The organism is Brachybacterium sp. GCM10030252 (assembly GCF_042666535.1).
Classification (GTDB): domain Bacteria; phylum Actinomycetota; class Actinomycetes; order Actinomycetales; family Dermabacteraceae; genus Brachybacterium.
Genome location: NZ_JBHTDM010000006.1, coordinates 1 through 56,654 on the forward strand (window position 1 = coordinate 1; position 56,654 = coordinate 56,654).

Here is a 56,654-nt window from a genome sequence, read left to right on the forward strand (position 1 = left end):
TCTTACCCGTGCCCACGCCGCAGCACTCATGAACACCCCGATCTCACTGAACCCCACCTCAACGACTTGCATCCCGCAAGCCGCTTGACATAGGAGATACCCATGAGCACTGATCCCGGCCCGGACTCCGAGGCTCGCCCCTGGCTGCTCGTCGTCGACGCGCAGCAGATCTTCGCCGATCCCGCCTCGGAGTGGGCCTCGCCGTTCTGGGGCGGGGCCTGGGAGCGGATCCGCGAGCTCGCTGTGGCCGTCGGGCCCGAGCGGACCGTGCTGACCCGGTGGCTGCCGACCGCCGATCGGCGCACCGCCTGGGGCGACTACTTCGCCGCCTGGCCGTTCGCCGACGTACCGGCGGAGGATCCGCTGTACGACCTGGTCGAGCAAGCACGCGGCCTCTCCGCCCACCCCACCGTCGACGAGCCGACCTTCGGGAAGTGGGGGCCGCAGCTCGCAGCGCGGATCGGCGCCGCACCCGGAACCGGCCCGCACCTGCTGGTCACCGGTGTCTCCACCGATTGCTGCGTGATCGCGACCGTGCTGGCGGCGGCCGATGCCGGCATGCGCGTCACCGTGGTCACCGATGCCGTCGCCCACTCCACCCGCGAGAACGGCGCGGCCGCCCTGCACACCATGGGCCTGTTCGAGCCGCAAGTCGATCTGCGCACCACCGGCGACGTGATCGCCGGCGCGAGGTCCTGAGCCCATGTCGTCGGTCCCGCCACCACTGCTCACCCTCGGGCACGGCCGCCTCGACCGTGCTGACCTCGCCGATCTGCTGCGCGGCGCCGGCATCGAGCGCCTGGTCGACGTACGCCGCTTCCCCGGCAGCCGCGCGAACGAGGCCGCCTCCCACGGCGCGATCGAGGAGATCTGCGAGAATATCGGCGTCGTCTACCGCTGGGACGAGCGTCTGGGCGGGCGACGTCGCCTCACCAAGGACGACGATGCCGCGTCCGCCGATCCCTGGTGGCGGGTCGCGCAGTTCCGCGCCTATGCGGCCTGGACCCGCAGCGACGAGTTCCGGGCCGGGATCGCCGAGCTCCTCGCCGACTGCGCCCGGCAGCGCACGGCGGTGATGTGCTCGGAGTCCGTGTGGTGGCGCTGCCATCGCCGCCTCATCGCCGACGTGATGCTCCTCGAGCACCAGGTGCCTGTCGAGCACCTGATGCCGTCCGGCCAGCTACGCACCCATGAGTCGAGCGCCGGCGCCCGACTAGATGCCGACGGGCACGTGGTCTGGGACCGGACCGAGCCCGAGGACCGGGCCGAGGACAAGGACAGAACCGACCCGGAGGACCGCGGCGACTAGGCAGAAATCCGTTGCCGCCCTTCGCGCCCCCGGATAGCGTCCGGCACATGCACACACTCCCCCGCACCGCCCTGATCACCGGCGTCGGCCGCCGTCGCGGCATCGGTGCCGCCATCGCGCGGGGTCTCGCCGCCGACGGCTTCGACCTGGCCCTGAACTACTTCGAGGACTACGACCGCCGCATCTACGGCGAACCTGCCGACGTCGAACTCCTGGCCGACGAACTGCGCGCCGGCGGCCGACGGGTCGACCTCGTACCCGGCGATCTGTCGGATCCGGAGATCCCCGAGACCCTGATCGCATCGGCCCAGGAGTCGCTCGGCCCGATCGGCGCCCTGGTCACCTGCCACTGCGAGTCGGTCGATTCCTCGATCCTGGACACGACCGTGGAGAGCTTCGACCGCCACTATGCCGTGAACGTCCGCGCCAACTGGCTGCTGCTGAAAGCCTTCGCCGAACATGTCGAGGCCGGCGCGGACACCCCGGGCGGCGCGATGATCGCGCTGACCAGCGACCACACCGTGCACAACCTCCCCTACGGCTCCACGAAGGCCGCATTGGACCGCCTGGTGCTGGCCGGGACCCATGAACTGGCCGACCGCGGCATCCGCACCAACCTCATCAACCCCGGCCCGATCGATACCGGCTGGATGAGCGATGAGGTGCGCGATTCGGCCGCTTCCGCGACGCCCGGCGGGCACCTCGGCGAGCCAGAGACCGTCGCGAACCTGGTGCGATTCCTGGTCTCCGAGCAGGGCGAGTGGATCCGGGGACAGCTGCTCTACTCCAATGGGGGCTTCGCCTCCCCGGCGCTCTGAACCGCGGCCCCATTCCCCCGAAACGTGGCGATTCCGGCACGTCTCGGGGGAACGGTTGCGCGCGTCGCGGCGCGCGGGTCGCGCAGGCGCGCGGGCGGACCGCTCAGATCCCGCGACGCAGCACGAACACGCCGCCGCGGTCGAGCACGGCCCAGGCCTTCTTGGTGCGCGGATCCACGCCGTAGGTGCCCACCGCATGGCCCTCGTGGTAGGGCCCCTTGACGAACTTCTTGGTCCCGGCGTGGTTCGCGTCCACGGCGTTGATCCAGGAGCCGTCCTCGCCGCGAGTGGCGAGCCCGTAGCTGCCATCGGCCCGGAACGCGCGGGCGCCGCCGCTGAGCTCGAGGACGAAGCGGTCGGCCTCATCGGTCTCGTCGGCCTCGGGCAGCTGACCGGTCACGGACTCGTCGTTCAGCGTCAGGTTCTCGTGGATGCCCGTGAGGTGGAAGCGGGGCGAGGCGTCGCCGTCCCCGGCGTCCTGCCAGCCGGTGGCGATGTGCTTGGACAGGGCCCGCCCGGCGTAGTCGGACGTCTCGGCGGTGTTGACACCGTCGAGGATCCTCGCGGTGGTGCCCTCGAACTCGTCGCTGACCACGGTGTAGGACTCCCCCGGGCCGACGAGGAACTCCTGGCCGTTCAGGGAGCGGCCCCAGCGCTCGCGCCAGTACCAGCCGCTCTCCGGCGGGGTGACGTTCATGTACGTCGGCCCGTAGTCGGCGCCGGTGCTCATGGAGTAGAAGTCGACGTAGAGCATCGGGCCGTCGACGGTGATGAGGTAGTGGCTCAGCGTCCACAGCTCCTCGGCGAGCACAGTCTCGGACGGGCCGCCGTAGGTCTCGTCGATGGAGGGGACATCCGGCGTGTAGAACTTGGCGCTGTCCGAGCCGGCGATGAGCTGCTCGATGGAGTGCCGGCCGTCGGCGCTGGTGATCACCGAGCGCTTGTGGTGGTGATCGTGGCCGCCCCACAGGAACGCGACCCCGCCCTCGTCGCAGATCTGCAGGAACCGGTCCACCCCGTCGGGATTCTCGGAGGGATCGCTGCCGAAGAGGTTGTCGACGTGGTTGCCGCCGATGAGGTTCTTGTGCGCGGCGATGATGCAGTGCATGTCCGCGCCGCGGCTCATCACGCGCTCCTCGATCCAGTCGAGCTGGTCGAGGATGTTGTCGCCGGTGGAGCCGGAGCCGTCCGGACGGGTGAACTGGTCGAGCATGATGAGGCGGACGTTCTCGACGTCGAAGGAGTAGGACAGCCCCTTCAGCACCTCCGAGGGGGATGAGAAGTTCGTCGCCCCGCCGAGCGGGTTCTCGCCCTCGCCCATGTGCTGGGGGAAGACCTGCGGCAGCTCCTGGCCGGCCGTCGCGGAGGACTCGTGGTTGCCCCGCAGGGTGTAGAAGCCGATGCCGGCGTCGTACAGCGGCTGGACCAGTTCGCCCTTGATCGGCAGCGTGCGCACGTCGGGACGGCCGTTGTAGCTGTCCTCCTCCCGATCGACGTTGTCGCCGACCTGCACCAGGAAGGCGGCGCCCTCGTCGATCATGCGCTCATTGATCATGCGCTGGAGGCCGCCGGCGATGGAGCCGGGGTTCTCCCCGTCAGCGTCCGCGCCCCACTGGGTGTCGCTCATCAGGCCGAAGGTCCACGCGTTCTCGGACAGGGCAGGACGGGGAGCGGCCGAGGCGGCGGCGGTTCCGACGGCGCCGACGGCACCGAGGGCGCCGACGCCGATCGGGAGCTGCAGGAGGGTGCGACGGTCGATACGGCTGGGAGCGGGCATGGGCGGGTCTCCTCGGGTCAGGCGGCGGGGGCTGCTCGTGTCAGGCGGCGGGGCCTGATCGGGATCGAGCACCCGCGAGACTAGGGACCTCCTGCGACCAGGATCTGACCTGCACACCAACGACGGATGACCGCGGGAGGTCCGGTCGGCGAAGTCGCCGCCGGCCCGGCGGCCCTCACCGCAGCGGCCCGGTGACCCCCTCGGCCGCGGCCAGCACCGACCCGTCCCGCAGCCGCGCCTCGGCCTCGGCGATGTCCGGGGCGAGGAACCGGTCCGGGCCCGGACCCTCGACGGTGCGGCGCAGCACGTCGATCACGGCGCGCGAGGCGGCCGAGGGCTCCAGCGGGGCGCGCAGGTCGATCGCGCGGGCCGCGGCGAGCAGTTCGATGGCCAGCACCCGGCGCAGGTTGTCCACGCTGGTGCGCAGCTTCCGGGCGGCGTGCCAGCCCATCGAGACGTGGTCCTCCTGCATCGCCGAGGACGGGATCGAGTCCGCACTCGCCGGTGCCGCCAGCCGCTTCATCTCCGAGACCAGACCCGCCTGGGTGTACTGGGCGATCATGAAGCCGGAGTCGACGCCCGGGTCGTCGGCCAGGAACGGCGGCAGCCCGTGGGAGCGCGACTTATCCAGCATCCGGTCGGTGCGGCGCTCCGCGATCGAGGCCAGGTCCGCGCTGACCACGGCGAGGAAGTCGAGCACGTAGGCGACCGGGGCGCCGTGGAAGTTGCCGTTGGAGGTGACGGTGCCGTCCTCGAGCACGACCGGGTTGTCGATGGCGGCCGCCAGCTCCCGGTCGGCAACGGTGCGGGCATGCTCGATGGTGTCGCGCACGCCGCCGGCGACCTGCGGGGCGCAGCGCAGGGAGTAGGCGTCCTGGACCCTGGAGCCCTCGGCGGCGACATCGGCGATGATCGGCGAGTCCTGCAGCACGGCCAGGATGTTCGCGGCCGAGGCGGCCTGCCCGGGGTGCGGGCGCAGCGGCGTGTGCAGCTCGGGGTGGAAGACGGTGTCGCGGCCGCGCAGACCCTGCACGGTCAGGGCCGTGGTGAGGTCCGCGGCGCGCACCAGCTCGTCGAGGTCGGCGAGGGCCAGCAGCAGCATGCCGAGCATGCCGTCGGTGCCGTTGATCAGCGCCAGGCCCTCCTTCTCCTCGAGCAGCACGGGCTCGATGCCGGCCTCGGCCAGCAGCTCGGGCACGGGGCGCTCGACGCCGTCACGGTCCCGGGCGCGCCCCTCCCCCATCAGCACGATCGCGCAGTGCGCGAGCGGGGCGAGGTCGCCGGAGCAGCCGAGGGAGCCGTACTCGTGGACGATCGGGGTGATGCGGGCGTTCAGCAGCGCCAGCATCGTCTCGACCACGACGGGGCGCACGCCGGTGCGGCCGGAGGCGAGGGTGCGGGCGCGCAGCAGCATCAGGGCGCGCACCACCTCGGGCTCGACCTCGCCGCCGGCGCCTGCGGCGTGGGAGCGGATCAGGGAGCGCTGCAGGGCGTGGCGCTGGCTGGGCGGGATGGAGGTGTCCGCGAGCGCTCCGAATCCGGTCGAGACGCCGTAGACGGGGGTCTCGCCGAGGGCGAGGTCCTCGATGTGGGTGCGCACCCGGGCGACTTCTTCGCGGGCGGCGGGGTCCAGACGCACCTCGGCGCCGCGGCGGGCGACGGCGAGCACGTCGGCCGCGGTCAGGCCCGAGGTCGACAGGGTGATGGTGCGGTTCCCGGCGGCGGGATGCGGGGCGGTGGTCATCGGTGGTCGTCTCCTGAGGTGAGGGGGCGTCGTACTCTGCGGCGATGGGGGACGTGTGGCAGCAGGTGTGGCCGGAGCTGCTCGACGCCGGAGTGCTGGTCGTGGCGATGGCGGGCGTCGTGCTGCTGACGATCCACACGGTGCGGCGTCCGCACCGTCATCGCCGGCATCCCACGCGCCGTCGGGCCCCGCGGCTGATGGCGGTCATCGCCGTGGTGGTCTACCTGGTGGCCGCTCTGATCGCGGTGGTCGGCACGACCGAGGACGAGGACCCGGCCAACGCCCGGCAGATGCTGATCGCCGGGGCGCTGCTGTCGCTGCTGGCCCTGTTCCTGCTGTGGGTCTACGTGATCGTCTACGTCGAAGCGGGCCCGGAGGCGCTCATCCAGCGGGACATCGCCGGCCGCACGCACACCATCCGCTACGAGGACATCACCCGGATCTACGAGCGCACGGCCCGGCTGGGCTATTTCGTGGTGGTGGAGGGGCGCGACGGGACGAGGATCCAGGCGGGCCCGGGCCTGTTCGACTGGGGCCCGTACCAGCATTGGCGCCGGACACAGATGCCTCGCCGGCGCTAGCGCGCGCGGGACCGCGGTGGCACGGCGAGTCTCGGCGACGTTCAGCGCCGCGGTCGCGGGAGGAGCCGTGAGGGGCCGGCGGACCGCGGTCACAGCAGCAGGTGCGCCAGCGGCGCGGTGATCAGCATCGTCAGCATCACGCGCTGGATCCAGATGATCACCAGCCGGCCCACGCTGATCGGGATCGAGGTGGCCAGGATCGAGGGCACCAGGGCGGAGAAGAAGATGATCTGCGAGACGGCGGTGACGCCGATGGTCAGGCGCAGAACGTCGGAGGGATGGCCGGCGACGGCTGTGGCCGGCAGGAACATCTCGGCGATGCCCATCGCGGCGGCCTTGCCCGCCAGTCCCGGATCCGGCAGGCCGACGAGGTAGGCGACGGGCACGAACAGCCAGCCCACGACGTCGAAGACGGGGGTGTAGGTCGCCAGCAGCAGGCCGGCTAGGCCGATCGAGAGGATCGAGGGGACGATCGCGGAGGACATCCGCACGCCGTCGCGGAACGTCGACCAGGTCCCCCGTCCCAGGCCAGGTGCGCTGGACAGGGCGCGCATCGCCTCGGCCCAGGCGGCGGCGAACCGATTGCCGCGCGCGACCGGCTCCGGGAGGTGCGTGACGCCCTCGAAGGTGTCGGGCGCGACGGTGCGCAGCGGCGGGATCCGCACGGTGATCGCTGTGACCGCGAAGGTCACGGCGAGGGTGAGCACGAAGTACAGCGTCCAGTGGTCCATGAGATCCAGGGTGCTGGCGACGATGACCATGAACGTCGCCGAGACGGTCGAGAAGCCGGTGGCGATGATCGCGGCCTCCCGGCCGGTGTACCGGCCCTCGCGGTAGACCTTGTCGGTGATCAGCAGGGCGAGCGAGTAGGAGCCGACGAAGGAGGCGACCGCGTCGACGGCGGCGCGTCCCGGCACCTTCCACACCGGGCGCATGATCGGCTGGACCAGTACGCCGATGAACTCCATCAGTCCGTAGCCGACCAGCAGCGCGAGGAACACGGCGCCGACGGGCACGATGAGGCCGACGGGGATGGCGAGCTTGTCCCACAGGAACGGGCCGATGTCGGGGTTGGCGAGCGGCCCCGGGTAGTAGCCGGCGGCCGCGCACACGGCGACGGCGAGGCCGACGACGTTCGCGAGCGCGAAGAAGGTCCGCAGCGCCCCATTGCGCCAGGTGCCGGTGGCGAACGGGCGGACCGTGCCCAGCGCCACCAGAGCCACCACGACCCAGGGCACCACGGGGCCGAGCACCCATTGCACGAGGCTCAGCACGTGGTCGACGAGGATCGTGGAGCTGCCGGCGATCTCGACGGTCACGAAGAACATCGCCAGGCCGATGGCGCTGTAGACCACGAAGCGCCACCGGTGCGGCGGGGTGGAGCGCGCTCCATCGGGCGAGCCGGCGGCGGAACCGGGCTCGGGACGGGGCGCAGGGGTCGCGGGCGTCGTCATCGACGTCCTCCTCAGGGCAGGGGGATCCCGGCCCGCCAGACCCGGTGGGTCAGCGGCATGCCGGGGCGGTAGGCGAGATGGATGGCGGCGGGGGCGTCGAGCACGTGGAGGTCGGCGCGGGCGCCGACGGAGAGGTGGCCGACGTCCTCGCGGTGCAGGGCCTGGGCCCCGCCGCGGGTGGCGGCGCGGATCGCTTCGGCCAGCGTCAGGTGCATCTGCAGCACGGCGGTGGCCACGCAGAAGCTCATGGAGCTGGTGTAGCTGGTGCCGGGGTTGCAGTTCGAGGCGATCGCGACGCTCGCCCCCGCGTCCAGCAGCTCCCGGGCCGGAGCGAGGGGTGCTCGGGTGGAGAGGTCGCAGGCCGGCAGCACGGTGGCCACGGTGCTCTCGCGGGCCGCAGCGAGCGCGTCGATGTCGGCGGCGCTGACGTGGTTGACGTGGTCGACGCTGGCCGCTCCCAGCTCCACGGCGAGCGCGACCCCGCCGGAGGCACCGAGCTGGTTGCCGTGCACCCGCAGGCCCAGCCCCGCGTCGGCACCGGCGCGCAGGACGCGCTCGGACTGCGCGGGGGTGAAGGCGCCGCTCTCGCAGAACACGTCGATCCAGCCGACGTACGGGGCGACGGCCTCGAGCATCTCACCCGTGACCAGGTCGACGTACCCCTCGGCGTCTCCGCCGAACTCGGAGGGTACGAGGTGGGCGCCGAGGAAGGTGACCTCGTCGAGCTCCCCGTCGGCCTTGAGCTGCGAGGCGAGGCGGGCGGCGCGCAGCTCCTCGGCGACGGTGAGTCCGTACCCGGTCTTGGTCTCCAGGCACGTGGTGCCGCCCCGGGCGGCCTCGGCGATGCGGGCGCGCACCAGGTCCCGCAGGCGCTCGTCGGCCGCGGCGCGGGTCGCCGAGGTGGTCACGCCGATCCCGCCGGCGGCGTAGGCCTGCCCGGCCATGCGGGCCTCGAACTCTCCCGCGCGGTCGCCGTCGAAGACGAGGTGGGTGTGGGAGTCGACCCAGCCGGGCAGGACCGCCCTGCCACCGAGGTCCTCGCGTGCGTCGGCCGACGGGGCCTGGGCCGACGGGCCGGTCCAGGCGACGAGCCCGTCCTCGATCACCACGGCCGCGTCGCGCACGACCTGCTCGTCGGTGACCGTGCCCGGGCGCGCGGGGTCATCGCACGCGGGGTCCAGGGTCCACAGCTCGCTGATACCGGTGAGCACGGTGCTGGTCACAGGAATACCTCCGGATGCGGATGAGCGGGGGCGGATGGGCAGGGGCGGATGCGCGAGGGCGGATACGCAGCTGCGGCTCGGGCCGGCTCGGCGCGGCACCGCGGCGGCCCGGGGCCTCAGTCGCGGCGGGTAGGAGTCATCGGGACCCGCACGCCGCGCTCGTGGGCGACCTCGTCGGCCCGGGAGTAGCCGGCGTCGACGTGGCGGAACACGCCGGTGGCGGGGTCGTTGGTCAGCAGGCGCTCGAGCTTGCGGGCTGCCAGCTCCGTGCCGTCGGCCACCCCGACCTGGCCGGCGTGGATCGACCGGCCGATGCCGACGCCCCCGCCGTGGTGGATCGAGACCCAGGTCGCGCCGGAGGAGGTGGCGGTCAGAGCGTTCAGCAGCGGCCAGTCGGCGATCGCGTCGGACCCGTCGAGCATGGATTCGGTCTCGCGGTACGGGGAGGCGACGGAGCCGGAGTCGAGGTGGTCGCGGCCGATGACGATGGGGGCCTTGACCTTCCCGTCGCGCACCAGGTCGTTCAGGAGCATGCCGGCGAGGTGGCGTTCGCCGTAGCCGAGCCAGCAGATGCGGGCGGGCAGGCCCTCGAACTCGACGTACTCCCCGGCGGCGTCCAGCCAGCGGTGGAGGTGCTCGTTGTCGGGGAAGAGCTCCTTCATCGCGGCGTCGGTGACGGCGATGTCCTCCGGGTCACCGGACAGCGCCACCCACCGGAACGGGCCCATGCCCTCGCAGAACAGCGGGCGCACGTAGGCGGGGACGAAGCCGGGGAAGGCGAAGGCGCGGTCGTAGCCGGCGTGGCGGGCCTCGTCGCGGATGGAGTTGCCGTAGTCGAAGACCTCGGCGCCGGCGTCCTGGAACTCGACCATGGCCTGGACCTGGCAGGCCATCGCCTCGCGGGACTTCTTGGTGAAGCCCTCCGGGTCCGCCTCCGCCTCGCGCTGCCAGTCCTCGACGGTGACCTCGGCGGGCAGGTAGGACAGCGGGTCGTGGGCGCTGGTCTGGTCGGTGACCACGTCGATGTGCACCTCGCCGGCGCGGTGGCGCTCCAAGAGCGCGGGGAAGACGTCGGCGGCGTTGCCGACGATCCCGATCGAAACGGCGCGGCGCTCGGCGCGGGCGGCGCTGGCGCGGGCGACGGCGTCCTCGAGGTCCTCGGCGATCTCGTGGAGGTAGCGCTTGGCGACGCGGCGCTCCAGGCGGCTGCGGTCGACGTCGGCGATCAGGCACACCCCGTCGTTCAGGGTGACCGCGAGGGGCTGGGCCCCGCCCATGCCGCCGCAGCCGCCGGTCAGGGTGATGGTGCCGGCCAAGGTGCCGCCGAACCGCTTGGCGGCCACGGCCGCGAAGGTCTCGAACGTGCCCTGGAGGATGCCCTGGGTGGCGATGTAGATCCAGGAGCCCGCGGTCATCTGCCCGTACATGGTCAGGCCCTCGGCCTCGAGGCGGCGGAACTCGGGCCAGGTGGCCCAGTCGCCGACGAGGTGGGAGTTGGCCAGCAGCACGCGCGGTGCCCATTCGTGGGTGCGCAGCACGCCGACGGGCTTGCCGGACTGGACCAGCAGGGTCTCGTCGTCCTCGAGGTCGCGGAGGGTCTCGGTGATCGCGTCGAAGGCCTCCCAGGAGCGGGCCGCACGGCCGGTGCCGCCGTAGACGACCAGGTCGTCGGGGCGTTCGGCGACCTCGGGGTCGAGGTTGTTCATGAGCATCCGCAGCGGTGCCTCGGTCTGCCAGGACTTCGCGCTGAGGGCGGTGCCGCGCGGGGCGCGGACGGGGCGGGCTCCGGGGAGGGTCATCGTCGGTTCCTTCCGTGGCGGGGATTCGGTCCAGCTCACCACGCCCGGGCGTCCCGGGCGAGACCTGCCGGCCCGGTTATGTCCGGAATACCGGACAACTGGTCGCAGGCCAGTAGCCCGGTCAGGAGACGACGGAGGTCTGGGAGCTGCCGGAGTCCTCGGCGGCACGCTCCTTCTGGACCAGCTCCCAGGTGCGGATGAGGCGCGGGAAGGCGAGCATGAGCAGCCCGCCCAGCACATTCAGCGGGACCACCCAGGCGAACCAGATCAGCCAGTCCACGTACGAGATCGCCGCTCCGGCGTGCATCGCCCCGAAGATCACCACAGCGTTCAGGGCGCCGTGGAGCATGCCGAGCCCGACCACGAGGAAGCCGGCGATCAGCGAGTTCGCCAGCGTCACCATGCCCTCGCTGGAGCCCTGATTCATGCGGGTGATCAGGGTGATCGTGAACCCGGCCAGCAGCGCCAGGGAGACCGTCTCGCTGGTCAGGCCTTTCTCCATGTAGCCGGTCGCGGTCTCCGTCAGCACGGACTCGAAGCGGGGGAAGGCGGCGACCACGAACCACATGAACAGCCACCCGCCGATCAGGTTCATCGCCAGGGTGACCACCCACAGCCGCACCAGCTGCCACCAGGTGCCGCGACGGGCCATCACGGCATTGATGGGCAGCAGGAAGTCCTCGGTGAACAGCTCGGAGTGCGCGAGGCGGCAGGCGAACAGGCCGATGCCGAACGCGAGCCCGCCCAGCAGTTTGGAGTCGGTGGCCTCGAGCACGGCGAGCATCGCCATCAGGCCCAGGCCTACGTCGATGCCGCCGAACAGACCGGTGATGATCTGGGCGCGCCAGGTGCGATTGAGCTTGTTCGCGCCTTCGGCGACGGTGTTCTGGAACTCCTCGACGAGCTTGTCCTCGACGGGCTCGTCGGACTCACCGAGCCGGGCACGCTCGTCGGCTTCGGAGGGCTGCTGCTCAGGAGCCATGGGTCCGTCCTCACGCTCGCACGTCGGGTCGACGAAGGATACCAACAGCCCCGTGTCCACGGACGGGACGCCAGTCGCAGCTGCCCGGTCATATGCGCAGCACCGTCGACCGACGTCCCGTCGGCGGTCAGGTCCGGCTGGGCGAGCCCGAGCCGACCGGACCGTGCAGGCGGCGGGTCAGCTCACCGGCCGCCTCGCGCACCGCCACCGCCAGCCGGGCCCGGTCCTCGTCGCTCGTGTGGTCCTCGACGAAGGTCAGCGCGACCGCGGCGGCCGGCCACCCGGTGTGATCGCGCACCACGGCGGCAAGGGAGGAGAGCGTGTCGGTGACCTCCCCGGTCTCTTCGGCGACGCCCTCGCGGCGCACGTCGGCCAGCAGCGCCCGCAGCTGCTGCGGCGTCGTGGGCCCGGGGGCGGAGGTGCGGGCGGTGAAGTCGGCCTCGCGGCCGTAGAGGCTGCGCAGCTGCGCCGGCGGGAGCTCGGCCAGCAGCGCCCTCCCGCTCGCGGTCAGGTGGGAGGGGATCCGTACGCCCACATCCGTGACCAGGCTGGGCCGGTTCCGGGCACGCTCCTCGACGATGTACAGCACGTCACGACCGTGCAGCACGGCGAGATGACCCGACTCCCCCACCTCGTCGACCAGGTTTTCGACGACCCGTCGGCCGATGCGTGCGAGGGGCTCCTGCCGGGCGTACCCGCCGGCCAGCTCGAACGCCGCGGGACCGATGCCGTAGAGCCGCTCGGAGGCGAGGTGGAGGGCGAAGCCGCGTTCGACGAGCACGCTGAGCAGGTCGTACGTGGTCGAGCGGGGCAGGTCGAGGTCGCGGGCGATCTGGATCGCGGGCACGGGGGTGCGCTGCGCGGCGAGGTACGTCGTCAGCTGCAGTGCCGCATCGGCGGCGGGAACCTTCGGTGCCATGATGGGGCCAGCATGCCACCGCATCACAGGGAGGTCGCCATGGATGCCGCTGCTGCATCCGCACGCGCATGGACGGGCCGGCTGGACGGCCACGGCACCGAGCACGCCCGCTGGCACATGATCGTGGACACCGAGGAGCCGAGCATCGCCGATGTCGCGCTGCTGGGATTCCGGTCCGACGAAGGCGTGCGCCGCAACCGGGGCCGCCCCGGCGCGGCCGACGGGCCCGGGGCCCTGCGCCGCGCACTGGGGCCGATGGCACTGCACGGGGAGATCGGAGCCGGGCGCCGCCGCATCGTCGACCTCGGTGATGTGGCTGTGGACGGGCAGGACCTCGAGAGCGGGCAGGAGCAGCTGGCGGCCCGGCTCGGGCAGGCGCTGCGGACGACGGGAGATCGCGGCGGCCTCTCCCTCGTGCTCGGCGGCGGGCACGAGACGGCGTGGGCCTCCTATCGCGGTCTCGCGGCCTCCGGCCGACTTGACGATGGCGCCCGCTGGGGTGTGCTGAACCTCGATGCCCACTTCGATCTGCGCCGGGAGGAGCGGCCGACGTCGGGCACGCCGTTCGCGCAGATGGCCGATGCCGAGGCGGCCGCCGGGCGGGAGCTGAACTACGCCGTGCTCGGCATCGCCGAGCCCTCGAACACGGGCGTGCTGTTCGAGGAGGCCCGACGGCTCGGCGTGCGCTGGCTGACCGACGAGCAGTGTGCCGACGGCGGAGCCGAGCAGGTCACCGCGTTCGTCGAGGATTTCACCGCTGACCTGGACCTGCTGTATCTGACGATCGATCTGGACGTGCTGCCGGCGGCCGTCGCGCCCGGCGTCTCCGCTCCGGCTGCCTACGGCGTGCCCGTGCCGGTGATCGCGGCGGCCGTCCGAGCTGCGGCCGGCAGCGGGAAGCTGGCCCTGCTGGACGTGGTGGAGCTGAATCCCGCCCTGGACGTGGATTCCCGCACCGCGCGCACCGCGGCTCGACTCATCGATGACGCCGTGCGGCACGCCGTCGGCGCCCGGTAGTGAGTCGTCGGCGCCCGGTAGTGAGTCGGGTCGGACCTGGCCAACGCTCCCTCGCCCGACGCCGCTGACGGCCGACGGCTGACGACTGACGGCGAGCGACAGGCGGCAGGCGACAGGCGGCGGGCGGCTGACGGCGGGCAGCGGACGGCTGACTCTTGCCGAGCCGGCTTCTCAGAGCGGCTGGTCGCTCTCGCGCAGCCAGTCCTCGAGCGTCATGTCGTCGACCTCGGCGTCGGCAGGGATCAGTCCGCCGGTGGCGAGGCCGCGCCCGAGGTAGGGCAGCTCCGTGACCAGGCGCGGTGACCTGCCGGCGAGGCTGCCGCGGGTGGCGAGGATGCGCCGGACGAGCTCGGCGCTGGTGAGCTCCTCGGGGCCGCGGATGGCGGCGGTCCTGGTGGCGGCATCGTTGCCCGACGCGTCGCCGTCGCCACGCTCGACCGGGACACCGCTGGTGACGAGCGGGTCGTTCTCGATCTCGCGCTCGATGAAGCTCGCGACACGGGCCGCGGCGACCGGGGCCATCCGCATGGTCGGCAGCACCGCGACCGGGCCCAGGCTCGCCTGGGACAGGATCGATCCGGCCAGCTCGTACCACTGGGTGGAGTGGATGATGGTCGCCGGGATGCGAGCCTCCCGGTAGAGGCGCTCCTGGGCGGCCTTCCCGCGGTAGTAGCCCATCAGGCGGTTCACGGCGGGATCGGCGGCTCCGGCGATCGAGACGCAGACGACGCGGCGGACCCCGCCGCGCTCGGCGGCCCGGGCGACCTTCTGCGCCGTGCGGGTGAAGTACGAGACCGCGCGGTCACCGCGGATGGTGGCGATGTTCAGGGCATCGACGGCGACGTCGGCCCCGGTCAGCGCTTCCTCCAGACCGGTGCCGCGGAATGCGTCGACGCCGCTCGCCCGGCTGAGGGGGCGCACGCTGTGGCCGGCGGCTTCGAGGCGGGTGACGAGGTGGCGGCCGATGGTGCCGGTCGCTCCGAGCACGGCGATATCCATGGCCTCACAGTAGGCGCGGAGGAAAGCGCCGGGAAGCCCCGGATCACCGGTCGCGTCGCCCATGGGGTCAGCGCAACTTCTTGGTCTGGTACGCGACCTGACTGCGCTCAGGCAGGGTGACTCGGCGCTGACCGCCATATAGCTGCATCCCCTCCGGCGGCGCGAGCGTTGGCGGAGGGCTGCTGGGGCAATGCGACGAACCACCGCCCCGAGCGGTTATCGCCGGGCGTCAGTGGCCGGTAGAGCCGTCACCGGGCGGCCGCCAGCGTTCGTTGACCAGCTGGAACAGACGGCAGTCCGCCCACTGGCCTCCCAATCGCAGGAAGGACGGGGCCAGGCCGAACTCCGCGAAGCCGCAGCGCTGGAGGACCCGCACCGAGGCGTCGTTGCCGACCTGCACCTCGGCCTGCAGCCGGTGCAGGCCGAGCCCACCGAAGGCGACGGCGATGGCGGCGCGCACGGCGTGGGTGGCGATGCCGCGGCCGGTGTCGGCGTGGTCCACCCAGTACCCGAGCGAGGCGAACTCGGCAGCGCCGCGGACGATGCCGGTGAAGCTCAGGCGCCCCACCAGACGGCTGCTGCCGTTCTCCTCGAGCCAGATCGTCAGCGGCAGGCCGCGGCCGGCTTCGCGATCCTCGACAGCCTGAGCGATGGCGGCGCGCTGCCCGGCCTCGGTGAACCAGTTCGCCGTCCGCTCCGGAGCGCCGATCAGCAGACGCTCGCGGTTGCGGGACTCGAGCTCGGCCAGCGCCGGGGCGTCGGAGGGAGCCAGCAGACGCAGGGTCACCTGCTCGGCGCCGACTGGGCGCGCGGTCTGCTCCCTCATGCGGCACATCGTGCCAGAGGGATCGGGTCAGTACCCGGTGCGCCCGTCGATCCGCTCGCGCAGCAGATCCAGGTGGCCGAGGTGGCGGGCGTACTCCTCGATGAGGTGGGTGAGGATCCAGCGCAGGTTCACCGGCTCACCCTTCCGCAGCCCGCGCACCGGGCCGTCGAGATCGCTCCAGCTCGCCTGGGCCGCCCGGGCGGCCTCGATCTCCTGGCGGTAGCGCTGGACGTCGGCTTCGGCAGTGGCCGGGTCCACGTCCTCGAAGTCGCCATCGGGATTCTGCGGCGTGCTGTAGTAGTCCGGGACGGCCTCGCCGAGGGTGACCTCGCGCAACCAGTGCGCCTCGACCTCGGTCAGATGGCGCACGATACCGATCGGGCTCAGGGCCGACGGGGGCGCGGAGCGCCGGCACAGCTGCTCGGCGTCGAGGCCGTCGATCTTCAGCAGCAGGGTCTGGCGGTGGAAGTCCACCCAATGGTCGAGAGTCTCGCGCTCGGTCGCGGTCATCGGGCCGAATCGGCGGGGGTCGGGAGTGCTCATGGAGAGCGATCCTGGCACGCCGTTCACGGAGCAACCAGGGATTATCGCGCTGCGCCGAGTAAGATCGGGCATCCCCAGCACAGGAGTCGAGATGGCGTCGTCCAACCCCGCGGACCCCACGGCCCTGCTGGATCCTGCGTCCCCCGCGATGGGCGAGCGGCTCGTCGAGGCCTGGCGCACCGGTGTGCTGGTCCTGCCCCTGCGGGACGAGTCCTCTCCGGTGCGGCTGCCGGGGCTGCACAAGTCGGTGCTCCCACCCTCGCTGTCCGGGCAGGCACGGGTCTCGCTCGCCGGCGTCGGTGAGCACTTCGCCGCCTGGCGGCTGGTCCCGCAGGAGAACGCACCGCTGATCGTGCGGATCCCCCACGTGCCCCTCGCCGAGATGCCGCAGGAGCTCGCTCACGAGATCGCCGCGCTGACTCTGGTCCCGCCCGACGTCGGCCCGCAGCCGATCGCGTTCCACGACGAGCCGGCCGACGCGGGGTCCCCGCCCGCCGGGGCAGGTGGCCCAGCGCCCGGCGGCGACCCCGGGGACCCGGCACCCAGCCCCATCGGCCATCCCTTCGTCGTCACCTCCGAGATGCCCGGCACCGCCGCCGTGCCGGAGGCCTGGACCGCGCAGCACCTCGCCGCGCACGCCGCCCACCTCGCGCACCTGCACTCGGTGCCCGCTCCCGGGCGGGGCCCGGTGACCCTGGGACGGAACCCCTGGGCGGCGATCCCGCGCGGCACGCCGTCGCTGCTGAGCGAGGTCGAGGCCGAGGTGGAGAGCTGGCGCTCCCGGCACGGTGCCCTGATCCGGGAGCTCGCGCTCGAACCGATCCTGGACGCGGCCCTGTCCCGCGTGGCGACGGTCGAGAGCGACATTGCCCAGCTGGACGGCTTCGTCCTCGCCCACGGCGACCTCTGCGCCACCAACATCATGTGGGACCGGCCCGTGGAGACCGCGGAGCCACCGGCCGTCGGCTACATCGACTTCGAGTGGGCACAGGGCGATGATCCCGCCCGCGACCTGGCCATCATCGGCGGCGCCGTGCACGGCGGACCCTGGTACGTCCCGCTGGACGAGGACCAGGTCAGCGCCTTCGTCGACGCCTATGTGCGAGCGCGCGCCGAGCACGGGCCCGTGCCTGCCTCGGTGGCCGACGTCGGCGCGCTGCGCCGGCGGATGCGAGCCTGGACGGCGTACGAACGCACCGCGATGCTGGTCCACGTCGCCTCCCGCGCCGCGACCCGGGCCGCCCACCGCCAGGTGCTGCCGGTCCTCCGCGGCACCCTGGCCGAGGAGCTCGGGCTCGACGACACCCACCGCTGAACTCCCACGGGTGAGAGTGCCCACGCCTGGGCGCAAGTGGTGGCGCGCCGAGCGCATCGGCATACGGTGGGGGCATGAGTGACTTCGTGAAGAACAGTTCCGGTGCCCCCGCGGGATACTTCGCCGCCGAAGCCGCCGGGCTGCGCTGGCTGGCAGAGCCGCAGGCCGTCCCCGTCGTGCCCGTCCTCGAGGAGGGCAAGGACTTCCTGCGCCTGCAGCAGCTGACGACGACCGCTCCGAGCGCCGGGGCGGCCCGCGAGTTCGGCCGCGGCCTGGCTCGTCTGCACGACGCCGGCGCACCGGACTTCGGCTGGACCCCGGCCGAGGCGGCCTGGTTCGGCCCCCTGGAGAACCCCTTCACCGTCTCCACCTCCACGCACGCCGACTTCCCCGACTACTACGCCGACGACCGCCTGCGGCCGCTGGCCGACAAGGTCACCCGCACGCTCGGGGCCGACGGCCACGACACCGTGGACGAGGCGATCGACATGATCGCCGACGGGGCGTACGACGGCATCAGCGGACAGGGCTCCGAGGAGCCCGCCCGTGTCCACGGCGACCTGTGGTCCGGCAACCTCATGTGGACCGAGGACGGGGTGACGCTGATCGACCCGGCCGCCCACGGCGGCCACCGCCTCGAGGACCTCGCGATGCTGTCGCTGTTCGGCGCACCCCACCTGGACGAGATCTTCGAGGGGTACGAGGCCGAGCACCCGATGCCGGGCGACTGGCAGCAGGACCTGCCCGCCCACCTGTTCTTCGGTCTGCTCGCCCACGTCCACCTGTTCGGCGAGGCCTACGCCGACCAGGCCGTGGCCACCGCCGAGGCGATCATCGCCCGGGCGGACCAGCTGGGCTACTGAGCGTCCCCGAACCAGGCACGCAGCTGCAGACGCAGCTCGTCCGGGTCTTCGCCGGCCCACGCCACGTAGCCGTCGGGGCGCAGCAGCACAGCCGGCGCCTCGAGCTCATCGCTGACCTCGACCATGTGGTCGACGCGGTCGGCCCACCCGGTCACGGAGAGGCGACCGGTCCCGCCGAGCAATAGGCCCCGTCCCTCCCGCATCAACTCGTACAGACGCCCGGCGGGCAGCGCGAGGTCGCGCAGCCGACGGCCCACCATCTCGTGGCCGGATCCCATGTCGTAACGGATTCCGGTGCCGATGACCTTCTCGAGCAGGAACCGGTTGACCTCGTCGAACTCCGCCAGCTCGGCCAGCAGCCGGCGCACCGCCTGGGGGCCGGGCTCCGGCGAGATCAGCTGCGACTGGGCACGCGTCGTGGTCAGCACGTCATCGGCCACCGGCCGGCGTTCGCTCTCGTACGTATCCAGCAGCGTCTGCGGTGCCCAGCCCTGGACGGTCGCGGCGAGCTTCCAGCCCAGATTGAACGCGTCCTGGATGCCGAGGTTCAGTCCCTGGCCTCCCATGGGCGGGTGGACGTGCGCGGCGTCGCCGGCGAGGAGCACGCGGCCGGCGCGGTAGTGCTCGGCCAGACGGGTCGCATCGGTGAACCGCGACAGGGATCGCGGCGAATGGATGCCGAAGTCGGTCCCGGCGTAGGCGCGAAACTGTTCGCGGAACTCGTCGAGCGACGGCGGGACGGCGCGGTCCTCGGCCACCGTCGCGGCGGGCACGACGGCGCGATACACACCGTCCTCCCCCGCCGGGCCGATCCCGAAGCCGCGATGGCGCGTGCGGACGTCCTCCGTGATCGCGGCGATCTCGTCGGCCGGCGTCGTGGCCACCATCTCCCCGAGCAGCCATTCGGTCGTGGCGGCCTGCCCGGGGAAGCCGACGCCGAGCGTCTTGCGCACCAGGCTCCGGCCGCCGTCGCAGCCGACCAGCCAGCGCGAGCGCAGCCGCTCGCCCCCGGCCAGCTCGACGGTGACCCCTTCCTCGTCCTGCTCGACGCCGCTGACTGCCTCACCGCGACGGACCTGCGCCCCGAGCTCGACGGCCCGCTCGGCCAGCAGCCGGTCGGTGATCGTCTGCGGAATGCCGAGGACGTACCCGTGCGCCGTATCCATATCGTCCGGCCAGGGCCGGGAAACACCCGCGAAATCCGCGGCGCGTGGATATTTCCGGCCGTGCTCGAGGAACCGGTCCAGCAGGCCCCGCTGGTCCATGATCTCGATGCTGCGCACGTGCAGGCCCAATGATCGCGCCAGCCGGCCCGGCACCGCATCCTTCTCCACCACCAGGACGTCCACGCCCTGGAGCCGCAGTTCGCTCGCCAGCATCATGCCGGTCGGGCCGCCCCCGCTGATGATCACGTCGTCCATGAATGCCTCCCCCTCAGAATCGACCGCGGCTTCCGGAATCGACCGCGGCCGCATATCCTGCCGCCCCGGAGGGGTCTTGCGGCAAGCCCCGGGTCCGTCTATATTCTGAAAATGCAGGGTCCGGGGCGTTGCGTCCGGGACTCGTCCCCCGGAGACGTTCGGGGACTCTCCCCTCTCAGCCCTCGCCGCTGTCAGCCCGCGTCGACAGCGAGCCCCGCCGCGTCAGTGGTGATCCTGTCGCCACCGCCGTACGAACTCCCCCGGGGTGAGCCCCGTCGAGAACCCCCGCGGGCGGACGTGCCGCCCGCGGGGCGCCCGGAGCCTTCCACGCAGTGACGCGCAGACGGCCGGCGGGCGGTGAGCCACGGACTCAGTGGTCGTGGCCCTCCTCGTCCTCATGGTCATGGCCCTCGTGGTCATGGCCCTCGTGGTCATGGCCCTCGTGGTCGCCGCCGGCGTCGCTGGCCTCGCCCTCGTGGTCATGACCCTCGTGATCGTGGCCCTCTTCGCCCTCACCGCCGGAGACGTCGTACTCGCCAGAAGCGGTGCCGGTGGCCACCTGGATCTCGTGCGGGACGACGGGCAGGTCGAGCTCGCGGTAGACCTCGCCGCTGGCGATGTCGACCATGGAGAGCTTCTGCGCCTCGGGGTCGACGACGAAGGCCGTGCCGTCGGCGACGGCCATCATGGGGCCGGGCTGCTGCCACTCGTCGGGCTCGGTCCACTCGCCGGTGACGGGAACCTCGTGGAGCATCTCGCCGGTCTCGGGGTCGAGGATGTTCAGCTCGCCGTCGGCGGTCAGAACCAGTGCCTCACCCTCCGGGCCGCGGTCCAGGGAGCGGAACCAGTATTCGGAGCCGAGGTCGACGGTCTGCATGGAGTCGTCACGGGTGTCGATCAGGGCGATCTCGGTGGGGCGCTCGATGCCGCCCTCGGGCTCTGCCTCGACCTTGTGATCGGCCAGCACGATCGGGGAGGACTCGACGCCCTTCTGGTTCCCCGAGCGCTGGTAGTCCGTCTCGACCGGGACCTTGTGGAACTCCCCGTCGCGATAGATCACGGGCCCGTTCTCGCAGCCCAGGGAGATGACGTCGCCGGACTCCGTGGGCTGGGCGGCGGCCTCGCCGTGCACGCCCGGGCAGTCGTCGGTCTCGGCGGTGACGTTGCCGTCCGCGTCGAGCACCTGGACGGTGCTGCGGGCGTCCTCGGTGCCCTGGGTGACGAGCATGCCTCCGTCGGACAGCGGCACGGCGACACCGTGGTGCGGATCCTCGGTGCTGGTCTCCTCGAGCACCCCGAGGTCGCCCTCGGCCAGCTGGGACGGGTCGATGACGGTGACGTCGCCGGTGCCGTCGGCGAACAGGGCCGTGCGGTCCCCGTGGGGAACCACGTGGCCCGGATGCGGGGCGTCGACCCCGAGGTCCGTCAGCAGCGGCTCCTGCTCGTAGTAGTGGAAATGGTCGCCGTGCGCCTGGGCGATCAAGCCGGTGTCGTACATCGTGATCGCGTCGGCGGCGCTGACGGCGACATGGCGACCGTCGCCCGCGGGATTCAGGCGGACGTAGCCCTCGAGCTCGGCACTGCCCAGCTCGGTGCCGTCGGTGGAGTCCAGCGTGGTGACGCCGCCGTCGTGGGCGAGGACGATGCGCGGGCTGAGCGCACCGACCTCGACCTGCTCCGGGGCGGACTCGGCAGCCCCGTCGGACGCCCCGGAGGAGCCGCCGTCCGACGCTCCGCCCGAGTCCCCGCCGCTGCAGGCGGCCAGCGCCAGCACGCCCGCTCCGGCGAGCGCCACCACCCGTCGCTTCATGATAATGCTTCTCATAGTATCCATGGGTGAGAGGTTAGCAGTAGCTGAGAATCGTTCCCAGCTGAGGGCCTGTGCCCTGAGTCACTGCGTCGCCAGGGCGCGCGGGAAACGCCGGCCGCACTGGATCAGTGCGACCGGCGTTCTCGAACGGGCTGACGAGGAGCAGGGACCGTCGGCCCCGCCGGATCAGACCACGCCGAAGGCGATCATGGCGTCGGCGACCTTGCGGAAACCGGCGATATTGGCGCCCACCGCGTAGTCCCCGGGGCGGCCGACCTCCTCCGCCGTCTCGAGGCAGGTGGTGTGGATGTCCTTCATGATCTGCGTGAGCCGCTGCTCGGTGTACTCGAAGCTCCACGCGTCACGGCTGGCGTTCTGCTGCATCTCCAGCGCGCTGGTGGCCACTCCCCCGGCGTTGGCGGCCTTGCCCGGGCCGTAGGCGACGGCGGCCTCGGCGAAGAGGTCCACGGCCTCCGGCGTGCAGGGCATGTTGGCGCCCTCGGCAACCGCCAGCACCCCGCCCTCGATGAGCCCGCGCGCCGCGTCGGCATCGAGCTCGTTCTGGGTCGCGCACGGCAGCGCGATCTCCACAGGCACGTCCCAGACCTGGCCGTCCTCGACATAGCGGGCGCGCCCGCCGCGGCGCTCGGCATACTCGGAGATCCGCCCCCGCTCGGCCTCCTTGATCTGCTGCAGCAGCGGGAGGTCGATCCCGTCCTCGTCGATGACGCAGCCCGAGGAGTCCGAGGCGGTCACCGGGATCCCGCCGAGCTGCTGGACCTTCTCGATCGCGTACAGCGCGACGTTGCCGGACCCGGACACGGCCACCCGGCGGCTCTCGACGGAGCTGCCGCGGGCGCGCAGCATCTCGTCGGCGAAGATCGCCACGCCGTACCCGGTGGCCTCCTTGCGCACCAGCGAGCCGCCCCAGTCCAGGCCCTTGCCGGTCAGCACCCCCGCCTCGTAGCGGTTCGTCAGGCGCTTGTACTGGCCGAAGAGGTAGCCGATCTCGCGGGCCCCGACGCCGATGTCCCCGGCCGGGACATCCGTGTGCTCGCCCAGATGGCGGTACAGCTCCGTCATGAACGACTGACAGAAGCGCATCACCTCCCCGTCGGAGCGGCCGCGCGGATCGAAGTCGGAGCCGCCCTTGCCGCCGCCGATCGGCAGCCCGGTCAGCGAGTTCTTGAAGATCTGCTCGAAGCCGAGGAACTTCACGATGCCGAGGTTCACGCTGGAACGGAATCGCAGGCCGCCCTTGTAGGGGCCCAGCGCGGAGTTGAACTCGACGCGGAAGCCGCGGTTGACCTGGACGGTGCCCTGGTCATCGACCCACGGGACGCGGAAGATGATCTGCCGCTCGGGCTCGCACAGACGCATCAGCACGTTGGCGTCCGCATACTCGGGATGCTTGCCCTGCAGCACCTCGAGAGATTCGAAGACCTCGCGCACGGCCTGATGGAACTCTGGTTCCCCCGGATTTCGGCGAAGGACCTGGTCGAGGGTGTCCTGGAGGGGCGTGGCAGTCATGCGGTGTCCTCTCGTGGTGAAGCGCTCACCCCACCATGGTCAGGCATCTGCATGCGCCCGGGCCTCGTCGTCTCGCCGGCCGCTCTCGACCACTCGTTCCACGTCGTGCCGGGCCGGCACGCCCGGCGTTACGCTCGCCGCGCGCGAAGCGACCCATACCGACGGTGACGTGCATGGAGGTGCCGATGCTGCAGCGGATGCAGGAGAGAGCAGGTTCGCTCGGGGCAGCGGTGTACGCGGCCGTGCTGGCACTGGTGGTCCTGGCGGCGGCCGGTGCCGTAGGTCTCATGCTGCACCAGCCATGGCTCTTCCCCAGCCTGGGGCCGACGGTCATGCTGTTCTTCGAATCGCCCCAGCAGAAAGCGTCGCGGCCGCTGAACGCCCTGATCGGGCACGCAATGGCGCTGTTGGCGGGGATCGCCGCGGTCCTCGGGCTCGGTCTGGTGGGCGCGCCGTCGGCCGCCGAGGGCGGACTGACCCCGGCCTACCTCGTCGCCGGCGCCGGCTCGCTGGCCGTGACCACGTTCGTCCTCACCGCCCTGCGCACCCCGCACCCGCCGGCCGGGGCGACGACCCTGATCGTCAGCCTGGGCGTGCTCTCGGGAGCGGCCGCGTGGGCGTCGATGGCCGGGGCCGTGGTGCTGGTCACCGCGCTGGGTTGGGGACTGAACCTCCTGCTGGGCACGCGTCCCGCCGGCGCGCCGGCTGCGGGAGGGGGCACGAGCCGGGAGGCCGACGCGAGCCACGGGGACAGCACCGGCTGAGCCCGTGCCGGCTGCCGCGCCGCCGCGCCGCCGCGCCGCCGGAAGGAATGCAACTTTATGGCGGCCAGCGCCGAGTCACCCCGCCTGAGCGCGATCAGCTCGCGCACCGGACCACGAAGTTGCGCGAGGCCCCGCGACCCCGGGGCCCCGGGACCCCGGGACGGCCGGATCGGCAGGCGCGGCCGAGTCGCCGGGGCCGTCGGCCTACGTGCTTCCCGCCGGAACTCGTCCTCAGCTCACCAGGACCTGGGTCGAGGACTCCTTGAGCTTCCCGTTGGCCCACCGCATCTGCCGCAGGTTATCCGGGTGGCAGCGCTTGGTCAGCGCGAGCAGTTCCGCGTGCTTGATGCCCTGCGCAGCCTGGCCGAGCATCTCCCAGTCGGCCGAGACGCCCGCGGCCATCGTGTAGGTCTCGCGCAGGTCGACCAGCAGCAGCAGGCCAACCTTGCTGTCCCGGCCCAGCAGGTCGCTGCTGCGCTCGCGCAGCTTCTGGCGCAGAGGATGCTCCCCCGCGGGCTCGGGATCCAGCTGCTGGCCGAACTGCGGGGCGATCTCGGCCAGCTCCCGCACGTGCCGCTGGGACCAGCGGGCGAGGTCCTGCCCCAGGTGGTAGATCTCGTGGTCGACCTTGTGCCGCTCCGAGATGTGCAGCAGCTTCCGTGCCAGGTTGTTCTCCGAGCGGTGCAGCTCCGCCAGTGCCAGTCCGATCTTCATCGTGCCCCCTCCGTCTCGATGCTCTCGCTCGCGGTCGCCGCCGGGCCACCGGCCGTCGGCGTCCCGGTGGCCCGGGTCCGTGCCACCGAGGCGGACGCGGTCGTCGTCGGCGCCGGGGCAGACGGGCCGGAACCGGGCGTGACCAGCTCGATCCGCGCGGCCGCGGTCTTGAAGATCGGCTGCTTGGAGGCCGGATCCCAGTCGGTGATGGTCAGCTCGTTCGCGGCGCGGCCGGCCGCGTCCGGCTCGTGCCCGGCATCGGTGTCCCAGTAGCCGTAGTGGAAGGGCAGGAACAGCACGCCGTTCCGGATCCCGGTGATGCGCACCGCGGCCTCCACCACACCCCGCGGCGTGGTGATGCGGGCCAGATCTCCCTCGGTGAAGCCGCCCCGGTCGGCGTCGCCGACGGACATCTCGACCCAGACCTCCGGGGCCGCGGCCTGCAGCTGCGGCGCGCGTCCGGTCTTGGTGCGGGTGTGGAAGTGGTACAGGGTGCGCCCGGTGATCAGCTGCAGCGGGTACTCGTCGCTGGGCAGCTCGTGCGGAGGCATGTACGCCGCCGCCTTCAGCACCGCCTTGCCGGAGGGGTTCATGGACTTGTATTCGTCCGGCTCCAGCGGGGCACCGGTGACGAGGTCGCGGCCGTAGCTCTCGCAGTACATCGGGTCGGCCCAGAACATCCCGTCCTGGTAGATGCGCTCGGAGCCCTCGGGGTTCTCGTCGTTGCACGGCCACTGGATGCCCGAGCCGCCGCGGAGCTTGTCGTAGGTGATGCCGGTGTAGTCGCACGGCCGCCCGCGGGTGCATTCCTTCCACGCCTCGAAGGCCTCCTCCGGTCCGGTCCACGGCACCAGCGGGCCGCCGTCCTTGTCGCGCAGGTCGAGGCGACGGGCGTAGTCGACGAAGATGTCGAGATCGGGCCTCGCCTCGCCGGGTGGATCGATCGCCTTCTCGGAGAGGTGGACGGTGCGGTCGACGTTGGTGAAGGTTCCCGTCTTCTCGCCCCAGGTGGCGGCGGGCAGGACCACGTCGGCCAGCTGGGCGGTCTCGGTCAGGAAGATGTCCTGGACCACCAGCAGCAGTCCCTCGCGCTGCAGGATCGAGCGGATGCGGGCGAGCTCGGGCAGCGAGACCGCCGGGTTGGTGCCGCTGACCCACAGCAGCTTGATCGAGCCCTCCTCCACGTAGCGCATCATCTGCATGACATGGGTGGGCGGGGAGTAGTGCGGGATGGACATCGGGTCCACGTTCCACACCTTCGCGAGGTCGGCGACGTGGGCGTCGTTGGACCAGTTGCGAAAGCCCGGCAGGTCACCGTCCCCGCCGCACTCGCGAGTGTTCTGCGCGGTGGGCTGACCGTTCATCTGCAGGATGCCGCGACCGGGGGCACCGAGCATGCCGCGGACGATGTGGATGTTGTTGACCTGCACGGCCGCAGCAGTGGCCTGGTTGGACTGGTAGAAGCCCTGGAGCACGGTCGACAGCAGCCGCTCGGCGCTGCCGAGGAGGCGGGCGGCCTCGCGGATCTGCTCGGCCGGGATGTCGCAGATCCGGGCGGCGACCTCCGGCGGGTACTCGCGCACGCGCTTGCTCAGCTCGTCGTAGCCCACCGCGTGCGCGTCGAGATAGTCGTGATCGACCCAGTCATGGGTGACGATCTCGTGCAGCAGGGCGTTCACGAGGGCGACATTGGTGCCGGGTCGCGGTGCCAGGTGCACGGTGGCGTGCTCGGCGACCTTCGTCGGCCGCGGGTCCACGCAGATCAGCTGCGGCGGATTCGGCCCCTCCAGGCGGTCCAGGATCCGCATCCACAGCACCGACTGAGTCTCCGCCATGTTGTGCCCGTACAGGGCGATCACGTCGGCGTGGTCGATGTCGGTGTACGAGCCCGGCTGGCCGTCGCAGGCGAAGGATTCCTTCAGTGCGGCCGCGGCGGTCGCGGTGCACAGCCGTGTATTGCCGTCGACGTGGTTGGTGCCGATCCCGCCGTGGGCCAGGAGTCCGAGGGTGTAGTACTCCTCCGCGAAGAGCTGGCCGGTGGTGTAGAAGCCGATCGCACTGGGCCCCTGCTCGTCCAGGAGCTCGCGGGTACGGCCGGCCACGCGGTCCATCGCCGTGTCCCAGTCGGTCTCGACCAGTTCGCCGTCCTCGCGGATCAGCGGCCGCGTGAGTCGATCCCCCGAGGCATTGGCCTGCCAGCCGTAGAGGTCCTTGACGCCGAGGCGGCCGTGGTTGACGCGGTCCTCCGCCCTGCCGCGCACGCCGACCATCCGGTCGTCCTTGACCGCGATATCGAGGGCGTCGCCGTTGGAGTGGAGGATGGAGGCGGCCTGGACCCAGCGGTCGACGTCCGCCTCAGTCACCCCTTCGGCCAGATGCGTGTCCACGCGCACGGGCCACGTCTGACCTGGTCCGTACGGGGTACGCTGCCCCCATGGCTCGGCGATCCTGTCCGTGTCCCTGGTCGTCATCGAGTTCCTTCCGCTCGCCGACGCCCGCACGACTGTGACCCGGACGCCGTTCGCACACGCTGTCCCTCTGCGGCGGACCCTACGCAGGAGGCGCTCGGCCGACAAGGATGATGGTGTGCCGAGCGGTCCGGCTGAGCGGTCCGGCTGAGCGGTCTGGCCGCGCGGTCCGGTCGGCGCATCCGGCGGCTCGGTCCGCGCATCCGACGGCGGTGCCGGTCGCCGCACCCGACGGCGCGGCAGGCGGTCAGGGAGCGGTTGCGACGCCGGCCCCGCCGTACAGCAGCGCCCGGCCGACGCGGACGTCCACGCGGTCGCCCCGGCGCAGGCCGCGCTCCGGGACGCGTGCCTGCAGCGGCTGCCCGTGCCAGGTCAGCTGGACCTGCGCGCCGGTGCGCGTGAACAGGCTCGATTCGACGTGCCCCTCCCCCTCCGGGTCGGCGCGCAGACGGACCTCCTCGGGAAGCACGGCCAGGACGTGGCCTGGGGCGGGCCGCGCGGCGCTGCCGGAATCGTCGGCCCTCGCGCTGCCCGGACCGTCGGCGTCCGCGCCGGCAGGAGCGTCGGCCCTCGTGCCGGCAGGAGCGTCGGCCCTCGCACCGTCGGGACCGTCGGCGCTCATGGTCCGCACCACGCCGACGGGCACGCGGTGGCCGCCCGTGCGCAGCCGCAGTTCGTCGCCGGCGGGCACGACGTCCAGCAGGGTGGCGTCGGCCAGGAACGAGGCGACGAACGAGGTCGCAGGATCCTCGACCAGCTCCTGAGGGGTCCCGACCTGCTGGAGGGCGCCGTGATTGAGCACGGCCACCCGGTCGGCCACGGCGAGCGCCTCCTCGCGGTCGTGGGTCACGTGCACGACGGTCAGGCCCTCCCGCTCGGCGAGCATGCGGATCTCGACCCGCATCGCGGCGCGCAGCGGCTCATCCAGCGCCGAGAGCGCCTCGTCCAGCAGCAGCACCCGGGGTCGGGCGGCCAGGGCGCGGGCGAGTGCGACCCGCTGGCGCTGCCCGCCGGAGAGGGTCGCGGGGTTACGGTCGCGGTACTCGGCCAGGCCCACCAGCTCGAGGGCGTGCTCCGTGCGCCGGCGCCGCTCGGTCGCCGCGAGGCCGGTGCGCCGCAGCGGGTAGTCGACGTTGCGGCCGACCGACCAGTGGGGCCAGATGGCGTGCTGCTGGAAGACCATGCCCAGGCCGCGCCGCTCGGGCGGTACCCAGGCATCGGCTCCGGAGACGGTGGTCTCGCCGAGGGTGATGGTGCCGGCGTCGGGCTGGACGAATCCGGCGATGGCTCGCAGCAGGCTGGTCTTGCCGGATCCGGAGGGGCCCACCAGGGCGAGGAACTCCCCGTCGGCCGCGGCGAGCGAGACCCGGTGCAGCGCGCGGGTGCCGCCGGGGTAGGTGAGGCTGAGGTCGGTGCAGGTCAGGCTGGACATTCATTCACCTCAGGGGGCGGGACGTCCCGACCAGTGCGAGACCGGTCAGGCCCGCCACGGCGACGAGGAGGGACAGGGCGGAGGCGGAGTTGTAGTCCCCGGCCTGCTGGAGGTTGAAGATGACGACCCCGAGGGTCTGCGCACCGGGGGCCAGCAGCAGGGCCGACAGGGTCAGTTCCCGCACGGCGGTCAGAGCGACCAGCAGGCCACCGGTCAGGGCCGCGGGGACGGCGAGCCGGCCGGCGACATCCACGAGGGCGCGGCCGCGGGTGGCGCCGGAGATCCGGGCGGCCTCCTCCAGCGCGGTGGGGGTGCCGGCCAGCGGGGCGCGCACGGCCTGGACCACGATGGCTGTGAACGCGGTGATGTAGGCGAGCAGGATCAGCTCACGCGTGTTGTACAGCCCGGTGTACCGGCCCAGGATCAGCCAGCCGACGGCGATGATGGTGCCGGGGATGGCTTGGGGCAGCAGGGTCGCCACCAGCATCCCGGCGTTGTCCCGGGAGCGGGTGCGGGTGGTCAGGATGCCGATGACGGTGCCGAGGACAGTCGTGGCGAGGGCGGCCCCTGCCGCGAGCAGCAGGGAGTTCAGGATGCCGCGCTGAGAGTTCGGCGAGGTCAGGGCGGTGGTGAAGTTCTCCAGGGTGGCGGTACCGGGCGTCAGGGGGATGCCGGGCGCCGGCACCAGGGCGCGCAGGGCGAGCCCGAGCAGCGGCAGGATCGTCACGGCCAGCACCGCTGCGGCGATCACCGCGGCCGCCGGCACGCGCAGGGTGCCCAGGCGCAGGATGCTGCCGCTCCCGTCACCGGTCAGCTCACTGCCGACGCGGCGCGAGGCCAGGTAGTCCGCGATGGCGCCGGCGATGCCCAGCATCATCAGCAGCAGTCCGATCTGGGCGGAGACCTGAAGCGGCGCCTCGACGGTGCCGGACTGGATGTACCGGTAGACCATCGTGGAGAGGGTGTAGAAGCGTTCGGGCAGCCCGAGCAGGGCGGGGATGCCGAAGTCGCCGAGCGCGGAGACGGCGTTGAGCGTGAAGGCCGAGAGCACCGCGGGGCGCAGCAGCGGGAAGGTGACGTCGGCGAAGACCCGCCAGGGCGCGGCGCCGGAGATCCGGGCGGCCTCCTCGAGGGCCGCAGGGACCCGGTGCAGGGCGCCGGCGATGATCAGGTAGGCCAGCGGCACCGAGTGCACCGTCAGCAGGAACGTCACCCCGTCGCCGCCGCGGATGTCCCACAGGGGCGCGCCGAACAGCTGGTTCAGTGAGCCGCCGGGGCCCAGCAGCCCGCTCCAGGCGATGGCGCCGACGAAGGGCGGCATGAGCATCGGGCTCAGCGAGAGCAGGCGGATCCAGCGCCGTCCCGGCAGGTCGGTGCGCTCCAGCGCCAGTGCGAGCACGAGGGCGATCACGACGCTGAAGGCGGCCGACAGGCCCGAGGTGACCAGGCTGTTGACCGTCGCGCGGGCGATGCCGTCGCGCAGCAGCAGGTCGGCGTGGTTGTCGCCGAGGGCGAGCGAGACCACCATCGCCAGCGGCGCGGCGACGAGGCCGGCCAGCAGCAGCCAGACGGCCAGCCGGCTGAGGGCGATCGGTCCGATCTGCGGCCCGGTCGGCAGCGCCGCGACGGCGACCGCCCGATCCGGGGCGGGCGAGTGCGATGTCCGCTCGGGGGTGTTGAGCAGAGCGGGCTTCACCCGCCCATGATCCCGTTGAAGGTGTCGACGGCGGCGGCCTGCTGGTCGGTGGTGACCGCGTCGGCCTCCGGGGTCATCAGGGCGATGTCGGCCATGGCCGGTGCGCCCTCGGGGGTGCCGGCGTCCTCGCGCACCGGCAGGTAGCTCTGGGCGACGGCGAGCTCCTGGCCGGTGGTGCTGACGACGAAGTCGAGGAAGGTGGCGGCGGCTTCGGGGTGCTGGGAGTCGGCGAAGATGGCGCCGGGCTGGCTGATGTAGGGCACGCCCTCGGAGGGGTAGGAGACCTCCACGGGGGAGCCCTCGGCGGCGAGGTCGCGCACGAGGTAGTCCACGACGATGCCGACGGGCTGGGCGGCTTCGGCGACCGCCTGCGAGGTGGGCCCGTTGGACTCGGCGATCACGGGATTGTTGGCGGCCAGGTCGCTGAGCCAGGCCTCGCCGAGCTGATCGTCGGCCAGCCACACAGCGGCGTTGTAGGCGGCCGCGCCGGAGACGTCGGGGTTCGGCATCACCAGCTGGTCGCGGTACTGCTCGCCGGTGAGCTCCTGCCAGCTGGTGGGCGGCTCGGTGATCTCGTTCGTGTTGACCATGATCACGGTGGGGATGATGCGGGTGCCGACGTAGTAGCCGTCGGCATCGAGCACCTCGGGCAGCAGCGCGTCCTCCTCGGCGGGCTCGTACGGGGCGAGCAGGTCCTCGGCCTTGTAGCCCTCGAAGGTGGGGGCGTCGGCCGCGATGAGCACGTCGGCGCCGACCGCGCCGGTCTCCTTCTCGGTGTCGATGCGGGCCTTGAGGTCGCCGGTGCCGGCGCGGAACGTCTCGACGGTGATCTCGGGGTGCTCCTCGTTGAACGCGGCGATCAGTTCGTCGATCTTGGCCTGGGGCTCCGAGGTGTACAGGGTGATGGTGGTGGACTCGCCTCCGCCGGCGTCGGAGGCCCCCGCGTCACCGGCGGCCGCGTCCGGGTCGGCCGGTTCGGAGCAGGCGGCGAGGCCGGCGGCTGCGGTGGTGGAGGCGAGGAGCGCGAGGGCGGTGCGACGAGTGGTCACGGGAGATGACCTTTCTGGGGGCTCAGGGGGTGCAGGGCTGGTTCGCTGAGCCGCCGACGGTACGGGCGCCGGGCAAGGCCGCCGTGGCGAGGCGGTGAACGCGGGGCGACACCGGAATGTCGAGCCGGTACGCGCCGGCGCCGCCCCGCAGCGCTCCTCAGCTGCCGCCGTCCGCCTCGTCGTCGGGATGGAAGATCTCCTCGATCGGGGCGCCGAACTCGGCGGCGATCCGGAAGGCCAGCGGCAGGGACGGGTCGTACCGGCCGTTCTCGATGGCGATCACCGTCTGGCGGGAGACGCCGAGTGCGGCGCCGAGCTCGGCCTGTGACCAGCGGCGTTCGGTGCGTCGGGCTTTGATGTCGTTGCGCATCTCCGGGCCCCCTCAGCGGTAGCGGACGGCGGAGACGATGGTCCCGGCGATCCAGCCGAGCATGAGGATCGAGAAGGCGAAGATCCAGTTCAGCTCCGGCAGCAGGTAGAACTGCAGCACCCCGACGGCCAGGATCAGCGGGGTCGCGATGACGAAGGCCAGCAGGATCGCCTCGGCGATCTTGCGCTTCTCGAATTCATCGCCGCTGCGGTACATCTCGATGTTCGCCCAGGCCATGAGGCCGACGGCGGGCAGGACGAGGAGGGCGGGGAGCCAGGCGGGCACGCCGATGTCGGCGGAGAAGCCCGCGAGGACGAGGGCGAGGCCGTAGAGGACCGCTCCGGCGACGAAGCGGAGGGCGAAGGAACGGTTGGCACGGGAGCGGGCGGATGGACCGGGGGGTGGTGTCGCTGTGCTCATGCCATGAATGTATAGGTCCCTTGACACGCGAGTCAAGGGGCCTTGTCTCTGACAGTTAAGGAACCTTGACGTCGGTCGGTACCCGGCGGTGGCTCAGCAGCGAGACGACCGCCAGCGCAAGCACTGCGGCCGGGAGTGCGACGATCACCGAGTTCAGCTCGGCCGAGCGCCCGGAGATCTCCCAGTACAGCGTCGCCACGGCGCCCGTCAGCAGTGCGGCCAGGGCACCGGGGCCGGTGGCCCGCTTCCAGAAGATGCCGGCGAGGAGCACCGGAGTGATGGTGACGCCGTACATCGTGTACGCGTACATCTGCAGTGCGAGCACGCTGGGGAAGAAGTTGACCATCACGAAGCCCAGCAAGGCCACGGCCAGCACGGCGAGGCGGCCGATCCAGAGGTTCTGGGCGCCGTTCGGCGGCCGTGAGCGCAGCTGTCCGACGAGGTCGTGAACCACATTCGAGGAGCAGGTGAGCAGGTACGAGGATCCGGTGGTGATGATCAGCGCGAATGCCCCGGCAAGCAGCGCTCCACCGATCACGGCAGGGGTGAACTCAATGCCGGACAGCGACAGCACCGCCATATCCGCTTCGATATCCGGCTGCAGCAGGGCGCTGGAGACCGCGAGCATCACCACGGGGACCACCATGATCACCGAGCCGAGGCAGAAGATCACCGCCCCGAGCAGCGCTGCGCGGTCGCTCTTGGCGGCGGCGAGCCGCTGGTACATGTTCTGGTCCCCGAGCAGGAGCACCAGTGTGGGCAGGATGAAGCCGAGCATCTGGATGACCGTGAGGCCGCCGAGCACGCCGGCGTCCGCGTTGACCGCCCCGAGCTCGGAGACCCCGCCGACGTCGACCCCGACCACGAGGAACAGGGCGACCCACAGGGCCAGCACGATCCCCGCGGCCGAGAGGAAGTCCGTCCACGCCACCGACTTCAGACCGCCCGAGAGCGCGACGAACGTGATCAGCACGGCGGCGATGATCGCGCCCGTCTGCTCATCCAGTGGCGTGATGAGGCCGATGATGTAGCCGGCGCCGGTGAACTGGTACGCCGTGATGCCGATGAACGCGATCAGGATCATCACGGTGGCCACGATCCGCACAGGCTTTCCGTAGCGCTGGTCGAACAGTTCCGGCACGGTGTGGCCGGCGACCCCACGCACCTGGCGAGCAAAGACGATCAGCAGGATCGTGCCGACGATCGTCCCGGTGAAGAAGAGGAACCCGGGCAGCAGCCCGTAGGTGTAGGCGAAGTTCGCGCCGCCGATGATGGACCCGGAGCCGACGAAGGTCGCCAGCATGGTCCCGCCGATGACGGGGGCCGGCAGCGAGCGGCCGGCCAGGACGAAGTCCTCACCCGAGGCGGTCGCCTTCTTGCGTCCGAACCAGGCGCCGACGGCGATCATCAGCGCGACGTAGGCGACCAGGACGATGACGTGCGTGGTGTTCACGGCGGCTGCTCAGCGATCTGCGCCGACACGGACGGTGCGCCCGTCCTGGACGACGAGCACGGGGTCCGGTTCCGACAGCGCGGTGATGTCCTGCAGGGGATCGCGGTCCAGGACCACGAGGTCCGCGACGGCGCCTTCCTGGATGACCCCCAGCTCTCCCTCGCGCTCGAGCAGGCGCGCGGCAGTGAGGGTCGCGGAGCGGATCACGGCCAGCGGGTCCTGGTGGCGCGCACGGATCTCGAACTCCTTGGACTGGTGCTCCTGCATCCCGCCCAGCAAGTCGCTGCCGAAGCAGAGGTCCAGGCCCTCTTCGTCGGCGATCCGCAGCGCGCTCTCCCCGGCGCTGAGGACAGCGTCGACCTTCGCCTGGCTGGCGGCGGGCAGCCCCATGGAGGCACCGAACTCCTTGAGCGCCCAGTAGGTCACGAGGTTCATGGTCACGAAGGCGCCGGCGTCCCGGATCGCCTCGGCGGAGGCGCGGTCCAGGAGGTTGGCGTGCTCGATCGAGCGGACTCCGGCGGAGATCGCCCGCTGGATGGCGCCGGGCGTGTAGGCGTGCGCGGCGACGTAGCGGTTGGCGTCGGCCGCCTCCTCCACCGCGGCACGCATCTCCGCGATCGAGTACTGGATCGAGTCGACCCGGTCGGTCGGGGAGGCGACGCCGCCACCGGCCATGATCTTGAGGTGGTGGGCGCCGGTGCGCAGCTGGTCCCGCGCGGCCCGTCGCACCGCGTCGGGCCCGTCGGCGATGGTTCCCAGGCCCGCGCAGCAGGGCACGGCCGTGGAGACCTGCTGGCCGGGGCCGCGGGTGTCCCCGTGGCCGCCGGTCTGGGACAGCGACTTCCCGCCGAAGAACAGGCGGGGTCCCCGGAACAACCCCTCGGCCTGCGCGGACGCCAGCCCGTGGTCGCCGCCGCCGACGTCTCTGACCGTGGTGAACCCGCGCTCGAGCATGTCCCCCATCAGGCGCGTGGCCTGGAGTGCGGCGTAGGACGGGGCGATGGTCTCGAGCTCCCCGAGATTCGCCGTCATCGCGTACACGTGGACGTGGCAGTCGATCAGGCCCGGCAGGACGTAGCGGCCCGCGAGGTCGATGATCTCGGCGTCCCCGTCCGTCGCGCGCGTCTCGTCCCCGTCCGTCGCGCGAGCCCCGTCCCCGGAGCCGGCCGGAGCGCCGGCCGCGCCGTGCGGCGTCACGCGGGTGAATCGCCCGTCGACGACCTCGAGATCAGCCGTGCGCCACACGCCGCCGACGACATCGAGATAGTGCGCATTGGCGAGGACGGTACGGGGGCTCACGGGCATTCCTCCAGATCGAGCGAACAGCAGCCCGTCATGGTATGCGCGCCGTCACACCGGCGCCGACGATGCCAGCACGTGGGACTACCTGCGCTCAGGCCGCGCCGAGCGCCCCGAGCACCCAGGCCGGATCGTCCGTGGTGATCGTGTCGACGCCGCAGGCCCGCGCCACGGCGAGCTCCTGCGGGCTGTTGATCGTCCACGGGTTCACCGCGAGGCCGGCCGCCCGGGCCGACTCCGCCGCCCGCAGCGACAGGCCGCCGATCCAGGGGCCGATCCCGGCGGCGTCGAGCTCCCGGGCGGTCTCGAGAGCCCGCTCGTCGACCTGGCGCACCAGATAGGAGACGGGAGCATCCGTGGCGCGGCGGATCTCGGCGAGCGCCTCGGGGTGGAAGGAGATCACCGTCGAGCGTGCGGCCGGGGATCCGGTCGGCAGGTCACGCAGGATCGCCGCGACAGCCTGCGCGGCCGGTGCCACCTTGACCTCGATGAACACCGGCACGGTGGTCATCTCCAGGAGCTCCTCGAGCGTCGGGATCCTCTCGCCGTCGGCCAGTAGCACGCGCCCCAGTTCGGCGCGAGTGAGGTCGCCGAGCGCCCCTGTGCGCAGCGGCGAGGCGGGGTCCGCGGTGCGGTCGATGCTCTCGTCGTGCATGACCATCACGTGCCCGTCGGCGCTGAGGTGCACATCGCACTCGAGCAGCTGTGCCCCGTCTTCGAGCGCCCGGCGGAAACCGCCCAGCGTGTTCTCGGGGGCGTGCACCGGCGCGCCCCGGTGCCCCACGACCACGGGACGGGAGGGGCGCTCCGCGTGGGCGGGCGCGGCGGTCTCGGTCGGTGCGTGCGGCTCGGCGGGCATCGTTCTCCTGTTGCAGATCGGGGACGCGATCGCCGGTCAGCGATCCCGTCGGCTCGGGCTTCCAGAGTAGGGATCACTCCCGGTTCGCGGGCCGTTCCCGCGGGAGCGACAGCGGCAGCACCCCAGCGGGTGGGCACTGCCGCTGCGTCTCAACCGCCGGTGTGCTCGGCGATCAGCCGCGTCGCCCAGGCCGGGTCGTCGACGGTGATCGTGTCGCAGCCCAGCTCCAATGCCCGCGCCAGCTCCTCCTCGGAGCGGGCGGTCCACAGGTTCAGCTGGACGCCCAGCTCCCGGGCGCGGTCGACGTCGGCCTGGCGGGCGTCGGCGATCCGCACCCCGATCTGCGCCACCTCGAGCTCCGCGGCGGTCTCGAAGAACTCCGTCGAGGTGGCCGTGGTGGTGAGCAGACGAGGGATGCGCGGGGCCTCGGTCCTCGCCGTGCGCAGCGCCTCGGGGTGGAAGGAGATGATCTGCGCCGGGGCGGCCGGCGGATCCTCCCAATCGCCATCCTCGAAGAACTCCGTGAGGATCCCGGCGATCAGCTGCGCGGCGGCGAGTGCCTTGATCTCGACCAGCAGCGGCACACGTGTGCCGTCCTCTCGGGTCGCGGCCTCCAGCACCTGGGTGAGCGTGGGAATGTGCTCACCCTTCCCGACCAGCACCCGGTCCAGCTGGGCACGGGTCAGATCCGCCACCGCACCGGTGTGCAGCGGCGACTCCTCCTCAGCCGTGCGGTCGATGGTGGCGTCGTGGATGACCGCGTCGGCCCCGTCGCTGGAGAGGTGGACATCGCACTCCAGCAGGTCCGATCCGTCGGCGATCCCGCGGCGGAAGGAGAGCAGGGTGTTCTCGGGCTCCACCGCTGCCGCGCCGCGGTGGCCGACGATCTGCGGGATCCGAGGAGCAGCCGCCCCCGGGGCCGAGGAGACCGTGGCGGAGAGCTCCGTCGCGGCCGGCTGCGCACCCGGGGCGCTCGGGGTGGGAGCCGAACCGTCGCCGGCCGTCGTCGCCGTCACTTCCAGCCCTCGAACTCGACGGACTCCATGTCCTCGCGATTGTCGTCGAGGATCTCCTGGAGGGACGTGGCGGCGGCGTTCAGAGCCTCCTGGGTGGGGGTGTTGTCGCCGTAGACCTTGGTCTGGGCGGCGGAGATCTCGGTGACCGCGGCCTGGAACCAGTTGGTGTAGTCGGCGGTGCGGGCGATCTCGAGCTGATCCAGGGCGACGCCGTAGTTGGGATCCTTCTCCACGTTCTCCTTGACGCGATCGGTGTCCGCAGCGGCCTGGACGATCGGCACGTACCCGGTGCCGATGTGCCAGGTGGCGGACTGCTCCGGGCCCGCCAGGAAGCGGAACAGCTCAGCGCAGGCGTCCTGGCGGTCCTGGGACTCGGCGCGCACGATGGACAGGCCGGAGCCGCCGGTGGGCACGGCCGCCTCCTGACCCTCCTTGGAGAGCATGAAGCACACGCCGACCTCGAAGTCGGCGGCTTCGGTGGTGCCGGTGAGGCTTGCGGTGGAGCCGCGCTTGCCGGCGCTGACCCCGGCGCTGAAGTCCGTGCCCGGGTCCTGCGCGAGGTAGGCGTAGCCGTCCTCGTGGACGAACTTGCGCTGCCACTCGAGCCACTCGACGCCGGCCTCGTCGTTGATCGTGACCTCGAAGTCCTGGTTGGAGTTCGCGCCCCCGAAGCCCCAGATGTCGGCCTGTCCGTGCCACGCGTCGTCCGAGCTGAAGGCCAGGGCGGACATCGGGCGGCCGTCGACCTCGATCTTCGCCAGCTCCGGGGCGAACTCCGCGAGATCCTCCCAGGTCTTGGGCCCCTCTTCGGGAAGCCCCGCCTCGATGTAGCGGGTCTTGTTGAAGTAGAACAACGGGGTGGAGCGCGCGAAAGGCACCAGGAACGTCTCACCGGCGGCCTTGGACTCGGGCACGAAGTTCTGGATGTAGGTGTCCAGGTTCCACTCGTCGTCGAAGTAGCCGTCCAGGGGAACCAGGGCGTCGGAGAAGTAGAACTGCAGCCACTGCATCTCGGGGAAGCAGACGATGTCCGGCACGGCGCGGGCCTGCAGCGCCGCGGTGAACTTCTGATTGAGATCCGCGTAGCCGCCGACGGACTCGGCGATCGCGACGATCTCGTCCTGGGACTCGTTGAACTCGTCGAACAGGCCCGTCAGGACGTCGAACATGCCGCCGGTCCAGGGTGCCCAGAACAGGATCGGAGTGCGGCCCTCGTACCCCTCCGGGATGGTTAGATCGGCCTGCGAGAAGCCCTCGCGCAGGTTGCTCTCGGCATTATCACCGCCGGCCGGGGCACCACAGGCAGCGAGGCCCGCGGCGCCGGCGCCGAGTCCCAGGGCGCCGAGCATGCGGCGGCGGGAGAACTGGGACGAGGGGGTGTACAGACGGGACATGTCAATCGCTCCTTGGTGAGGGTGTGCAGCTGGCGGTCGAGGGCCGGCATGCGTGATCCGGCGGGGGGCAGGGTCGGAGCACAGGGCTCCGGTGGTGAGCAGGTTCGAGGGCTCCGGCGGCGGGCAGGGCCGGCACCGAGGATTGGCGCGGCGTCACTTCATGGCGCCGGCGGCGAGGCCGCCGATGATGCGTTTCTGGGCGAGGAAGAAGATGACGAGCATGGGGAGGGAGACGAACACGGCGCCGGCCATGATCACGCCCCAGTTGGAGTAGCCCTCCTGGGTGCGCAGGAACAGCAGGCCGATGGGGAGAGTGCGCATGTTGGCCGTGCTGGTGACGATCAGGGGCCACACGTATTCGTTCCATTTGCTGACCATCACGATCAGCGTGCAGGTCAGGATCATGGGGCTGGACAGCGGGACCACGATCGTGAGCATCCGGCGGATGTGGCCCGCCCCGTCGATCTCCGCGGCCTGGAGGATGTCCTTGTCGATGGTGCGCATGTACTGGTAGAGCAGGAACATCGCGAAGGCGCTGGCGACGCCGGGCAGGATGATCCCGGCGTACGAGTTCAGCCAGCCCAGGTTCGCCACGGTGATGTAGTTGACGATCAGGGTGACGTGCCCCGGCAGCATCATCGAGGCGACGATCAGGGCGAAGGCGATCTTCTTGTACCGGAAGTCCACGAACACGAACGCGTAGGCGCACAGGATCGCCAGCGAGATCTCCAGGGCGGTGCCCACGCCGGTGGTGATGATCGAGTTCAGGAAGAACCGGTCGAAGGGCGCGGCGTTCCACGCGTCGAGGAAGTTCTCGAGCGTCACCTGCGTCGGGATCCACTGCAGCGGCCAGGAGTAGATCTGCTCGTGCGGCTTCAGCGACGAGGAGAACAGCCAGTACAGCGGGAGGATGAAGACTCCGATGGTCGCCACGACCGCGGCGATCAGCAGACCGGTCAGCCACGCCGGGCGGCGCGGTCCGCGACGGCGACCGGCGTTGAGGTCCGCCCGGCGGCTGGTCCCGTCGGCCGCCTGCGGGATCGTGGAGGCCTGTGCCGGCTCTGTGCTCAGGGTGCTCATGAGTCGTAGTTCACCTTCTTCTCGCCGTAGCGGACCTGCACGTAGGTGATGATCAGCAGGATCACCAGCAGCACGGTGGCGGCCGCGGACGCGGTGCCGATGTCGAAGTTCTTGAAGGCCTCCTCGTAGACCATCCAGCTCAGGGTCGACGAGGAGATGCCGGGCCCACCGCCCGTCATGATCGAGATGATGTCGAAGGCCTGAGCCGCGGAGATCACGCCGGTGATCGAGAGGAAGAACGTGATCGGGCTCAGCAGCGGCAGCGTCAGGTGGCGGAACAGCTTCACCCCGTGCGCACCGTCGAGCGCGGCCGCCTCGTAGAGGTCCTTCGGCAGGTCGAGGATCGCGGTGTAGCAGATGACGGTGACGAAGCCGAGGCGCTGCCAGGTGTAGGCGATGGTGATCGCCCACAGCGACCAGTCGGAGGTAGTGGTCCAGTCCGGCGATGCCGCGCCGAACAGGGAGAACGCCCAGCGTGAGAGCCCGTAGTTGGGGTCGAACATGAACAGCCACAGGATGCCGACCGCGGCGCCGGGGAGCATGTGCGGGGCGAAGGCCATGGTCTGGGCGAAACCGGTCAGCGGCACCTTCGTGGCCAGCAGGCTGCCCAGCAGCAGGCCCCCGATGATGGAGCCGACCACGCTGACGCCGGTGAAGATCAGGGTGTTCAGCAGGATCTGGAGGAAGCCCGGGTCGGTCAGCAGGTCGCGGTAGTTCTCCAGCCCCACGAACTCGGGCGTGGGGGCGACGAAGTCCCAGTCGGCGAAGCTGAGGCCGATGTTGTACAGCGCCGGATAGTACGAGAACACGATGATCGCGATGAGGTTCGGGGCGATCAGCGCGCCGAAGAGCAGTGCGTCGCGGCGCACCCGGCGGCGGCGCTGGGGTGAGCGCCGGCGCTCCTCGCTCCTCAGCGCGGTGCCTCGCGTCCCGCTGCCGGCCGATCCCGTACCCGTGACGCCGCCCAACGTGCCGGCCCGGTCGGGAACCGACGGGTTCGACGGGTCCGACGGGGGCTGCGGTCGCACGGCGAGTGTCATGGGAGCGCTCCCACCTTCCTGTTGGGCGGAGGTGTCCGCGGGGGCGGACGTTCACGTGAGAGGTGGTCGCGGCGTGACCTGGCGGTCAGCGTGAACCAGGGACGGTGCGGCGCATCCGCCGCGCTGGTGCCATGCCCGGCACGGGATGACTGCGCTGCTGCGTCGACGGCCCTCACCGTAAAGAGCCCCCGGCCCGCGCGCCACTGCCCGTCGAGCCCGGTGAACCGCTCGTGAACGTGGACTGTCCCCGCAGGTGGGAGCGCTCCCACCAACGCGGCGCACCGGGGTCGGCGGGCCCGACGGGTGCCCGTCGGGCGGTCGGTTCCTCGGATGTTCACCCCCCGTGCACGGAAAGTTCCGCGACGGAGCGTTCTGGCCACCTGTCCGAGAACCCAGGCTTCACCGGGGCGTCATCCGCGTGCCCGGGCGGACCCTCCCGGGTGCGCTACCCTGCGCTGATACATCGCGCCCGCCGAGCGGGGCCCGACGCCGAGCTTCCCGAGTGCGCGATACGTGCTGAGCACAGGGGGAAGGCAAGGCCATGACTCGACCACCGACCATGGAGGACGTGGCCCGGGCCGCGGGCGTCTCGCGCTCGACCGTCTCCCGCGTGTTCCAGAACGCCGGGGAGCGCGTCTCCGCCGACGCGCTGATCAAGGTGCACGAGGCGGCCAAGCGCCTGGGCTACGTGCACAACCTCGTCGCCAGCGGGCTTGCGATGCGCCACGGCCGCCAGCTCGGCCTGCTGATCCGGGACGCCACCAATCCCGCCTACGGGCATCTGCACTCGGAGATGAACCGTGCCGTCGAGGCGACCGGTCGCACGCTGATCTCCGTGACCGCGTTCCGCCACGACTACGGCACTGCCGAGGTCCAGGGGCTGAACCGTCTGATGGGTCAGCGGGTCGCCGGGCTGTTCGTGGGCACCGGCGTGACCTCCGCGGAAGATCTCCTGGAGACGGTCACCTCGACGCCGATGTTGATCGTGGGCCGCCCCAACGATCATCCCCAGATCGAGTCGGTCAGCTACGACGAGCGCGCCCACGGCCGGATGGTCGCCGAGGAGGTCGCCGCCAAGGGCCACCGGAGGATCGCTATACTCGTCGCTCCCCTGCTGTACTCGCGCGTGTTCGACCTGCGCATGCGCAGCCTGATCGAGCACTGCCGGGAGCTCGGCGTCGAGACGGTCCCGATCGATCTGCTTCCCGTCGAGCAGGGCGTGGTGCGCGCTCTCGATGCAGCGCGCGCCGAAGGCCTCAGCTGCATCGTGTGCCCGGTCGACTACGTGGCCCTGGAATTGCTGCGGGCGACCCGCGCGCGCGACATGCGCGTCCCGGAGGACGTCAGCACCGTCGGCTTCGACGGGCTGGCCGACGGGCTCGACCTCATCGGCCTCGCCACCGTCCAGCTGCCCGTCGCCGCTGTCGCCCGCACCGCGGTGGCCCGCATGGAGGAGCTGCTGGTCCGCGCGCAGGAATCGCCCGAAGGCCCGCCGGGCACCGAGACCGCCGGCGCCGAGCACGCACTCAGCGCCGGCCGCTTCCAGCCCGGGCGGACTCTGGGCCCGGTCTCCGAGCATCTGCGAGCCTGAGACGGTCGGCCACCACGCCGCCGATCCGGCCGGCCCTCGCCCCCAGGGTCCAGAAGCGGTCACCACCGGCCCCGGGCCTGAAGCGGCCACCCCCGGCACCGGCCCCGGGGGCCCCGAAGCCGCCCCCACCCACACCGACACCGGATCCCAGCAACCCCTCTCCCGCACCTGTCTTCCGAGGTCAGGCAAGCCTTTCCATGGCTGACAACGCGGCCGGACGGGTCTATTGTCAACGCCATGAAGCTCTCTGATGACCTTGAGAAGAAATTCCAGGAACAGATCACGCTCGAATTCGCGGCGTCCATCACCTACCGCCAGCTCGCCATCGAGGCGGACGAGCAGGATCTCTCCGGCATCGCCGCATGGCTGCGCCATCAGGCCGACGAGGAGATCGTCCACGCCAACAAGTTCATCCAGCACGTCTCGGACCGCGACAACCACGCGGCCATCGGCACCATCCACGCCCCCGAGGTGCGGCCCGGCCTGTCCGTGCTGGAGATCTTCGAGGCCGCGCTCGCCCACGAGCAGAAGGTCTCCGCGTCGATCCGCGAGCTGTACCGCAGCGCCGACAAGGAGGGCGACTACGACTCCCGCCCGCTGCTGAACTGGTTCGTCGACGAGCAGATCGAGGAGGAGGCCACCGTCTCCGAGATCATCGGCCGCGTGAAGCTGATCGGCGACGACGGCTCCGGCCTGCTGCGCCTGGATCGCGAGCTGGGCGAGCGCCCTGCCCAGTCCACCGAGGCCGACGAGGACTGACTCGGCCGCGCGCAGCACCCGTTCACGCTCCGGGTCGGCGTCCGGTGCGCGGCACGGAGCGGGCCCAGCCATCGCGTTGCGTTCCCGGGCAGACCAACTCCCGACCCTCAGCACGCCCGTGGTCGCGGCTGGAGGCGAAGCTGATGGCACTGGCTGCCCTCCGCACGTCACGAGCCCGGTTCCGCCGCCCCCGACTACTGTGGAACTCGGCGATTGCTGGCGGGCGGAACCTGTCCGCCTGGTGGGCGCAGGCCGTCGACTGCCAGATCGATGGCGGCGATCGCACGCGTCGCATCGGCACCAGTTCGCGATAGAAGAGAAGTGCCCTGAGTAAGGGTGAGAAGGAGCTGCGCCTGCACCTCCGGGGATGCAGAATCTGATACCTCGCCGCGCGCCTGGGCTTCGCCCAGGGCTTCTGCAACCAGGGTGCGGAACCGAGCGAACGATTCATTCACGAGTGCGGTCGCCTCCGCATCCTGCGGTACGAGCTCCACGACGGTGTTCCCCATCATGCAGCCGCGCGGGTTTCCCGGTTCCGTGGAGATCGTTCCCAGCTGAGCCGGCAGGATGAGCATCTCCCGTAGCGCCGGAAGCAGGGGCACGGATCGCAGCGCCCGCGTGAGCGACGCCTCGTACTCGGTCCAGTACAGCTGGACGGCACGAAGGTAGAGGCTGCGCTTGTCACCGTATGCCGCGTAAAGGCTGCCTCGCTCCACCCCGAGGTCGTCGACCAGGTCCTGGACGGAAGTGTCGCCGTAACCGGCGCTCCAGAAGAGGTCTCGCGCGCGCTGCAACGCGACTGCGGAGTCGAAGGCTCGGGGACGTCCGGTGCGGGCCATACCCCCAGCCTACACTTCTTGCACGTGCGTTCCAGAAGCCCTGTAGGGCGGGCCCGCTAGTTATGGAACGCTCGCACGGAAGTCGTGCTGCAGCATGCGCGGACAAGGAGCCGGGATGAAGGATCTTCGACAGAGGTACGGGGCCTACGCGATCGTCGCGGGCGCGTCATCGGGACTCGGAGAGGAGTTCGCGCGTCAGCTGGCTGCGGGCGGCATGAACGTCGTCCTGGTGGCGCGACGCGTCGACCGGCTGGAGCGGCTCGCGGCCGAGCTCACCGAGGCGCATGGGACGGTGAACGAGGTCGTCGCCCTCGACCTGCTAGAGCCGGGCGCCGTGGACGAGCTCATGCGGCGAACGGCGCACCTCGACGTCGGTGCGGTCGTCGCGAGTGCCGGTGTCGCCCTTGCGGGGCCCCTGATCGAGCACGCCCTCGACGACGAGCTCGAGGTTCTCTCCCTCCACGCGGCGGTGACGCTCCGCCTGGCACACGGCTTCGGTCGAGCCTTCTCTGCACGCGGTCGAGGAGCGATCGTCCTGATCTCTTCGAGCATCGCGGCCGGCGCCGTGCCCTTCCAGGCCAACTACGCCGCCGTGAAGGCATACGTGCTCTCGCTCGGACAAGCCCTGCACCACGAGCTGAAGGGGCAGGGAGTGGACGTCCTCGTGCTCGCTCCGGGCCAGACCGAGACAGAGGGACTCGAGAAGATCCGCGGGATCGACTTCACCAAGATGCCCGGCGGGGCGAAGATGCCGCCCCCGAAGGCCGTCGGTGCAGCGCTGCGGTCTCTCGGCAAGCGCTCGTACGTCATCCCCGGGGTGGTGAACAGATCCGCGGACCTGCTCGGCAAGCATGTCGTGACCCGCAGCGCGTCCGCACGAATGTACGGCACGATCATCGGCCGCGCGCTGACCGATGGCACTGGGAGCGACGCGTGAGCCGCGTCGTTGCTCGCGACGGGTTCGGCGGTCCTGATGTACTCCACGTGCGGCGCATCGCGGAGCCGCACGTGGAGCGCGGAGAGATCCGAATCAGGGTGCGCGCGGCGGGCCTGAATCCGCTGGACTGGCAGATTGCGGCGATGCCCTCACTGGCCGCCCACTTCGGCCTAGGCGTCCGAGCGGGCTTCGGAAGCGATCTGGCCGGAGTCGTGGACGAGGTCGGGCCGGGCGCGGAGCACGCCGGGTTCCACGTGGGCGACCGAGTCTACGGCGGCATCATGGGGCAGGCCGTCGCGGACGTCGTTGTCGTCCCGGTTCCCGTCGCCGCGCCGAATCTGCTCCGGCGCGTGCCGGACGGCGTCGCTGACGCCACGGCTGCAGCGCTGCCGACGCCGGGACTCACCGCAGTCGCGGCCGTGGACGCGGTAGGCCCGGGCGCCGCTGACACCATCCTCCTCGGCGGTGCCGCCGGGGGTGTCGGCGTGCTCGCGGTCCAACTGGCTCGCCTCGCCGGCGCCACCGTGATCGGCAGCGCCTCCGAGGCGACATTCCCGTTCCTGCGGCGCCTGGGCGCGCTTCCGGTCGCCTACGGCCCCGGGCTGCCAGACCGCGTCAGGCGGCTCGCGCGCCGAGGTGTCACCGCGGCGATCGACCTGCACGGGATCGAGGCCGCCGAAGCCGGCCTCGAGCTCGGCGTCGATCCGAGGCGCATCGCGACCGTCGCGGCCGGGGCGCAGCTCCCCGGCGTGCGATCCACCGGAGCGCATGCCGCCGCCCGGGACGCACTTCAGCGGATCGAGGCGGCCATCCTCGCCGGTCGAATGACCGTTCCCATCGCTGAGAGGTTCCCGGTGGAGCGGATCCGGGATGCGGTGGCGGTGCAGGCCGCCGGTCATGTTCACGGCAAGATTCTGATCACCTTCCCCTGAGCACTCCGGCGCCGGCCGCCGCTACCCGGCATGCCTGCCGGTGGTGTCCCGGCGCCCCGCCTGGTCACCCTGGGCTCCATCACGACCCCGTGCCACACTGAGCACGGCCGCGCACCGCAGCGCAGGCGCCGCCCCGCCAGATGAGGCACGAGACGTCCGGGAGAGATCGCCATGGCAGCTCCGCAGTTCAGCCCCTACATCACCTTCCCCGGGAACGCCGGTGAGGCCTTCGAGTACTACCGCGAGGTGTTCGGCGGCGAGCTCCAGATCATGACCTACGACGATTTCCCGGACCTTTCGGGATTTCCGTTCACTCCGCCACCCGGATCGATCGCGCACGCACAGCTGCACGGCGGTCTGGTCACCCTGGCCGGCGGCGACGCCCTCACCGCACCCGGCGAGGAGCTGCCCCCGCTGGAGTCGGACGTGTACTCGTACCTGATCGGCCTGGAGTCGGTCGGCCAGGGCCGGGCCCTGATCGAGAAGCTCACCTCGACGGGCGCCGAGCTGGTCATGCCGTTCGAGCCCGCACCGTGGGGCGACCACTACGGACAGGTCAAGGATCGCTTCGGCGTGCTGTGGGCGATCGTGGTCGGCGAGCAGCAGGAGCGCTGAGACCGAGGGGCCACAGCCCACGGCTCCGGCTCAGCGCTCCGGGGCCGGGCTCCGGGCTTTCCGCACTGTCCATGACACCGCCACGGGTTGTGGAACATTCAATAACCGCCTAGCGTTGGAGCCATCATGCGAGCCTTCGGATTCCTCAGCTTCGGCCACTACGGCAACGGCCCCGGTGCGGGCGGCCTCGACGCCCGCCAGATGCTCCACGACGCGATCGACATCTCCGTCGGCGCCGACGAGCTGGGCGTCAACGGCGCCTACTTCCGGGTCCACCATTTCGCCCCGCAGTCCGCCTCCCCCATGCCCCTGCTCTCGGCGGTCGCCGCCCGCACGCAGCGGATCGAGGTGGGCACCGGCGTGATCGACATGCGCTACGAGAACCCGCTGTACCTCGCCGAGGAGGCGGCGGCTCTCGACCTGATCGCCGACGGCCGGGTCGCGCTCGGCGTCTCGCGAGGCAGCCCCGAACCGGCCGACCGCGGCTGGGAGGCCTTCGGCTACACCGGGTCCACCGATCCGCGCGGTGCGGACATCGCCCGCGAGAAGTTCGACCTGTTCATGCAGGCCATCCAGGGCGAACCGATGGCCCGCGCCGCCCAGCAGCCCTATGGCGCCCCGGTCACCCCCGGCGCCGATCTGCGGCTCGAGCCCTACTCCCCGGATCTGGTCCGCCGCATCTGGTGGGGCGCCGGCTCCCGGGACAGTGCGGAGAACGTCGGCCGCCAGGGCCTGAACCTCATGAGCTCCACACTGCTGACCGAGGCCACCGGTGCCCAGTTCGCCGACCTCCAGGCTGAGCAGATCGAGCGGTTCCGCACTGCCTTCCGCGCCGCCGGCCACACTCACGCACCCCGCGTCTCCGTCTCCCGCAGCGTCTTCCCCGTCGTCACCGATCAGGACCGGCTGATGTTCGGCATGCGCCCCGGGGACGGTGCCGATCAGATCGGCATCATCGACGGGCACCGCTCCACCTTCGGCCGCACGTTCGTCGGCGAGCCGGATCAGCTGATCGAGGAGCTGAAGGCCGATGCCGCCGTGCAGTCCGCGGACACCCTGATGCTCACGATCCCCTCGCAGGCAGGAGTCGAGCTGAACCTGCACATCCTGGAGAGCTTCGCTCAGCATGTCGCTCCTGACCTGGGGTGGAAGCCGAATACGGAGGGGCCGGTGACCGGCGACCCCGTCACCTGACGCTGTCGAGGGCCCCGGCTCGCCGCCTCCACGGCCCGGCCTGGCCACACGTCCGAGCCGCACCGTCCGAGCCGCCCCGGCTCGCGCCTCCGCGGCATCGTCGGCTCCCGGCCGGATCACACCGCCGACCCCTGCCGGGATGACCGGTTCTCCCGTAAGGTGAAGGTCCGCGGGTGCTGATCGGGGCGCTCGCTCAGCACCGCCTTCGGAGGACCGCGATGCCCGCGCCGCAGATCGCCGCCGTACCGGCCGCGCCTGCCGCACCCCTCCCCGCGAAGCCTCACCAGTCCGCTCCCGGCACCGAGGCATCCCGCCACCTGCTCGCCCCGGAGACCACGCGCCCGTTGACGCTGTGGGGCTCGTCCTCGATGAGTTCCGAGCGCGGCTACGAGGGCACGCCGCTGACCGTCCGGATCCACGAGCACCTGGCGCTGGCTGCCGCGCCCGCGAGCGTCCACTGCTTCGGGGTCGGCGCCACCAGGTCCCCGCACACCCTGCTGATGCGGGGCCTGGACACCCCGCGGCTGGCCTGCGTCGGCAGCCCCGAAGCCGGGACGGGACGCGTGCGCGCCGAGCTCGATTCCGGGCTCGCCCCGGCCGGGCCGCTGCGCATCCCGGGCACGGTCGACGGCGTGCCGGGCGAGCTCGACGGCTCGAGCGGCACCTGGTTCTTCACGCCCGAGGATCCGGCCTCTCCGGTCGCCGATGGCGTCTTCACCTCTTCCCTCGCCGAGGTGGCCGCCGGGTCCCGCCAGGTGCTGTGGATGGGCAAGAACAACATTCTCGACGTCGACGGGGTCCTCGAGGACACCCAGCGGATGTGGGACGCCGCCGACGATCCCGAGCACGACACCCTGGTGCTGGGACAGTGGCCGACGGCCTACGATCCGGTCGGCTCGGACACGGCCGAGGCGGTGCTCGCCGTCAACGAGGAGCAGCAGCGCCGCTACGGCGACCACTTCCTCGACCTCGCCACGCTCCTCACCTCGGCCGAGGGCCTGTGCTGCCCGCCGCTGGCCCCGCTGAGCCTGCTCGAGCAGGCGGGCACTCAGGGTGCGCTCGAGATGCACGTGGCCCCGCCGGAGCTCCGCGCACCCGATGGCATCCACCTCAACGGCTGGGGAAATCTCGCCGTGAGCTGGGCGATCCTGCAACGGATGCGGGAGCTGCAGTGGCTGTGAGACGACCGCCTGCCCCGCGCCTGCGACAGGACCGGGTGCCCCGCCCGGCCCCCAGCGACGCCTCCGCCGCTGCGGCATCGACTCATGCCCCCGCCGACCGCCTGCCCGATCCGGTCCCGACCTCTCCGCCCGCCACCATCACACCTGCGGAGTCCACGGTGGTCCGGGGCGCCGCTCCCCGCCGCGACCTGCGCCGCCGGGCCTTCCTGGTCGCCGGCACCGCGGCGGCGGCCATCGGCAGCTCGGTGACCGCCGGGGCACTGCTGAGCCGGACCGCAGGCGGAGCCACCTCGGCCTCCGCAGGCGCCGGAGCCGGCAACGCGCCGGTCACCAGCCCGTTTACCGATGTTCCCGATGACGCGCCCGGCCTGGAGGCGATGCGCTGGGCCGACGAGACCGGCGTCCAGCCCGCCGATGACAGCGGCGCCTACTCCCCCGATGCTGTGCTCACCCGCGGCGCCGTGGCCCTGGCCCTGCACCGATTCGCCGGGGCCCCGGCCGTGCCGCGGGAGACCGCGCCGGCGCTGATCACCGACCTCGGGGACGACGTCGAGATCGCCACCGCGCTGCTGTGGCTGCACGGCCGCGGCGCCGTGTGGGGCGACCCCGACCTGCGCGTCCGCCCTGAGGAGGACGCCACCCGCGATTGCGTCGCCGGGATGCTGGCGGCGCTGCTGCGCCCGGCCCTGGCCGGATACGGAGCAACGTGGGATCCGTCGGCCGCGACATCGCTGCCCGAGGCGCCGGAAGCTCCGGAATCGGCCTCGACGCTCCGCGATGTGGCCTGGCTCGAGGCAGCGGGCATGGTGCCCGCCTCTCTCGCGGAGGATGTCTGGGCGGGAGAGAAGTCCGTCAGCCGCGCCGATCTCGCGATCTCGCTGCACCGGGCCAACGGCGTCATCGCCGGCGCGCTCGGCTGAGCACGCCCCTGCGCCGCCGCTCACACTTAGGCTGATGACCATGTCATCGACGCCTGCCCACGCTGCCTACCTCCGCCACCCAGATGTCCGTGGCGACACCGTCGTCTTCACCGCCGCGAACGACGTGTGGCTCGCGCCCCTGGCCGGGGGCCGCGCCTGGCGACTGACCGACGAGGGCGCCCCCGTCGCCTATCCGCGGTTCTCGCCCGACGGCGTCCACGTCGCCTACACCTCCCGCACCTCCGGCGGCCCCGAGGTCTGGGTGGTCTCGGCCGACGGATCCACCACCCCGCGCCGCCTGACCACGTGGGGCCGGCCCTCGACGAAGGTGGTCGGCTGGCTTCCCGACGGCCGCATCGTCGCCTCGAGCAGCTACAACGCCCCGGTCGCGCGGGATGCGCAGCTGTGGGCGGTCGATCTGGAGGGGCAGGCCGAGCTGCTGCCGCTGGGCCGCTCGGGCGAGGTCGCGATCCACCTGTCGGGCCCCACCGTGGTCGCCACCCCGTGGCGCCGCGATCAGGCCGGCTGGAAGCACTACCAGGGCGGGACCGCGGTGAAGCTGTGGATCTCGCACGAGGACGTGGCCCTCGGTGCGCCGGCCGCCGCGCACGCCGCACGCTCCTGGGAGCCGCTGCTGGCGGACATCCTCGCCTCCAAGACGCGCATCGCCTGGTACGGCGACCGGCTGATCTTCGCCTCCGACACCCCCGGGCCCGGAGCGGCCCGTCACGACCGCGCCACGGCCAATCTGTGGTCCGTCGCAGCGGATGGCTCCGACCTGCAGGTCCACACCTCGCTGCAGGCCGAGGACGGCTACCTGCGCGAGCCCGCGACCGACGGCACCACCATCGTGTACTCCTCCCGCGGCCGCCTGTTCGCCCTGGACTCGCTGCAGGCCGAGCCGCGCGAGGTCGAGATCCTCGCCTCCGGGGTCGGCGCGTCCCGCGTCCCCCGGCCCGTCTCGCCGAGCGAGAACCTGCTGGCCGTGCGGCCGGTGCACGATGCCCGCTCGAGCGTGGTCGAGTGGCGCGGCAGCGCCCATGCCCTCACCCACCGCGGCGGCCCGGCACGGCTGCTCGCGGGTGCCGACGGCGTGCGCATCCGGGAGGTGCGCCCCCTCGGGCGCTCCCCCTTCGCCCTCATGGTCAGCGACGCCGAGGCGCTCTCGGACCGCGAGCACGGCGGCGTCGGCTCGGATGTGCTGGCTCTGTCCCGGCTGGACGGCGGCAGCGAGGAGATCCGCTTTGACCTGGGCGACGTGGGCCGGATCCTGCACGCCGTCCCTTCGCCCGACGGGTCCAAGATCGCGATCTCCAGCCACGACAACGTGGTGCGCCTGGTGACCCTGCGCGGTCTGGTCGACCCCGCCACGACCTCCACGGGCGCGGCGACCTCGGGTGTCACCGGTGCCGGCGGCGCGGGCGCGGGCACGAACACCACGGGCGCGGGTGGCTCCGGCACGGGCGCCGTCTCCCCGTGGGAGCAGGAGAGTGAGGCGGCGCCGGCTGTGCCGCACCTGGACCATGTGCGCGAGGTGGGCCGCTCCAGCGGCGGCGAGGTCGCGGATCTGGCCTGGTCGCCGGATGGTCGCTGGCTGGTGTGGACCGAGCCGAACTCGTGGATGCTCAGCCGCCTGATGATCTCGGACACCGAGGATCCCGAGCCCACCGGCCGCGCGCTGACCTCGGGCAAGTACCAGGATTCGGCGCCCGCCTTCAGCGCGGACGGCAAGCACCTGGCGCTGCTGTCCATGCGCACCTTCGAGACGGTCTACGACGACATGGTCTTCGACCTCGGCTTCGTCAACGCCGAGCGCCCCTTCCTGATCCCGCTGGAGCGCAGCACCGCCGACCCGTTCGGGCCGCTGCCCGACGGCTGGGGCGGCGAGGAGCCCGCCGCACAGGCCGACGGGGCGGCGGCTCCGCATGCCGAGGGATCCGCCGCGGCCCGGCCCGCTCATACCCCGTCGGCCGCGGATGGCTCGCACCCGGCGACCTCGACCGCTCCGGCCGGGGCCGACGACGCGAACAGGGCCCCGGCGACCCGGGTCGACCTCGATGCCGTCGAGGACCGCCTGGTGCCGTTCCCCGTCGTCTCGGGCACGTACTCGCACCTGACCGCGGTCAGCGGCGGTTTCGTGTGGCTGCGACATCCCCAGCAGGGCGTGCTCGGCACCGCGCGCGCCGGGGTCGAGGGCGAGGAGCCCGGGCCCGCGCTCGAGCACTGGAGCCTGGCCGATCGCAAGCTGACCGTGCTGGCCGAAGGAGTCGTCGACCTCGCGGTCTCCGGCGACGGCGAATCCCTGGTCATCAAGCAGGGCGAGAGCTGGGTGAAGGTCCCCTCGAACCGCAAGGTGGAGGACGAGGACCCGGCCCGCATCCCGATCGACACCGGCCGCCTGCGACTGACGGTCGACCCGGTCGCCGAGCGCCGCGGCATGCTCTGGGACAACTACCGGATCATGGCCCAGCAGTACTGGCGGGCCGACATGGACGGCATGGACTGGCACGCCATGACCTCCTGGTACGACCCGGTCATCGAGCGACTGGTCACCGAGGACGACTTCCAGGATCTGATGTGGGAGGTCCTGGGCGAGCTTGGCACGTCCCACGCCTACGTGATGGGCGGGGTCTACCAGGCGGATCCGCCGATGCTCCCGGCCTATCTCGGAGCCGATGTCGAGCAGCGTGAGGGTCGCTGGGTGATCACCTCGATCCTGCCCGGAGACTCCTCCGATCCCGAGGCCCGCTCGCCGCTGCTGGCTCCGGGCGTGGCGGCCGAGGTGGGCGATGCGATCGTGCGCGTGGACGGCCGGGAGGTGGGCCCCGACGGCGTCCAGCCCCTGCTGATCGGCTCGGCGAACCGGCCGACGGAGCTGGTGCTGGCCCGTGACGGCGCCGAGCGCCGGGTGGCGGTCCTCCCCCTGGCCGACGACTCGCAGCTGCGCTACCAGGCGTGGGTTGCATCGCGCCGCGCCCTGGTCGATGAGCTCTCCGGCGGCCGCCTCGGCTACCTCCACATCCCCGACATGGTCTCCTCCGGCTGGGCGCAGATGCACCGCGACCTGCGTGAGGCGACCACCAAGGAGGGCCTGGTCGTCGACGTGCGCTACAACAGCGGCGGGCACACCTCGCAGCTGGTCACCGATCGCCTCGCCCGTCGCGTGCTGTCCTGGGACTATCCGCGCCACCAGAGGCCGGGCACCTACCCGCAGTTCGCACCGCGCGGCGCGGTGGTGCTGGTGACCAACCAGGAGGCGGGGTCCGATGGGGATATCGTGGGCGCCGTCTCCCGAGCGATGGAGATCGGCCCGATCATCGGCACCCGCACCTGGGGCGGCGTGATCGGGATCGACGGCCGCTTCGACCTGGTCGACGGCACCGGCATCACCCAGCCCAAGTACGCCAGCTGGTTCGAGGGCGAGGGCTGGGGCATCGAGAACTACGGTGTCGAGCCCGACATCGAGGTGCCGCTGCCGCCGAACGCGTGGGCCGCCGGGGAGGACCCGCAGATCGAGCGCGGGGTCACCGAGGCTCTGGCCCGGCTCGAGCAGCACCCTGCCGCGACCGCTCCCCCGCTGCCCGCGCCCCGGTTCGGATCGGGCCCGGCGGCACAGAGCTGAACGACCGGCGCCGTCGGCGCCCGGGGCCGCGGCGCCGGTGGCGGATGCCGGCCCCGAGCGTTATCGGCGCTGGTGCCGGCGGCCGCGGTCACCGCAGGGTGGGCACGACGATCTCGGGGTGGCGCACGGCCAGCTCCTGGCGGCTGTCGGGGCCGAAGGCCGCGACCGCCCGCGTCGTCGCGTCGCGTTCGGCGGTGCGGGCGACGGGGTGCGTCTCGTCGGGGCGGAGGTCGCGGGCGATCCGTTCGTTGCCGCGGGCGATCCGCTCGGTGAGGGTCAGGGGCGCCCCGCGGGAGACGTCCGGGCCGTCGATGCCGCCGGCCAGCAGTCGGGTCACGGTGCCGAGCACCGCGGTGATCAGAGCGATGAGAAGGATGAGGCCGATGCCGATCAGTGCTGAGGTCATGCCATGATCCTCAGCCCGGCGACGGTTCAGGACAAGCGATGATTCGCACCCTACTGTTCAGTGCTGCTGAATCGCGGTACGGTCAGGGCATGCTCGATCCCGTCAAGCTCCGCGTCCTGCGGTCGGTCGTCGAGACCGGCAGCATCCGTGCCAGCGCCGAGGCGCTGGGCTACACCCCGTCGGCCATCAGCCAGCACCTCACGAGCCTGCGCCGGGAGACGGGCCTCGAACTGGTCGAACGGTCCGGTCGCGGCATCCACGTCACGGCGCACGCGCGGCTCCTGGCCGACGAGGCCGGGCCGGCCCTGGACGCGCTCGATGCCGTCGAGCGCACCGCGAAGGACCTCCGCTCCGGTCGCATCGGCAGGCTGCGCTTCGGCTACGCCACCTCGATCGCCGGGGACTGGATCCCCGAACTCGCCCGTGACGTGCGCCGCCGGTACCCCGACCTCGGCCTCGACCTCACCCTGCGCGACTGCCAGGGGGACGGCGTCCTCGAGGATTCCGGGATGGACATCGTGGTCGGCGACGGGGAAGCACCCTCCAGGGCCTCCGCGGAATGGGAGTACCAGGAGATCCTCGAGGAGGGGTACGTGGCCCTGGTGGGGGCGGGCCATCCGCTCGCCGGGCGCCCCTCGCTGCTGCTCAAGGAGCTCGCCGAGGAAGCGTGGGTGACCGACGACCCGCTGGACTCGTACTGGTTCGACCGGATCTGCTCGGCGTGCCGCGCCGCGGGATTCTCCCCTCGCGTGGACGTCAATCCCAACGACTACTCCACCGTGCTCGGGTTCGTCGCCAGCGGCGACTACGTCAGCGTGCAGCCCTCGGTGATCGCGCGGGACATGCGCCCCGACGTGGTCGCGATCCCCCTCGATCCGCCCGCACCGCGGCGCCGGCTGCGGGTGCAGGTGCGCCGTGCGACCTCGCGCAACCCGGCCGTGCAGTACATCGTCGAGCGGATCCACGCGGTCGCCGCGATGCGCGCCGAGGAGATCCCGGGAGTCATCTACCTGGGCAGCACGTCGACCGATCGACGCGATCCGCGACCGCCGGTAGCGGCTGTCGTCCCGGACCAGCCCGCTGCGGCGTCGGCTCCCAGGGGCTGAGCCGCCACGTCCCACACCGCGTTCGGGCACGATGCGGCGCCGCTCCCCGCGACCCAGAGGTCACGCCTTGGAGTCAGGTCGGACGCTTCGTGATTCGGGCGTCCGGGGGAGCACAATAGGACGGTGCCTCCCCCTCGCTCCCACCGGCTCCGCACCGGCCTGTCCCGCCGGACGGCTCTGCTGTCCCTCCTCCCCCTCTCCGTCACCGCCGGGACGCTCGCGGCCTGCAGTGACGCGGGCGCTCCGCGTGAGGGCGAGGGCACCACCGGAGAGACCTCGGTGTCGGACTCCGGCGGAGCCGGATCCGGAACGCTCTCGGTCAACGATCCCTGGGCGAGAGCCATGCCGTCTCAGAGCGCGGTCTTCGGGACCCTCACCAACGGCACCGAGGGGGATCTGGTCCTGGTCGCGGCCTCGAGCCCCGCCGCCGGCGAGGTGCAGCTGCACGCGGGCGCGCCCGGCAGCTCTGACGGGCAGAGCATGCCGGTGAAGGAGAACGGCTTCCCGCTTCCCGCGGGAGAGGAGCTCGTGCTCGAGCCCGGCGGGAACCACCTCATGCTGACGGATCTCACCGAGCCCCTCCAGCCCGGCGATGAGGTCGAGGTCGCCCTCGCGTTCGCCGACGGCACCGAACACCAGTTCACCGCGCCGGTCGAGGACCGCTCCGGGACCGAGTAGAGCCAGCGGGACCGAGCGGAACCCGCGGGACAGAGCCGAACCAGTTCGACGGGTTCCTTCACGGCGGTCAGCGTGGCAACCCGTGGCCGCGCCAGCGGCCACACGCCGCCGCCACCTATCCTGGGTCCGACGCCCCTGCGCTCGGCGGTCAGCCCGCGGCATCGCGGCCCGGCTCGGCGCGGGCGATGCTTCCGACCCCGCAGGAGAGTAACCCCGTGCCTCGATTCAACGTTCCCACCGACGACGCGCAGGGCCCCCTGGTCGTCGGCCTCGACGTCGGCTCCGGCGGCTCCCGCGCCGCCGTCTACGACGCCAGCGGGCGCGAGGTCGCCAAGCGCACCCACAAGGAGGCGCACTCGTTCACGGTGCGCGACGACGGCACCAGCATCATCGACCCGGACCAGATCGTCGACGAGATCCGCACCGCCCTGCGCACCGTGCTCAAGGGCTCGCTGCCCGGCGAGATCTGCGGGATCGGCGTGGACACCTTCGCGTCCTCGCTGATCGCGGTCGACGCCGACGGCAAGGCGCTGACCCCGTGCATCACCTATGCGGACACCCGCTGCCATGCCCAGGTCGCGACCCTCACCGACGCCCTGGACATCGAGGCCCTCCACGAGCGCACCGGCGCCCGCCTGCACTCCTCCTACACGGTCCCGCGCCTGGCCTGGCTGCGCGAGGAGCACCCCGAGGTGTTCGCCCGCACCGCGCACTTCATGGCGCTCGGCGAGTACGTGGCGTTCAAGCTGCTGGGCACCCCGGCGCTGGGAACCGCCTCGGCCGCGTGGTCCGGCATGATCGACCGCCGCACCGGCGAGTACGTGCCCGAGCTGCTCGAGGCCGGCGGGGTCGATGCCGAGAAGATGGGCACCCCGCTGAACCCGTCCGACGCCCTGCCGGTCGCCGGCACCCCGCTGGCCACGGAGTTCCCGGTGCTGAAGGGGGCCGTATGGCTGCCGGTGATCGGGGACGGTCTCGCCGCGAACATGGGCATCGGCGCCCTGGGCACCGGCATCTGGGGCATCTCCACCGCGACCTCCGGCGCCATCCGCCAGCTGCTGGACACAGAGATCCAGGCGCTGCCCAGCGGGCTGTGGGCGTACCGCGTCGATGACCGCCGCACCCTCGTCGGCTCCGCCATGAGCGACTGCGGGCGGGTGCTCGACTGGGCACGCGCCCAGCTCGCCATCCCCACCGACATCACAGAGACCGACACCGAGACGCTCTTCTCCGTCCCGCCCGAGGCCGGCACCCCTCTGGTGATCCCGTTCCTCTCCGGCGAGCGCGGCACCAAGTGGCGCGGCTCCTCGCGGGCGATCTTCGCGGGCATCAGCGCCTCGACCACCGCCGAGGACATGCTGCGCGGTGCGCTCGAAGGGGTGGCGCTGACCTTCCTGCGCATCGCCGACCAGCTGCGCGAGGCCAGCGGGGATCCCGAGCGGATCGTGCTGTCCGGCGGCATGACCGAGGCGGTCCCGGGCTGGCTGCATCTGCTCTCCGACGCGCTCGGCGCCCCGATCGACCACGTCGCCGTCTCCCGCTCGACCATGCGCGGCGCCGCGGTGATGGCGCTCGAGGAGGCCGCCCCCGGCACCGACATCGCCGAGGTCCCGGTGCTGCGCCGCGTCGAACCGGTCGCCGCGCACACCGACTACTACCGCGAGCGGCTCGAGCGCTTCGAGAAGCTGGCCGACCTGGCCTGAGCCGGCGGGCAGCCTCCGGAGTGACGGCGGCGCCGCAGAATGAGCGTCGCCCGGGGGTACGGAAACCGGTAGCCTGCAGGGCGCCCGATTGCCTCGTGCGCAGGCAGGGACGCAGAGGAGCATCACCATGGCATGGGAAGGCCAGCACCCGTGATCATCGCCGGCCTGATGACAGGCACCTCCGCCG

The 56,654-nt window shown here is 71.8% G+C and carries 50 protein-coding genes (1 of these 50 running past the window's edge); 21 read left to right on the forward strand and 29 right to left on the reverse strand.

All coding sequences use genetic code 11. The annotated features are described in order from the left end of the window. Positions 1-102 precede the first annotated feature (102 nt). From ACFQRJ_RS04835 to ACFQRJ_RS04845, 3 genes are read left to right on the forward strand one after another with little or no spacing between them, the layout of a single operon-like run. Positions 103-699, forward strand: coding sequence for a cysteine hydrolase family protein (locus ACFQRJ_RS04835; protein ID WP_377017630.1), 597 nt, complete (start codon positions 103-105; stop codon positions 697-699). Between the two features lie 4 nt (positions 700-703). Next, entirely contained in the window at positions 704-1,309 is a 606-nt protein-coding gene (locus ACFQRJ_RS04840) for a DUF488 family protein (protein ID WP_377017632.1), read from the forward strand. A 47-nt stretch (positions 1,310-1,356) separates the two neighbouring features. After that, positions 1,357-2,127: an SDR family oxidoreductase gene (locus ACFQRJ_RS04845; protein ID WP_377017634.1), complete on the forward strand. Its 771-nt coding sequence runs from the start codon at positions 1,357-1,359 to the stop codon at positions 2,125-2,127. Between the two features lie 103 nt (positions 2,128-2,230). Here the strand turns inward: ACFQRJ_RS04845 and ACFQRJ_RS04850 are convergent, their stop codons facing one another. Then, entirely contained in the window at positions 2,231-3,904 is a 1,674-nt protein-coding gene (locus ACFQRJ_RS04850) for a metallophosphoesterase family protein (protein ID WP_377017636.1), read from the reverse strand. Positions 3,905-4,079: 175 nt separating this feature from the next. Beyond that, positions 4,080-5,648: a histidine ammonia-lyase gene (gene hutH / locus ACFQRJ_RS04855; RefSeq protein WP_377017638.1), complete on the reverse strand. Its 1,569-nt coding sequence runs from the start codon at positions 5,646-5,648 to the stop codon at positions 4,080-4,082. A gap of 44 nt (positions 5,649-5,692) precedes the next feature. On the opposite strand from hutH, the gene ACFQRJ_RS04860 reads away from it, so the two are divergent. Continuing rightward, positions 5,693-6,229, forward strand: a complete 537-nt coding sequence (locus tag ACFQRJ_RS04860) for a hypothetical protein (protein WP_377017640.1) — start codon at positions 5,693-5,695, stop codon at positions 6,227-6,229. A gap of 89 nt (positions 6,230-6,318) precedes the next feature. Here the strand turns inward: ACFQRJ_RS04860 and ACFQRJ_RS04865 are convergent, their stop codons facing one another. The 5 genes from ACFQRJ_RS04865 to ACFQRJ_RS04885 form a co-directional block, all read right to left on the reverse strand. Then, on the reverse strand, positions 6,319-7,683 hold the full coding sequence (locus tag ACFQRJ_RS04865) for a YjiH family protein (RefSeq protein WP_377017642.1): 1,365 nt from the start codon (positions 7,681-7,683) through the stop codon (positions 6,319-6,321). An 11-nt stretch (positions 7,684-7,694) separates the two neighbouring features. Beyond that, positions 7,695-8,906, reverse strand: coding sequence for an imidazolonepropionase (gene hutI, locus ACFQRJ_RS04870; protein ID WP_377017644.1), 1,212 nt, complete (start codon positions 8,904-8,906; stop codon positions 7,695-7,697). Between the two features lie 116 nt (positions 8,907-9,022). Further along, positions 9,023-10,705 carry a urocanate hydratase gene (gene hutU / locus ACFQRJ_RS04875; protein ID WP_377017646.1) on the reverse strand — a complete coding sequence of 561 codons (1,683 nt, stop codon included), beginning with the start codon at positions 10,703-10,705 and terminating at the stop codon, positions 9,023-9,025. Positions 10,706-10,826: 121 nt separating this feature from the next. Then, positions 10,827-11,687, reverse strand: a complete 861-nt coding sequence (locus ACFQRJ_RS04880) for a formate/nitrite transporter family protein (protein ID WP_377017648.1) — start codon at positions 11,685-11,687, stop codon at positions 10,827-10,829. Between the two features lie 127 nt (positions 11,688-11,814). Further along, positions 11,815-12,606, reverse strand: coding sequence for an IclR family transcriptional regulator (locus ACFQRJ_RS04885; protein WP_377017650.1), 792 nt, complete (start codon positions 12,604-12,606; stop codon positions 11,815-11,817). Between the two features lie 39 nt (positions 12,607-12,645). On the opposite strand from ACFQRJ_RS04885, the gene hutG reads away from it, so the two are divergent. Further along, the gene (gene hutG / locus ACFQRJ_RS04890; RefSeq protein WP_377017652.1) at positions 12,646-13,623 is read left to right on the forward strand and encodes a formimidoylglutamase; all 978 of its coding nucleotides are present in this window, start codon (positions 12,646-12,648) and stop codon (positions 13,621-13,623) included. A gap of 171 nt (positions 13,624-13,794) precedes the next feature. On the opposite strand, the gene ACFQRJ_RS04895 is transcribed toward hutG, so the two are convergent. The 3 genes from ACFQRJ_RS04895 to ACFQRJ_RS04905 form a co-directional block, all read right to left on the reverse strand. Beyond that, complete coding sequence (locus ACFQRJ_RS04895; protein WP_377017654.1) at positions 13,795-14,685, reverse strand: SDR family oxidoreductase; 891 nt, start codon at positions 14,683-14,685, stop codon at positions 13,795-13,797. Positions 14,686-14,851: 166 nt separating this feature from the next. Then, a complete protein-coding gene (locus ACFQRJ_RS04900) occupies positions 14,852-15,448 on the reverse strand; it encodes a GNAT family N-acetyltransferase (RefSeq protein WP_377017656.1) in 597 nt (198 codons plus the stop codon). Between the two features lie 27 nt (positions 15,449-15,475). Further along, the gene (locus ACFQRJ_RS04905) at positions 15,476-15,991 is read right to left on the reverse strand and encodes a DinB family protein (RefSeq protein ID WP_377017658.1); all 516 of its coding nucleotides are present in this window, start codon (positions 15,989-15,991) and stop codon (positions 15,476-15,478) included. On the opposite strand from ACFQRJ_RS04905, the gene ACFQRJ_RS04910 reads away from it, so the two are divergent. Next, positions 15,990-17,306, forward strand: a complete 1,317-nt coding sequence (locus ACFQRJ_RS04910) for a phosphotransferase (RefSeq protein ID WP_377017660.1) — start codon at positions 15,990-15,992, stop codon at positions 17,304-17,306. The two genes, ACFQRJ_RS04905 and ACFQRJ_RS04910, sit on opposite strands and share 2 nt — an antisense overlap. Positions 17,307-17,380: 74 nt before the next feature. Continuing rightward, positions 17,381-18,169: a fructosamine kinase family protein gene (locus ACFQRJ_RS04915; RefSeq protein ID WP_377017662.1), complete on the forward strand. Its 789-nt coding sequence runs from the start codon at positions 17,381-17,383 to the stop codon at positions 18,167-18,169. On the opposite strand, the gene rox is transcribed toward ACFQRJ_RS04915, so the two are convergent. The 3 genes from rox to gdhA all read right to left on the reverse strand — a co-directional run bounded on the left by rox (position 18,163) and on the right by gdhA (position 22,930). Continuing rightward, positions 18,163-19,590 carry a rifampin monooxygenase gene (rox, locus tag ACFQRJ_RS04920; protein WP_377017664.1) on the reverse strand — a complete coding sequence of 476 codons (1,428 nt, stop codon included), beginning with the start codon at positions 19,588-19,590 and terminating at the stop codon, positions 18,163-18,165. The genes ACFQRJ_RS04915 and rox overlap by 7 nt on opposite strands. A gap of 370 nt (positions 19,591-19,960) precedes the next feature. Continuing rightward, entirely contained in the window at positions 19,961-21,415 is a 1,455-nt protein-coding gene (locus ACFQRJ_RS04925) for a hypothetical protein (RefSeq protein WP_377017667.1), read from the reverse strand. A gap of 171 nt (positions 21,416-21,586) precedes the next feature. Next, positions 21,587-22,930 carry an NADP-specific glutamate dehydrogenase gene (gene gdhA, locus ACFQRJ_RS04930; RefSeq protein WP_377017669.1) on the reverse strand — a complete coding sequence of 448 codons (1,344 nt, stop codon included), beginning with the start codon at positions 22,928-22,930 and terminating at the stop codon, positions 21,587-21,589. A 185-nt stretch (positions 22,931-23,115) separates the two neighbouring features. On the opposite strand from gdhA, the gene ACFQRJ_RS04935 reads away from it, so the two are divergent. After that, positions 23,116-23,694: an HPP family protein gene (locus ACFQRJ_RS04935; RefSeq protein ID WP_377017671.1), complete on the forward strand. Its 579-nt coding sequence runs from the start codon at positions 23,116-23,118 to the stop codon at positions 23,692-23,694. A gap of 231 nt (positions 23,695-23,925) precedes the next feature. Here ACFQRJ_RS04935 and ACFQRJ_RS04940 read toward each other — a convergent pair whose 3' ends face one another. The 14 genes from ACFQRJ_RS04940 to ACFQRJ_RS05005 form a co-directional block, all read right to left on the reverse strand. Next, positions 23,926-24,408, reverse strand: a complete 483-nt coding sequence (locus tag ACFQRJ_RS04940; protein WP_377017673.1) for a hypothetical protein — start codon at positions 24,406-24,408, stop codon at positions 23,926-23,928. Next, positions 24,405-26,879, reverse strand: a complete 2,475-nt coding sequence (locus ACFQRJ_RS04945; protein ID WP_377017675.1) for a molybdopterin oxidoreductase family protein — start codon at positions 26,877-26,879, stop codon at positions 24,405-24,407. The genes ACFQRJ_RS04940 and ACFQRJ_RS04945 overlap by 4 nt, the downstream gene beginning before the upstream one ends. 244 nt (positions 26,880-27,123) lie before the next feature. Then, positions 27,124-28,308: an ABC transporter ATP-binding protein gene (locus tag ACFQRJ_RS04950; protein WP_377017677.1), complete on the reverse strand. Its 1,185-nt coding sequence runs from the start codon at positions 28,306-28,308 to the stop codon at positions 27,124-27,126. A 4-nt stretch (positions 28,309-28,312) separates the two neighbouring features. Then, positions 28,313-30,004 carry an ABC transporter permease gene (locus ACFQRJ_RS04955; RefSeq protein WP_377017679.1) on the reverse strand — a complete coding sequence of 564 codons (1,692 nt, stop codon included), beginning with the start codon at positions 30,002-30,004 and terminating at the stop codon, positions 28,313-28,315. Continuing rightward, positions 30,001-31,053, reverse strand: coding sequence for an ABC transporter substrate-binding protein (locus ACFQRJ_RS04960; protein ID WP_377017681.1), 1,053 nt, complete (start codon positions 31,051-31,053; stop codon positions 30,001-30,003). Before ACFQRJ_RS04960 ends, ACFQRJ_RS04955 begins: the two co-directional genes overlap by 4 nt. A gap of 157 nt (positions 31,054-31,210) precedes the next feature. Beyond that, a complete protein-coding gene (locus tag ACFQRJ_RS04965; protein ID WP_377017683.1) occupies positions 31,211-31,423 on the reverse strand; it encodes a helix-turn-helix transcriptional regulator in 213 nt (70 codons plus the stop codon). A 12-nt stretch (positions 31,424-31,435) separates the two neighbouring features. Next, positions 31,436-31,843, reverse strand: a complete 408-nt coding sequence (locus ACFQRJ_RS04970; protein ID WP_377017685.1) for a hypothetical protein — start codon at positions 31,841-31,843, stop codon at positions 31,436-31,438. Between the two features lie 55 nt (positions 31,844-31,898). Next, positions 31,899-33,296, reverse strand: coding sequence for a sodium:solute symporter (locus tag ACFQRJ_RS04975; protein ID WP_377017687.1), 1,398 nt, complete (start codon positions 33,294-33,296; stop codon positions 31,899-31,901). A 9-nt stretch (positions 33,297-33,305) separates the two neighbouring features. Then, positions 33,306-34,595 (reverse strand): amidohydrolase family protein, encoded by a 1,290-nt coding sequence (locus tag ACFQRJ_RS04980; protein WP_377017689.1) that lies wholly within the window; start codon positions 34,593-34,595, stop codon positions 33,306-33,308. A 94-nt stretch (positions 34,596-34,689) separates the two neighbouring features. After that, entirely contained in the window at positions 34,690-35,454 is a 765-nt protein-coding gene (locus tag ACFQRJ_RS04985) for a glycerophosphodiester phosphodiesterase (protein WP_377017691.1), read from the reverse strand. A 149-nt stretch (positions 35,455-35,603) separates the two neighbouring features. After that, positions 35,604-36,470, reverse strand: a complete 867-nt coding sequence (locus tag ACFQRJ_RS04990; protein ID WP_377017693.1) for a glycerophosphodiester phosphodiesterase — start codon at positions 36,468-36,470, stop codon at positions 35,604-35,606. After that, positions 36,467-37,864: an ABC transporter substrate-binding protein gene (locus tag ACFQRJ_RS04995; protein ID WP_377017696.1), complete on the reverse strand. Its 1,398-nt coding sequence runs from the start codon at positions 37,862-37,864 to the stop codon at positions 36,467-36,469. Before ACFQRJ_RS04995 ends, ACFQRJ_RS04990 begins: the two co-directional genes overlap by 4 nt. Before the next feature lie 153 nt (positions 37,865-38,017). Next, positions 38,018-38,944 carry a carbohydrate ABC transporter permease gene (locus ACFQRJ_RS05000; protein ID WP_377017698.1) on the reverse strand — a complete coding sequence of 309 codons (927 nt, stop codon included), beginning with the start codon at positions 38,942-38,944 and terminating at the stop codon, positions 38,018-38,020. Further along, entirely contained in the window at positions 38,941-39,984 is a 1,044-nt protein-coding gene (locus ACFQRJ_RS05005; protein ID WP_377017700.1) for a carbohydrate ABC transporter permease, read from the reverse strand. Before ACFQRJ_RS05005 ends, ACFQRJ_RS05000 begins: the two co-directional genes overlap by 4 nt. Before the next feature lie 541 nt (positions 39,985-40,525). Here ACFQRJ_RS05005 and ACFQRJ_RS05010 point away from each other — a divergent pair. Together ACFQRJ_RS05010 and ACFQRJ_RS05015 are read left to right on the forward strand one after the other, a co-directional pair. Beyond that, positions 40,526-41,575 (forward strand): LacI family DNA-binding transcriptional regulator, encoded by a 1,050-nt coding sequence (locus ACFQRJ_RS05010; RefSeq protein ID WP_377017702.1) that lies wholly within the window; start codon positions 40,526-40,528, stop codon positions 41,573-41,575. A gap of 237 nt (positions 41,576-41,812) precedes the next feature. Next, positions 41,813-42,334: a ferritin gene (locus tag ACFQRJ_RS05015; RefSeq protein WP_377017704.1), complete on the forward strand. Its 522-nt coding sequence runs from the start codon at positions 41,813-41,815 to the stop codon at positions 42,332-42,334. 194 nt (positions 42,335-42,528) lie between these two features. Here ACFQRJ_RS05015 and ACFQRJ_RS05020 read toward each other — a convergent pair whose 3' ends face one another. After that, positions 42,529-43,173 (reverse strand): TetR/AcrR family transcriptional regulator, encoded by a 645-nt coding sequence (locus tag ACFQRJ_RS05020; RefSeq protein ID WP_377017706.1) that lies wholly within the window; start codon positions 43,171-43,173, stop codon positions 42,529-42,531. A 115-nt stretch (positions 43,174-43,288) separates the two neighbouring features. Here ACFQRJ_RS05020 and ACFQRJ_RS05025 point away from each other — a divergent pair, with 115 nt between their 5' ends. From ACFQRJ_RS05025 to ACFQRJ_RS05055, 7 genes are all read left to right on the forward strand, one after another. Then, positions 43,289-44,110 carry an SDR family NAD(P)-dependent oxidoreductase gene (locus tag ACFQRJ_RS05025; protein WP_377017708.1) on the forward strand — a complete coding sequence of 274 codons (822 nt, stop codon included), beginning with the start codon at positions 43,289-43,291 and terminating at the stop codon, positions 44,108-44,110. Between the two features lie 47 nt (positions 44,111-44,157). Further along, entirely contained in the window at positions 44,158-45,042 is an 885-nt protein-coding gene (locus ACFQRJ_RS05030) for an alcohol dehydrogenase catalytic domain-containing protein (protein ID WP_377018128.1), read from the forward strand. 171 nt (positions 45,043-45,213) lie between these two features. Continuing rightward, complete coding sequence (locus ACFQRJ_RS05035) at positions 45,214-45,657, forward strand: VOC family protein (RefSeq protein WP_377017710.1); 444 nt, start codon at positions 45,214-45,216, stop codon at positions 45,655-45,657. Between the two features lie 126 nt (positions 45,658-45,783). Further along, positions 45,784-46,851 (forward strand): LLM class flavin-dependent oxidoreductase, encoded by a 1,068-nt coding sequence (locus ACFQRJ_RS05040; protein ID WP_377017712.1) that lies wholly within the window; start codon positions 45,784-45,786, stop codon positions 46,849-46,851. A 218-nt stretch (positions 46,852-47,069) separates the two neighbouring features. Beyond that, a complete protein-coding gene (locus ACFQRJ_RS05045) occupies positions 47,070-48,032 on the forward strand; it encodes a hypothetical protein (protein WP_377017714.1) in 963 nt (320 codons plus the stop codon). Next, positions 48,029-48,952 (forward strand): hypothetical protein, encoded by a 924-nt coding sequence (locus ACFQRJ_RS05050; RefSeq protein ID WP_377017716.1) that lies wholly within the window; start codon positions 48,029-48,031, stop codon positions 48,950-48,952. Before ACFQRJ_RS05045 ends, ACFQRJ_RS05050 begins: the two co-directional genes overlap by 4 nt. A 40-nt stretch (positions 48,953-48,992) precedes the next feature. Beyond that, on the forward strand, positions 48,993-52,574 hold the full coding sequence (locus ACFQRJ_RS05055) for a S41 family peptidase (RefSeq protein WP_377017718.1): 3,582 nt from the start codon (positions 48,993-48,995) through the stop codon (positions 52,572-52,574). 88 nt (positions 52,575-52,662) lie between these two features. Here the strand turns inward: ACFQRJ_RS05055 and ACFQRJ_RS05060 are convergent, their stop codons facing one another. Further along, positions 52,663-52,980, reverse strand: a complete 318-nt coding sequence (locus ACFQRJ_RS05060; protein ID WP_377017720.1) for a hypothetical protein — start codon at positions 52,978-52,980, stop codon at positions 52,663-52,665. 89 nt (positions 52,981-53,069) lie between these two features. On the opposite strand from ACFQRJ_RS05060, the gene ACFQRJ_RS05065 reads away from it, so the two are divergent. The 4 genes from ACFQRJ_RS05065 to ACFQRJ_RS05080 all read left to right on the forward strand — a co-directional run. Continuing rightward, complete coding sequence (locus ACFQRJ_RS05065; RefSeq protein ID WP_377017723.1) at positions 53,070-54,086, forward strand: LysR family transcriptional regulator; 1,017 nt, start codon at positions 53,070-53,072, stop codon at positions 54,084-54,086. A gap of 123 nt (positions 54,087-54,209) precedes the next feature. Continuing rightward, positions 54,210-54,764: a copper chaperone PCu(A)C gene (locus tag ACFQRJ_RS05070; protein ID WP_377017725.1), complete on the forward strand. Its 555-nt coding sequence runs from the start codon at positions 54,210-54,212 to the stop codon at positions 54,762-54,764. Positions 54,765-54,979: 215 nt separating this feature from the next. Next, the gene (locus ACFQRJ_RS05075; RefSeq protein ID WP_377017727.1) at positions 54,980-56,467 is read left to right on the forward strand and encodes a gluconokinase; all 1,488 of its coding nucleotides are present in this window, start codon (positions 54,980-54,982) and stop codon (positions 56,465-56,467) included. Between the two features lie 132 nt (positions 56,468-56,599). After that, positions 56,600-56,654, forward strand: the 5' end (the start) of a protein-coding gene (locus ACFQRJ_RS05080; protein ID WP_377017729.1) for an anhydro-N-acetylmuramic acid kinase. Its footprint extends 1,247 nt past the window's final position; the window shows 55 of its 1,302 coding nt (coding positions 1-55); its start codon is at positions 56,600-56,602; its stop codon lies off the right edge, out of view.

Coding starts and splice junctions, on each gene's coding strand:
- ACFQRJ_RS05065 (WP_377017723.1), top strand. CDS start 53,070: ATGCTCGATCCCGTCAAGCTCCGCGTCCTGCGGTCGGTCGTCGAGACC.
- ACFQRJ_RS04850 (WP_377017636.1), bottom strand. CDS start 3,904: ATGCCCGCTCCCAGCCGTATCGACCGTCGCACCCTCCTGCAGCTCCCG.
- ACFQRJ_RS04900 (WP_377017656.1), bottom strand. CDS start 15,448: ATGAGGGAGCAGACCGCGCGCCCAGTCGGCGCCGAGCAGGTGACCCTG.
- rox (WP_377017664.1), bottom strand. CDS start 19,590: ATGGACGACGTGATCATCAGCGGGGGCGGCCCGACCGGCATGATGCTG.
- ACFQRJ_RS04840 (WP_377017632.1), top strand. CDS start 704: ATGTCGTCGGTCCCGCCACCACTGCTCACCCTCGGGCACGGCCGCCTC.
- ACFQRJ_RS04865 (WP_377017642.1), bottom strand. CDS start 7,683: ATGACGACGCCCGCGACCCCTGCGCCCCGTCCCGAGCCCGGTTCCGCC.
- ACFQRJ_RS05035 (WP_377017710.1), top strand. CDS start 45,214: ATGGCAGCTCCGCAGTTCAGCCCCTACATCACCTTCCCCGGGAACGCC.
- ACFQRJ_RS04950 (WP_377017677.1), bottom strand. CDS start 28,308: ATGTCCAGCCTGACCTGCACCGACCTCAGCCTCACCTACCCCGGCGGC.
- ACFQRJ_RS04910 (WP_377017660.1), top strand. CDS start 15,990: ATGGAGAGCGATCCTGGCACGCCGTTCACGGAGCAACCAGGGATTATC.
- ACFQRJ_RS05055 (WP_377017718.1), top strand. CDS start 48,993: ATGTCATCGACGCCTGCCCACGCTGCCTACCTCCGCCACCCAGATGTC.
- ACFQRJ_RS04860 (WP_377017640.1), top strand. CDS start 5,693: ATGGGGGACGTGTGGCAGCAGGTGTGGCCGGAGCTGCTCGACGCCGGA.
- ACFQRJ_RS05060 (WP_377017720.1), bottom strand. CDS start 52,980: ATGACCTCAGCACTGATCGGCATCGGCCTCATCCTTCTCATCGCTCTG.
- ACFQRJ_RS05040 (WP_377017712.1), top strand. CDS start 45,784: ATGCGAGCCTTCGGATTCCTCAGCTTCGGCCACTACGGCAACGGCCCC.
- ACFQRJ_RS04915 (WP_377017662.1), top strand. CDS start 17,381: ATGAGTGACTTCGTGAAGAACAGTTCCGGTGCCCCCGCGGGATACTTC.
- ACFQRJ_RS04905 (WP_377017658.1), bottom strand. CDS start 15,991: ATGAGCACTCCCGACCCCCGCCGATTCGGCCCGATGACCGCGACCGAG.
- hutG (WP_377017652.1), top strand. CDS start 12,646: ATGGATGCCGCTGCTGCATCCGCACGCGCATGGACGGGCCGGCTGGAC.
- ACFQRJ_RS05005 (WP_377017700.1), bottom strand. CDS start 39,984: ATGACACTCGCCGTGCGACCGCAGCCCCCGTCGGACCCGTCGAACCCG.
- ACFQRJ_RS04945 (WP_377017675.1), bottom strand. CDS start 26,879: ATGACGACCAGGGACACGGACAGGATCGCCGAGCCATGGGGGCAGCGT.
- ACFQRJ_RS04925 (WP_377017667.1), bottom strand. CDS start 21,415: ATGAGAAGCATTATCATGAAGCGACGGGTGGTGGCGCTCGCCGGAGCG.
- ACFQRJ_RS04985 (WP_377017691.1), bottom strand. CDS start 35,454: ATGCCCGCCGAGCCGCACGCACCGACCGAGACCGCCGCGCCCGCCCAC.
- ACFQRJ_RS05025 (WP_377017708.1), top strand. CDS start 43,289: ATGAAGGATCTTCGACAGAGGTACGGGGCCTACGCGATCGTCGCGGGC.
- hutH (WP_377017638.1), bottom strand. CDS start 5,648: ATGACCACCGCCCCGCATCCCGCCGCCGGGAACCGCACCATCACCCTG.
- hutU (WP_377017646.1), bottom strand. CDS start 10,705: ATGACCCTCCCCGGAGCCCGCCCCGTCCGCGCCCCGCGCGGCACCGCC.
- ACFQRJ_RS04995 (WP_377017696.1), bottom strand. CDS start 37,864: ATGTCCCGTCTGTACACCCCCTCGTCCCAGTTCTCCCGCCGCCGCATG.
- ACFQRJ_RS05045 (WP_377017714.1), top strand. CDS start 47,070: ATGCCCGCGCCGCAGATCGCCGCCGTACCGGCCGCGCCTGCCGCACCC.
- gdhA (WP_377017669.1), bottom strand. CDS start 22,930: ATGACTGCCACGCCCCTCCAGGACACCCTCGACCAGGTCCTTCGCCGA.
- ACFQRJ_RS05020 (WP_377017706.1), bottom strand. CDS start 43,173: ATGGCCCGCACCGGACGTCCCCGAGCCTTCGACTCCGCAGTCGCGTTG.
- ACFQRJ_RS04935 (WP_377017671.1), top strand. CDS start 23,116: ATGCTGCAGCGGATGCAGGAGAGAGCAGGTTCGCTCGGGGCAGCGGTG.
- ACFQRJ_RS05010 (WP_377017702.1), top strand. CDS start 40,526: ATGACTCGACCACCGACCATGGAGGACGTGGCCCGGGCCGCGGGCGTC.
- ACFQRJ_RS04835 (WP_377017630.1), top strand. CDS start 103: ATGAGCACTGATCCCGGCCCGGACTCCGAGGCTCGCCCCTGGCTGCTC.
- ACFQRJ_RS04895 (WP_377017654.1), bottom strand. CDS start 14,685: ATGGGCGACGCGACCGGTGATCCGGGGCTTCCCGGCGCTTTCCTCCGC.
- ACFQRJ_RS04970 (WP_377017685.1), bottom strand. CDS start 31,843: ATGAGCACAGCGACACCACCCCCCGGTCCATCCGCCCGCTCCCGTGCC.
- ACFQRJ_RS05015 (WP_377017704.1), top strand. CDS start 41,813: ATGAAGCTCTCTGATGACCTTGAGAAGAAATTCCAGGAACAGATCACG.
- ACFQRJ_RS04885 (WP_377017650.1), bottom strand. CDS start 12,606: ATGGCACCGAAGGTTCCCGCCGCCGATGCGGCACTGCAGCTGACGACG.
- ACFQRJ_RS04965 (WP_377017683.1), bottom strand. CDS start 31,423: ATGCGCAACGACATCAAAGCCCGACGCACCGAACGCCGCTGGTCACAG.
- ACFQRJ_RS04940 (WP_377017673.1), bottom strand. CDS start 24,408: ATGAAGATCGGACTGGCACTGGCGGAGCTGCACCGCTCGGAGAACAAC.
- ACFQRJ_RS04845 (WP_377017634.1), top strand. CDS start 1,357: ATGCACACACTCCCCCGCACCGCCCTGATCACCGGCGTCGGCCGCCGT.
- ACFQRJ_RS04880 (WP_377017648.1), bottom strand. CDS start 11,687: ATGGCTCCTGAGCAGCAGCCCTCCGAAGCCGACGAGCGTGCCCGGCTC.
- ACFQRJ_RS05000 (WP_377017698.1), bottom strand. CDS start 38,944: ATGAGCACCCTGAGCACAGAGCCGGCACAGGCCTCCACGATCCCGCAG.